This window comes from Bradyrhizobium sp. 149 (assembly GCF_023073915.1).
Classification (GTDB): Bacteria; Pseudomonadota; Alphaproteobacteria; order Rhizobiales; family Xanthobacteraceae; genus Bradyrhizobium.
Genome location: NZ_JADPKK010000021.1, coordinates 1 through 44,638, shown reverse-complemented (window position 1 = coordinate 44,638; position 44,638 = coordinate 1). Strand labels below are relative to the sequence as shown.

The 44,638-nt window shown below is 59.9% G+C and carries 43 protein-coding genes; 22 read left to right on the top strand and 21 right to left on the bottom strand.

The window, feature by feature from the left end; translation table 11 throughout:
- From IVA88_RS17505 to IVA88_RS32445, 8 genes are all read right to left on the bottom strand, one after another.
- On the bottom strand, window positions 1-534 hold a 534-nt coding region (locus tag IVA88_RS17505), incomplete at its 3' end, for a nucleotide sugar dehydrogenase (protein WP_247498480.1).
- A gap of 188 nt (window positions 535-722) precedes the next feature.
- Window positions 723-1,733, bottom strand: coding sequence for an NAD-dependent epimerase/dehydratase family protein (locus IVA88_RS17500; RefSeq protein WP_247498479.1), 1,011 nt, complete (start codon window positions 1,731-1,733; stop codon window positions 723-725).
- 151 nt (window positions 1,734-1,884) lie between these two features.
- A complete protein-coding gene (locus IVA88_RS17495; protein WP_247498478.1) occupies window positions 1,885-2,511 on the bottom strand; it encodes a hypothetical protein in 627 nt (208 codons plus the stop codon).
- Between the two features lie 139 nt (window positions 2,512-2,650).
- Window positions 2,651-4,864, bottom strand: coding sequence for a polysaccharide biosynthesis tyrosine autokinase (locus IVA88_RS17490; RefSeq protein ID WP_247498477.1), 2,214 nt, complete (start codon window positions 4,862-4,864; stop codon window positions 2,651-2,653).
- Between the two features lie 6 nt (window positions 4,865-4,870).
- Window positions 4,871-5,377, bottom strand: coding sequence for a hypothetical protein (locus IVA88_RS17485; protein ID WP_247498476.1), 507 nt, complete (start codon window positions 5,375-5,377; stop codon window positions 4,871-4,873).
- Window positions 5,378-5,553: 176 nt separating this feature from the next.
- Window positions 5,554-6,153 carry a transglutaminase-like cysteine peptidase gene (locus IVA88_RS17480; RefSeq protein WP_247498475.1) on the bottom strand — a complete coding sequence of 200 codons (600 nt, stop codon included), beginning with the start codon at window positions 6,151-6,153 and terminating at the stop codon, window positions 5,554-5,556.
- Between the two features lie 101 nt (window positions 6,154-6,254).
- The gene (locus IVA88_RS17475) at window positions 6,255-6,884 is read right to left on the bottom strand and encodes a hypothetical protein (RefSeq protein ID WP_247498474.1); all 630 of its coding nucleotides are present in this window, start codon (window positions 6,882-6,884) and stop codon (window positions 6,255-6,257) included.
- A gap of 93 nt (window positions 6,885-6,977) precedes the next feature.
- Entirely contained in the window at window positions 6,978-8,321 is a 1,344-nt protein-coding gene (locus tag IVA88_RS32445; protein ID WP_247498473.1) for an O-antigen ligase family protein, read from the bottom strand.
- Window positions 8,322-8,466: 145 nt separating this feature from the next.
- On the opposite strand from IVA88_RS32445, the gene IVA88_RS17465 reads away from it, so the two are divergent.
- Together IVA88_RS17465 and IVA88_RS17460 are read left to right on the top strand one after the other, a co-directional pair.
- Window positions 8,467-9,783, top strand: coding sequence for a hypothetical protein (locus IVA88_RS17465; protein ID WP_247498472.1), 1,317 nt, complete (start codon window positions 8,467-8,469; stop codon window positions 9,781-9,783).
- Window positions 9,783-10,994 carry an acyltransferase gene (locus tag IVA88_RS17460; RefSeq protein ID WP_247498471.1) on the top strand — a complete coding sequence of 404 codons (1,212 nt, stop codon included), beginning with the start codon at window positions 9,783-9,785 and terminating at the stop codon, window positions 10,992-10,994. The genes IVA88_RS17465 and IVA88_RS17460 overlap by 1 nt, the downstream gene beginning before the upstream one ends.
- On the opposite strand, the gene IVA88_RS17455 is transcribed toward IVA88_RS17460, so the two are convergent.
- Entirely contained in the window at window positions 10,973-11,188 is a 216-nt protein-coding gene (locus IVA88_RS17455; RefSeq protein WP_247498470.1) for a hypothetical protein, read from the bottom strand. The genes IVA88_RS17460 and IVA88_RS17455 overlap by 22 nt on opposite strands.
- Before the next feature lie 657 nt (window positions 11,189-11,845).
- On the opposite strand from IVA88_RS17455, the gene IVA88_RS17450 reads away from it, so the two are divergent.
- Together IVA88_RS17450 and epsC are read left to right on the top strand one after the other, a co-directional pair.
- Window positions 11,846-13,123 carry an oligosaccharide flippase family protein gene (locus tag IVA88_RS17450; protein ID WP_256466804.1) on the top strand — a complete coding sequence of 426 codons (1,278 nt, stop codon included), beginning with the start codon at window positions 11,846-11,848 and terminating at the stop codon, window positions 13,121-13,123.
- 83 nt (window positions 13,124-13,206) lie between these two features.
- Entirely contained in the window at window positions 13,207-13,803 is a 597-nt protein-coding gene (gene epsC / locus IVA88_RS32440; RefSeq protein ID WP_276577898.1) for a serine O-acetyltransferase EpsC, read from the top strand.
- Here epsC and IVA88_RS17440 read toward each other — a convergent pair.
- Window positions 13,800-14,162, bottom strand: a complete 363-nt coding sequence (locus IVA88_RS17440; protein ID WP_247498468.1) for a hypothetical protein — start codon at window positions 14,160-14,162, stop codon at window positions 13,800-13,802. The genes epsC and IVA88_RS17440 overlap by 4 nt on opposite strands.
- Window positions 14,163-14,583: 421 nt before the next feature.
- Between IVA88_RS17440 and IVA88_RS17435 the strand changes: the two genes are divergently transcribed.
- The 9 genes from IVA88_RS17435 to IVA88_RS17395 all read left to right on the top strand — a co-directional run bounded on the left by IVA88_RS17435 (window position 14,584) and on the right by IVA88_RS17395 (window position 27,651).
- Entirely contained in the window at window positions 14,584-15,057 is a 474-nt protein-coding gene (locus tag IVA88_RS17435; protein ID WP_247498467.1) for a hypothetical protein, read from the top strand.
- Between the two features lie 28 nt (window positions 15,058-15,085).
- Window positions 15,086-18,448 carry an RHS repeat protein gene (locus IVA88_RS17430; RefSeq protein WP_247498466.1) on the top strand — a complete coding sequence of 1,121 codons (3,363 nt, stop codon included), beginning with the start codon at window positions 15,086-15,088 and terminating at the stop codon, window positions 18,446-18,448.
- Between the two features lie 400 nt (window positions 18,449-18,848).
- Complete coding sequence (locus IVA88_RS17425; protein WP_346657606.1) at window positions 18,849-19,985, top strand: glycosyltransferase; 1,137 nt, start codon at window positions 18,849-18,851, stop codon at window positions 19,983-19,985.
- A gap of 235 nt (window positions 19,986-20,220) precedes the next feature.
- Window positions 20,221-21,306, top strand: coding sequence for a polysaccharide biosynthesis/export family protein (locus IVA88_RS17420; RefSeq protein ID WP_247498464.1), 1,086 nt, complete (start codon window positions 20,221-20,223; stop codon window positions 21,304-21,306).
- Window positions 21,307-21,523: 217 nt separating this feature from the next.
- Window positions 21,524-22,750: a glycosyltransferase gene (locus IVA88_RS17415; protein WP_247498463.1), complete on the top strand. Its 1,227-nt coding sequence runs from the start codon at window positions 21,524-21,526 to the stop codon at window positions 22,748-22,750.
- Window positions 22,747-24,192 (top strand): hypothetical protein, encoded by a 1,446-nt coding sequence (locus tag IVA88_RS17410; protein WP_247498462.1) that lies wholly within the window; start codon window positions 22,747-22,749, stop codon window positions 24,190-24,192. The genes IVA88_RS17415 and IVA88_RS17410 overlap by 4 nt, the downstream gene beginning before the upstream one ends.
- 57 nt (window positions 24,193-24,249) lie before the next feature.
- Window positions 24,250-25,365 carry a glycosyltransferase family 1 protein gene (locus tag IVA88_RS17405; RefSeq protein WP_247498461.1) on the top strand — a complete coding sequence of 372 codons (1,116 nt, stop codon included), beginning with the start codon at window positions 24,250-24,252 and terminating at the stop codon, window positions 25,363-25,365.
- Between the two features lie 226 nt (window positions 25,366-25,591).
- Window positions 25,592-26,458: a glycosyltransferase family 2 protein gene (locus IVA88_RS17400; protein WP_346657605.1), complete on the top strand. Its 867-nt coding sequence runs from the start codon at window positions 25,592-25,594 to the stop codon at window positions 26,456-26,458.
- Window positions 26,459-26,511: 53 nt separating this feature from the next.
- Window positions 26,512-27,651 carry an acyltransferase gene (locus IVA88_RS17395; protein ID WP_247498459.1) on the top strand — a complete coding sequence of 380 codons (1,140 nt, stop codon included), beginning with the start codon at window positions 26,512-26,514 and terminating at the stop codon, window positions 27,649-27,651.
- 84 nt (window positions 27,652-27,735) lie between these two features.
- Here the strand turns inward: IVA88_RS17395 and IVA88_RS17390 are convergent, their stop codons facing one another.
- The 3 genes from IVA88_RS17390 to IVA88_RS17380 are packed head-to-tail and all read right to left on the bottom strand — an operon-like array spanning window position 27,736 to window position 30,775.
- Window positions 27,736-28,809, bottom strand: a complete 1,074-nt coding sequence (locus IVA88_RS17390) for a glycosyltransferase family 1 protein (RefSeq protein WP_247498458.1) — start codon at window positions 28,807-28,809, stop codon at window positions 27,736-27,738.
- Window positions 28,810-28,829: 20 nt separating this feature from the next.
- Entirely contained in the window at window positions 28,830-29,567 is a 738-nt protein-coding gene (locus tag IVA88_RS17385) for a class I SAM-dependent methyltransferase (protein ID WP_247498457.1), read from the bottom strand.
- Window positions 29,564-30,775 (bottom strand): glycosyltransferase family 4 protein, encoded by a 1,212-nt coding sequence (locus IVA88_RS17380; RefSeq protein WP_247498456.1) that lies wholly within the window; start codon window positions 30,773-30,775, stop codon window positions 29,564-29,566. Before IVA88_RS17380 ends, IVA88_RS17385 begins: the two co-directional genes overlap by 4 nt.
- Before the next feature lie 33 nt (window positions 30,776-30,808).
- Here IVA88_RS17380 and IVA88_RS17375 point away from each other — a divergent pair, with 33 nt between their 5' ends.
- Window positions 30,809-32,179: a cellulase family glycosylhydrolase gene (locus tag IVA88_RS17375; RefSeq protein WP_247498455.1), complete on the top strand. Its 1,371-nt coding sequence runs from the start codon at window positions 30,809-30,811 to the stop codon at window positions 32,177-32,179.
- A gap of 233 nt (window positions 32,180-32,412) precedes the next feature.
- Here the strand turns inward: IVA88_RS17375 and IVA88_RS17370 are convergent, their stop codons facing one another.
- Window positions 32,413-33,837, bottom strand: a complete 1,425-nt coding sequence (locus tag IVA88_RS17370; RefSeq protein WP_346657604.1) for an undecaprenyl-phosphate glucose phosphotransferase — start codon at window positions 33,835-33,837, stop codon at window positions 32,413-32,415.
- A gap of 342 nt (window positions 33,838-34,179) precedes the next feature.
- Here IVA88_RS17370 and IVA88_RS17365 point away from each other — a divergent pair, with 342 nt between their 5' ends.
- Complete coding sequence (locus IVA88_RS17365) at window positions 34,180-34,458, top strand: hypothetical protein (protein ID WP_247498453.1); 279 nt, start codon at window positions 34,180-34,182, stop codon at window positions 34,456-34,458.
- A gap of 169 nt (window positions 34,459-34,627) precedes the next feature.
- On the top strand, window positions 34,628-35,362 hold the full coding sequence (locus IVA88_RS17360; protein ID WP_247498452.1) for a metallophosphoesterase family protein: 735 nt from the start codon (window positions 34,628-34,630) through the stop codon (window positions 35,360-35,362).
- A 40-nt stretch (window positions 35,363-35,402) separates the two neighbouring features.
- On the opposite strand, the gene IVA88_RS17355 is transcribed toward IVA88_RS17360, so the two are convergent.
- The 3 genes from IVA88_RS17355 to rfbC all read right to left on the bottom strand — a co-directional run bounded on the left by IVA88_RS17355 (window position 35,403) and on the right by rfbC (window position 37,392).
- Window positions 35,403-35,825, bottom strand: coding sequence for a hypothetical protein (locus IVA88_RS17355; RefSeq protein ID WP_247498451.1), 423 nt, complete (start codon window positions 35,823-35,825; stop codon window positions 35,403-35,405).
- Between the two features lie 114 nt (window positions 35,826-35,939).
- Window positions 35,940-36,836: a dTDP-4-dehydrorhamnose reductase gene (gene rfbD, locus IVA88_RS17350; RefSeq protein ID WP_247498450.1), complete on the bottom strand. Its 897-nt coding sequence runs from the start codon at window positions 36,834-36,836 to the stop codon at window positions 35,940-35,942.
- A gap of 1 nt (window position 36,837) precedes the next feature.
- Window positions 36,838-37,392: a dTDP-4-dehydrorhamnose 3,5-epimerase gene (gene rfbC / locus IVA88_RS17345; protein WP_247498449.1), complete on the bottom strand. Its 555-nt coding sequence runs from the start codon at window positions 37,390-37,392 to the stop codon at window positions 36,838-36,840.
- Between the two features lie 88 nt (window positions 37,393-37,480).
- Between rfbC and rfbA the strand changes: the two genes are divergently transcribed.
- The 3 genes from rfbA (at window position 37,481) to IVA88_RS17330 (ending at window position 39,739) form a co-directional block, all read left to right on the top strand.
- A complete protein-coding gene (gene rfbA / locus IVA88_RS17340; RefSeq protein WP_247498481.1) occupies window positions 37,481-38,368 on the top strand; it encodes a glucose-1-phosphate thymidylyltransferase RfbA in 888 nt (295 codons plus the stop codon).
- Between the two features lie 11 nt (window positions 38,369-38,379).
- Window positions 38,380-39,444, top strand: a complete 1,065-nt coding sequence (gene rfbB / locus IVA88_RS17335; RefSeq protein WP_247498448.1) for a dTDP-glucose 4,6-dehydratase — start codon at window positions 38,380-38,382, stop codon at window positions 39,442-39,444.
- Window positions 39,445-39,532: 88 nt separating this feature from the next.
- Window positions 39,533-39,739 (top strand): hypothetical protein, encoded by a 207-nt coding sequence (locus tag IVA88_RS17330; protein WP_247498447.1) that lies wholly within the window; start codon window positions 39,533-39,535, stop codon window positions 39,737-39,739.
- 89 nt (window positions 39,740-39,828) lie between these two features.
- On the opposite strand, the gene IVA88_RS17325 is transcribed toward IVA88_RS17330, so the two are convergent.
- Together IVA88_RS17325 and IVA88_RS17320 are read right to left on the bottom strand one after the other, a co-directional pair.
- Window positions 39,829-40,095, bottom strand: coding sequence for a hypothetical protein (locus IVA88_RS17325; protein WP_247498446.1), 267 nt, complete (start codon window positions 40,093-40,095; stop codon window positions 39,829-39,831).
- A gap of 442 nt (window positions 40,096-40,537) precedes the next feature.
- Entirely contained in the window at window positions 40,538-40,693 is a 156-nt protein-coding gene (locus IVA88_RS17320) for a hypothetical protein (protein WP_247498445.1), read from the bottom strand.
- 697 nt (window positions 40,694-41,390) lie between these two features.
- On the opposite strand from IVA88_RS17320, the gene IVA88_RS17315 reads away from it, so the two are divergent.
- Together IVA88_RS17315 and IVA88_RS17310 are read left to right on the top strand one after the other, a co-directional pair.
- A complete protein-coding gene (locus tag IVA88_RS17315) occupies window positions 41,391-41,564 on the top strand; it encodes a hypothetical protein (RefSeq protein ID WP_247498444.1) in 174 nt (57 codons plus the stop codon).
- Window positions 41,565-41,772: 208 nt separating this feature from the next.
- On the top strand, window positions 41,773-42,138 hold the full coding sequence (locus IVA88_RS17310) for a VanZ family protein (RefSeq protein WP_247498443.1): 366 nt from the start codon (window positions 41,773-41,775) through the stop codon (window positions 42,136-42,138).
- A gap of 19 nt (window positions 42,139-42,157) precedes the next feature.
- On the opposite strand, the gene IVA88_RS17305 is transcribed toward IVA88_RS17310, so the two are convergent.
- Complete coding sequence (locus IVA88_RS17305; protein WP_247498442.1) at window positions 42,158-43,240, bottom strand: acyltransferase; 1,083 nt, start codon at window positions 43,238-43,240, stop codon at window positions 42,158-42,160.
- Window positions 43,241-43,843: 603 nt separating this feature from the next.
- Complete coding sequence (locus tag IVA88_RS17300) at window positions 43,844-44,128, bottom strand: hypothetical protein (protein WP_247498441.1); 285 nt, start codon at window positions 44,126-44,128, stop codon at window positions 43,844-43,846.
- A gap of 225 nt (window positions 44,129-44,353) precedes the next feature.
- Here IVA88_RS17300 and IVA88_RS17295 point away from each other — a divergent pair.
- Window positions 44,354-44,638, top strand: a 285-nt coding sequence (locus IVA88_RS17295) for an NAD-dependent epimerase/dehydratase family protein (RefSeq protein WP_247498440.1), incomplete at its 3' end; no start/stop codon positions are given.

The window sequence follows — 44,638 nt, the reverse complement described above, 5'->3', positions numbered from 1 at the left end:
GCGGCCGCGCTCGTCGGAGGTGCCGACGACGACGCGATCGGGGAACTTGAAGTCGCGGATCGCCGCGCCCTCGCGCAGGAATTCGGGGTTCGAGGCGACCACGACGTCGGCGTTGGGATTGGTCTCGCGGATGATGCGCTCGACCTCGTCGCCGGTGCCGACCGGGACGGTGGACTTCGTCACCACGACCGTGAAGCCGGTGAGCGACTGCGCGATCTCTTTCGCGGCGGCGTAGACGTAGGAGAGGTCGGCATGGCCGTCGCCGCGGCGCGACGGCGTGCCGACCGCGATGAACACGGCGTCGGCATCCGCGACCGGCTTCGACAGATCGGTGGTGAAGTCGAGCCGCTTGGCCTTGACGTTGGTCGCCACCAGCTCATCGAGGCCCGGCTCATAGATCGGGATCTCGCCGCGATGAAGGGCCGCGATCTTCTTCTCGTCCTTGTCGACGCAGGTGACGTCGTGACCGAAATCCGCAAAGCAGGCTCCGGACACCAGTCCAACATAGCCCGTTCCGATCATCGCGATTCGCATGAGAAAGCTCTTTCCGTTGAAGACGGATGTTCCACTAAACACCCTAGACCATTTCGCTATCCGGCCGCACGCCCAACATTAGGGCAGGTTGCTTCGCGAACCGCTCGCCCCTCTGACAACGTCGCCGGCGACCAAAAGCACACGTGCCGGCGTTCTCCGATGACATGCATGCGCCGCCGATCTCGGAATCAGACGCCGTGGTACTTTCGATACCATTCGACGAAGCGACCGAGGCCCTCCGCCAGCGGCGTCGAAGGCGCAAAACCGACGTCGCGCTGGAGCGCGGAAATGTCGGCGCGCGTCTCCAAGACGTCGCCGGCCTGCATCGGCAGCAGCTCGCGGATCGCGGGCTTGCCGATAATCTTCTCAAGCGTCTCGACGAACTCGATCAGATTGACCGACCTGTTGTTGCCGATGTTGTAGACGCGATACGGCGCATAGCTTGACGAGTTTTCCGGCTGCTCGGCGTTCCACGCGGGATTTGGCGCCGCGGGCCGGTCGAGGGTGCGGATCACGCCCTCGACGATGTCATCGACGTAGGTGAAATCGCGCCACATGTCGCCATTGTTGAAAATCTTGATCGGCTCATTCGCGAAGATCGCGCGCGTGAACAGCCAGGCGGCCATGTCGGGCCGACCCCACGGACCATAGACGGTGAAGAAGCGAAGACCGGTTACCGGCAGCTTGTGAACATGCGCGAACGTGTGCGCCATCAGCTCGTTGGCCTTCTTGCTCGCGGCATAGAGGCTGACCGGATGGTTGACCGAATGCTCGGTCGAATACGGCAAGGTGCGGTTGGCGCCGTACACGGAACTCGACGAGGCGTAGACGAGATGCGCCAGACCATGGCGCCGGCCGGCTTCGAGCACCGTGACAAAGCCGTCGCAATTGGCGCGGATGCAGGTGATGGGATCGTCGATAGACGCGCGTACCCCGGGCTGCGCCGCAAGGTGCACGACGCGATCGGGCCGCACGTCCTGGAAGACCCGCGCCGTGGCTGCGGGATCGGCAAGGTCCGTCTCATAGAACTTGAACCCGGGATGCCGCTGCAGCCGGCCAAGCCGCATGCGCTTCAAAGCCGGATCATAATAGGCTGTCAGCGAATCGATACCGACGACCTCCTCTCCGCGCGCGAGGAGGCGTTCAGATAGATGCATGCCGATAAAACCGGCAGCGCCAGTGACAATCACAGGAGCCATGATCAACTCGTCGCTTCGTCCTTCGCACTGCAATGCCAGACTGATACGTCCGAAGCAAGGCTCGGATTTGCGGCAGTTTCATGCACAGCGCCCTCATCGGCGATAGAGCTGGCGAGCCGACGATCCATGCACGACGACGGCTGAAAGGACGCTACAAGCGGGCAGGATTGCCGGGTTCGGCAAAGCACGCATGCGCAATGCGCAGCCCGCGGCTTTCTGCGAAGCGACGGAAGACGAGCCTCACGTCGATCGGGTCGGCGCACATGCCTTCGAGCAGCACCGTTTGGGTCGCCTGCGATGCGGCCTGATACATCAGAACGGCCGTCGGAAAGAGACGGGCGCCGATGATGTCGTCGAAATCAGCGCGTGTCGATCGCTTGAGGTCCTCCGGCAGGAAGCCGTAGGCGCGCAGCGCCAGCGGCGCGCGGAAAAGCTGAACCCAAATCTCATGCGGCCCGAAATGATAGGACTGGGTGAGATAGGAAACCGCCGTCGGGCCAAAGCCTGCAGCTCGAATCTCGACCCAGTACAACGCCAGCCAAGCGATCGATTCCGAGGGCGAGCACGCGAGCAGTTGTTTCGCCGAGCGCCTCACGTTCTGCAGACTCGCATCGAGCGAATCGACGCCGCCGGATTCGAGGTAATTGCTCAGGATCCGCAGGTTGATCAGGAGCAGGTTGCGACGTTGCCTGGCGTCGCAAAATACGTCCGAGGCGTCCTCGTAGCGGGACGAAATACGTGCGAGAACCTCATTGTCGTAATTCTCGCCGCGGCTCAAGCGCGCGGCGAGGTCCTGCAGCGTGGGGCGAAACGTATAGCTCGCAACCGATAGCAGCCAAGCCAGCGCCGTCGCAGCGACGACGACATTGACAATGGCCGCATATACCGCAGACGGGCGGCGGGACCCCTGCTTGTTCTCAGGCCTGCTCGACGTAATAGTCGGAATAGTGCCGCCCCTTATACGACTCGATGCGCTTCAGCGTTTTCGGATTGGCACGGTTCAGCACGATACCGACGATCTTGCTTCTGAACACCTCGAGGTCGACGATGGCCTCGTTCACCGCCGCGCGGCGGGTCTTGCCCCATTCAACCACGTAGACGATGGCGTCGACCAGATGTCCGACGGCCTTGGCATCCGTCACCGGAAGCACCGGAGCGAGGTCGACGAAGATATAGTCGTACTTCTTTCTCGCCACCTTGAGAAACTCCAACATCGACTGTGAGGACAGCAGATCGGCCGAATTGACCAGCCGCGCCCGCACGACCGACGGCAGGAAATTGAGATTGGACTGCCGGTCGACCTGGATGTGGTGCTCGAACTGCGTGGGGTCGGCGAGGGCCTCGACCAGACCGGACTTGGCGCCGGGCGCGATCTTCCGCGTCAAGGACTGGGTGTGCAGATCGCCATCGATCAGCAACGTGCGATGCCCGGCGAGAGCAGCCAGATGCGCCAGGTTCGCGACAACGGTCGTCTTGCCCTCCTTCGGAAGCGAAGAGACGACGGCAATGACGTTCGTTTCCCTGGTCAGGCGCGACAGATCGACGGCGGTCTTGATGTTGCGAAGCGTTTCGGCAAACCGCGAAAACGGATGTTCGAGCGCATATCGCGTCAGCGCCGCCCCGCGCATGTCCGACGACAAACCATCCGACGCTTCAGGACGAAGCTCCGGCAGCGTGCCAAGGCATTGCAGCGCCGTCTCGGCCTCGATCTCCGACGGAGTGCGCAGGACTTCGGTCAGCATTTCCTTGCCGACGGCACCACCGAGGCCGAAGCACAGGCCTCCGATCAGCCCGCCCAGGAGCAGCAGGCCTGTCTTCGGCCAGCTCTTCTTGTCCGCCTTCTGAGCCGTGCTGATGATTCTGGCTTCGCTGATCGGGAAGCTCTGGTTCTGTGTCGCTTCCTGCAATTGCTGAAGGAAGTTGTTGTACAACGTCCGATAGGTGTCGGCGGCACTCTCCAGATTGCGCAGCTTGACCTGGGCCTGACTGGCGCTACCGGACTGGCTCACAAGCTTGTTGAGGTCCGTTTCCAGCGAGCTCTCCCTGCTTCGGGCGATCTCGTAATCGCTCTTGTAGGCATCTGCGATGCGTCTGACCTCGTCCTTGATCGCCCGCCGCAGTTCCTGCATGCGGGAGGCCAGGTTGACCGACGCCTGGTGGTCCTTCCCGTACTTGCTCGACCAATCTGCATACTGCGCGGCGAGATCGAGATATTGCGCGCGCAGCCGCGTGATCACGGTGTTGCTGAGAGCGTCGGTCACGGTGGGCTGAGCAAGATCCTGGTCGGTAATCGCGTTGATCCGGTCGAGCCTGGCCTTGGCTTCGGCGGTGCTGGCGCGAGCCTGGATCAATTGGGTGTTGACGTCGGAGAGCTGCTGTTCGTTCATCAAGCCCTTGCTCGTCCCGACGATGTTATTTTCGGCCTTGAACGTTTGAACCGCGCGATCGGACTCCATCGCCTGCTGCTGCAGCTCGGCACTTCGCCTTTGCAGCCATTCGCTCGCCCGTTTGGTGGACTGGTACTTGGCTTCGAGCACGCTGGTCATGTATGCGTCCGCCAAGGCGTTGGCTATTTTCGCCGCCTTCTCGGGCACCGTGGATCGAAACGACATCGTCAGCACGTAGGTGACGCCGACCCGCTCCACCTTCAGGTTTTTCTTGACGCTGGCGACCACCATCCGCTTCACGAAATCCTTGGATTCCGGCTCGGCGAGACCGAGCAGATTGGTGATTGCACCAACGACATAGGAAACCATGTCCCCCTGGACGTATTCGGGATCGCTGGTGAGATTCAGGAAATCAACGACCGAGCGCACCAGGTCGTCGGACGTGAGAATTTCGACCTGGCTCTCGACGAAGCCGGGATCGATCAGCGTGCTGTTTGCGGCATCGGTCGACTTGTTCAGAACCGCCTGACGGGTATCCACGAGGATGCTGACGGAGCTCGTGTAATAAGGAGTGGCCGTCAGCGCATACGCCACCACCACGGCCAGACAGAGGCCCACGACGGAGGCGATCAACGGCCACTGCCGGCGCACAATGTCGAGCGTCCGCTCGAAGGTCAAAACGGCGGTATTGAGCGGTAGCGACGAAGACTGTCCGGCGTCGAAGTTATTTCGCGGCTGATACATGCGTCACTATCGCGGCAATTCGAGAGGAAGTGGGACGGGGGCGAACGGATTGCCGACATCCATGTTCCATTCTCCCTCAAATAATGAATTGGATTGGGGGACTGGCTTGCTCCGTGCCGAAACCGGAACAGGCGCGTCGTTCTCAATCGACGCGTATCCGGCGCTCACCGCTGAGTCCTGCAATTTTTGTACAAAATCGATAATACGCTGCACAACCGTGGGCTCAATCGGGCCACAATGCTGCGCAGCTCGCGCCAGGCCACGCCCGATTGCCGACCGATTCGACGCCGGAGCCAGCGACACCAATTTCCCGATCTGCGGGAGCAAATCGGGATCACTGGCCAAATACTCTGTAACCTTGCTCTCGATCTTGTTCTTGTCGTTCTTCGCGTACTTCAAGACATGCGCCGGATCGGCCGCAAAAAGACGAAGCTCGACGGGCGGAGTTCTGAGCAGCAACGGCAGGCAGTGTGCCGTTGCCGACGACACTCCAGCCAGCGTCAGGCACGCCACGGCCAGGAGTGATCGCGCCGAGATCGGAGCACGCGAATGAAGGCCCAACAGGCGATTGCGGTCTCTACCAAGCACTTGGTCCCACCGTATTAATGGATCAGCCGCGGTTAACGGTTAAATACGGCAAGTCTTTGTGCATTGCAAAAGAAAAACAATCGGGCCTGGTGGCGGCGCCCTCACCTGTTCCCGAGTTCGGCAAAATCGCGCTGATCTTGCTTGGCAATCGAAACCCAGAAGCGAGGATCCTCGCCGGATTCCATCGACACCCACTGATAGCTCGAACCCCGCCAATCGCGAACCTCAGGCACGAGATTGTCCAGAACATAGTCACCGTCCTGCAACCGCGCGATCAACACGAGGTGCCCGCCGGCGGGAGCAAAGACGACCGCCAGACGCAGGGCGCTCGCAGGCCACCCCTTGGAGAGAAGCAGATGGCGTTTGGTGATCGCATAGTCGTTGCAATCTCCCGACGACGGCGAGATCGTCCAGCGCGCCAGTAGCGGATTGGTCGATTTCTTCACGGGCGATATAGCCTGATTCACGCTGGCGTTGACCTCCTGGAGGGCCGCAAGCGCGACATCATGGGCTGGCAACCGAGCCTCAGGCGAGCTTCGCTCGCACTCGCTCGCGTAGTTCATGCAGAATTTCACAAACTGCAGTGGAGCCAAAACGTTCTGCGACTCCTTCAGAAAGGCTCCCTTGCTCATCCCCTGCTCAGCCGCAAGGCACGGCAAAGCAGAACCTAGAACGAACAGAGCTGCAACCAGACGCTTCATTACCGCCTCCCGCGATACACTTGATCGCCTGACGGTAGCCTCGAAAGTTCTCAACCCGATTGCGCAATTTCGTAAAATTGCGCGTAAATGGCGTCCCTCGCTCAGTTTGTCGGGCTGGTCTGGGCGAGCGGATTGATCGAAGTGATTGAGGCCGCCGAAAAGAACGTCGTCGATGACGGCGGCGAAGCCGCGGTAAAAGTGGTGCTCACTGAAGTACTTACCGCGCCAGGGGATTGGACCGGAGCGGTGCCGCGGCCACCTCCTGCGATCGATTCACCGGTCGGATCGGAGCCGGGAACGGCAGTCGTCGGAACATCGCCCGTGATGCTTACGAATGACTGAATCAGATCGTCGTTCTCGGTGCTCAGGGCAGCTGCCTGGATAGCCATGGCGGTCGCCGGATGGCTCAGCACGCATGTCGATGCAGCCGTTCCCAGTCCGGCACCAATCGCGCGGTTCTGCGCCGGAGAACTGGCGCTCGAGAGCGATCCAATGCCCTCCACCGTCTCGGGGCGCATCGAGGCGAAGTCTCGAATCGCCGCAGAAAGCCTGCCTTCCTCCCCTTCAGGGATTCCTGTCAGCAGCCCAGAGGGATTGTCGAGAAACTGAGTTGCCTTTTCAGCGGTCACACCTGCAGCAGCAGGCGTGCAAGCCACGTCGACGGCGGTTGCCGCGTTGGATGTTGATGGTGCCAGCAGCAATGCAATCACCAACCCGGATATCGTGCGCATCTGGGAGCCCCAATTCCTTTCACGAATAGACATTTATCAGACATACAGGATTTTCGAAGACGCGCCGACTGTATTTAATGAATGGTAAACTGCCTATATTCTTTGCGGACGTCGCGTCGTCGATATTGATTGGGCCAGGCCGCAACCCGAAATTGCCGCAAAAATGACGGCGAATCCAGCAATTTGTAGTGAGAAATCGATACACGAATGCAACACTCCGAGCAGAAACACGGAAGCAGCCGTGGCTGGAATGTCTCGGTCACGAAGCCTTGAGAAAGCTCCCCAGAGCATCCGCGCCCAGAAGAAAGCGGCGATAGCGCAAATTGTCGCTCCCAGGGGAAGCCCGATCGAGATCATCATTTCCAGGGGTGTGCTGTGCACCTTGTCCCAGATGCCGTGACTGCCAAGACTTTCCGGGCGATAGGGCGGAAATGCAGTCTCGAAATTTCCGACACCGATGCCGAGCAATTCGTGCCCGCGCATTATCTTGAGTGATGTCCGATAGACTTCGGCACGCTGACCGTCGGTCAGCCCGAAAAGACCGACCCGACCGATCACATTTCCGCCAATCACAAGGAATCCCACGATGGTGGCGGCCGTGACGGCTCCCGCTCCCAGCCAGTAATGCCTGGATTGGAACCGAAGTTGCATGAGATGGAGATTGGCGAGGCAGGCGAGGCTTAACAGGGTCAACAGAACTCCGGCACGAGAGCCGGTCATGCCGGTGGCGACAAGACATGTCAGCACGCCGACAGCGAGCGTGGCAGGATGATCTGTGAACGAACTATAATGGGGCCGATGCGCCAAAAGCAGAGCGTCCGACGCAATCGGGGCCAGACGACCCAGGAACAACACCGAGCAACTGCCCCAAAAAGCGGCAGCAGTGTTGCGGTTCACGAACGTTCCCGTCGCATACGGAAGATAGTATTCCTTGCTCCTCCAGAGCAACGTGGTCGGCGCCAGGAGATGCGCGAGTATGCCATAGACCGCGTAGGCAAATCCCGCATAGGCGATCGCTCTCAACACCTGCCGTGCCGCCTTTTCGTCGGTGGCAAGCAGATATGCCCGCAAGAGCGCGAGTACAAAGAGCACGCAAGAACCGAATGCGATCCAGGGCACCGATGCCGTAGTGGAGATGCGGTTCGGCTCCGTCACCCCCGCGACATCCCTGGCAATCCGCCAGAAAGGGTCGGCGAGCACGTCACTCACCCCGGGGGAGATCTGGAAAACCGTGAGTGCACACAATAACAGTAGGACCGCTCCCATCGGTCCGACAACCCAGAGGTCCGAGCTGCAAACGCGGGAGAGGTTGGCGGTTAACAAGCTCGCGGTCAGGAGCGCCGTCCAGATCCAGATCCAGATCAGATCGACCGAGCCGAAGGGCAAAGGGGCCAATACGAAGGCTACAATCGCGATGAACCAGGATATACGATGCACTGAAATTTCTATCGGCAAGCTGCGGAATCGGCGATCACTTCATTAAGCCAGATGTGTAGAATGACCAAAATCGAGACAATTTGCTACGCTATCGATCGGCCTATCGGTCTCTGACAGCACGCGCGATCTAACCGAAGGCCCTACGATGGATCAACCGACAACGCCGCTCGCCGAAAAGCGCGAGGCCCCAGCCTCGGCCTGGACGCTGCCTACCCTCGAAGGCTGCGCGGTGCTGCTCTATTTCAGCCGCGACGCCTTCGCCGGCGTCTTCCGGTATTATGCGAGCCTCACGCATCTGGACGCCCTCTGGTTCGTTCCTGACTTGTTTGCATTCGCCTGCGTCGGAGCATTCACATACAGATATGCGTTCAAGCAAGGCAGCATCCTCGCCATCCTGCTCGTTCTTTATACAATTTTCGCACTTTTTCTCGGCTACGTATTCCTTGGAGAGACGAAGGGGCTGGCCTCTTCGATGAAAATGATCGCGCCCGCCTTCGTCGGATTTTGCTTTTGCGGCCGCGAGTTCAAGGACCAGAAACTCCTGCTGAACGTCGTCTATTTTCTCTTCTTCGCCTCGATGATCGGGATCTTCTGGTCCGCGCATTCGCGGCTGCCATGGGTCGCCTTCTCATACGAATCTTTCGGCGCGACGCGAACCGCGGCACGACTCTGGTGGACGGGCGGCGAAAGCCGCATCTCGGGGTTCGCCGCCGACAGCACCATGGCTGCGTATTTCGTGTTGATAACCTATGTCTTCACCTCCATTCGCAAGAGCGTGCTCTGGTGCCTGTTTTGGGCGGGTCCCGCCCTTTATGCGATTCAGGTTTCGACCAACAAGACCGCGCTGGGCGTCCTGGTGATCTACCTCGGCGCCCTGCTGCTAGTTCGCGCGTTCGACGAACGCCATCGTTTCGCTGCGCTTCGTTCGCTGGCGCTCTGGTCCTTTGCCTGCCTCCTCGTCCCGCCGGCTTTGATGCTGGCGTTCAGCGGGACCAATTTGGGCAGAATCGCAAAGGGCCTGTACAGCCTGCAGGATCGCATCAACAACAGCTGGCAGCTGCCGTTCGTCTACATGAACGATCTAATGCCGCTGGGATATTTCACCGGTTGCGGACTGGGCTGCTTCAACTATCCGCAGCAGCTGTTCTCAAACAAAGCCAGCTATTACGTGCCCGTGGATAATTTCTACATCGGAACCTATCTGATGTTTGGTCCGATCTTCGTGATCTTCGTGATCTTCGTGATCATGGCCGTGGCCAGGACTCGCGATATCTACAAGCTCACTGCCATCTTTGTGATGAACTTCTACACCATAACCGTTCTCGGTTACGGCCCTGCGAGCGGTCTGTTGGTGATCACCATGGCGTTCAGTGAAGTTTTCGGAAAGCCGTCGCCGCTTCTGCGCGCGAACCGCAATGCTATGGGGCAGCCGCCGCAGCTCCTGAAGGTTGCAAGCGGGTGATGGCTCTTCTCGAACGACCATCGGGCGCGGAGAGGGCGAAGGATTTCGCCAAGAGAGTATCCGACAGCAGGCACAATATCTTTGGGCGGCACGGCTCCGCGGCCCAAGCCCGGCTCTTTGAGCCGTCGATCCAGGGGCTACGCGGCCTCGCCGCGCTAAGCGTCTTGCTCGTTCATCTCTATGACATGCCTCTCACGGCCGGCTTCCTGCCGCCCATGCCGTCGTGGTTCGATGCAATCATCGGAACCTTCGGCCGCGGGGTCGAAGTTTTCTTCATGATAAGCGGGTACCTGATCCCGGCCAGCCTCGTCCGGCACCAGGTGGTTTCTAAATTCTTCATCGACCGCTGCCTGCGCATCCTTCCTGTATTTGTCATCCTTCATCTCGCCCTCTTCGTCATCGGGCCGCTGGTCGGATACAAATTCTTCAAGGACATCGACGCGCTGGACTACGTGAAGATATTCCTCGCGAACCTGTTCTTCCTCCCCGACATCCTGAACCTGCCGCTTGGGCAGCAGAACGCATGGACGCTGACCTACGAGTGGGTCTTCTATTTGTGGTTCGCGGCAGCCTACTATTTCGCCGCGCGCTCGCGACAGGTGACCGCCCTGCTCGTTCTGGCGGGGGTCATCGCCGTTCTCTACTTTCCGATTTCGGCCTATTTCATGGTCGGATTCGCGCTGAGAGCGATCGAACTGCGCATCGGAGCGCGAGGCATATCGGGGCTGTTGCTCAGCGTCGCGTGCCTGGCACTGATGTACATGCTGCTGGAATATGTACATCCGTTCGTGGGGCTGCTTCCGGCCCTCATCCTGTTTTCGACAGTCCTGAACCCGGCTTCGACCATTGCGCAGCAGTTGTCGAAGGCCTCACCGCAATTCGTTGGCAAGATCAGCTACAGCCTGTATCTCGTTCACCCGTTCGCGCTCTACCCGTTGCAGGTGATCGGGGCACGACTGGTTTCCCAGGGCTACTCACCCTGGGTGGTTTGGCCTATGTTCGTCGTTCTCGGGCTGCTGTCTTCGTTCGTTGCCTCGACGATCACATATGAGCTGATCGAGGTCCGGCTGCGGGAGGCCGTCGCGGCCCTCCTTGGTACTCACGAGCGGAAGACCTCGGTCGAAGTCCAGAGCGCGGTCGCCAGCCCGCTCTCGCGAGACGATCTACGCGACCATGCCAGGTTCGATCATCAGGGGCGCCGGCGTGAGTGACGGTCGAGCTTCACCTGAACGGCCTCGGCCGGCAGCTTCTTGACCGGTGCGCTACGCCGCTTTTTCGGCACAATGCTGGGCGAGATCGTCTCTGGTGGAGCGTCTTCGCCGAACATCTCTATATAATGTGCCAGAGGCATGTAGCCTGCGTCGACAAGCGCCCTCGCGCTATCGCGCGTGAGTTTCGCCTTCATTCCACCCTCCCCTTGGTTAACCCATACCTTCTTTTTTCTCGCCTTTCGATCAGCCTAGGCCCGGAACTGTAAAAGGTGCGTTGACTAATTTGCTCGGAATCCGGCAATCGGCCAGCGAAGGCTAAGATCGAATGAACACCGCGATCGGCCATCGCCTGCGACGACCAGCCTGGCGCCCGATGCACGAGCGGGAACCGTACGGATCGAAACTTGGCCGTTCAGCTAGACGGCACGCGAGCTCCCACGGCCAGCCTCGCCAACTCCAGGGCTGCGCATTCGCGAGGGCAGTCGCGATGGAAGCCAGCCGACCGATCGCCTCGTTGCACAGGCAAATGATAAGCCGGGTATGCACGTCGGTTCGGGATGCCTCCCCGCATTGCGGCCGCTATCTGACCTTCCGATCGTTCTGGATCGCCGAGCGCGCCTCAATATCGCAACACGCTGCGACGTGACCTGAAAGCTGTCTTGCGCACTCGGTTCTGACCACATCCCTGCCTGTGATGAGGCATGGCGGCCAAAATTTCGGCGAACCAGCGGCCGTCGAATGTTTTTCGCGCATAACGAGTGAACGTCATTCCGCGCGATGACGCTTCGCCTTTGACACCGGTCGGATGATGTGCTTGCCCTGCGCTATCACGGATTATCGGTGCCCCGACAATGCCAATCCCCCAGAAGCTGGTTGCGTTCGCGAATGTGCTCATTCGATTGGCGACGCTCGGGCTTCGATTCCTGCTCTCCTTTTACGTCATCAAATACCTGGGTTATGACGCGGCCGGCGTTTATGGGCTGACGGTCGGCGTGACCGGCCTCGCGCCGGCGGTGATCGGGTGGGGCCTGAATTATTTCGTGGCGCGCGAGGTCGTCGGATTATCGCCGGCTGAAGCGGCAATCCGAGTCCGGAATCGCTTGTTCGTCACAATCGTTTCGCTGAGTCTGGCTACGGTCCTGGCGCTATTGCTGTCGTTCTACCTGCACCGGACGGTCACCCTGCTTTACGCATTGATCGCCGTCCTGGTGTGGCTTGAGACAATCGGGCTCGATCTGCATCTTCCGCTGATCGGTCTCGACAAGGCGCTCGAAGCCAATGTGCTCGTTCTGCTGCGTTCCGCCGCGTGGATTCCCTTTGTCATCGGCCTCGGCGTGTTGTTTCCGCAATTCCGCTCGATCGAAACGGTGCTGTGCGCCTGGATCGTCTCGAACGTTTTTGCCCTTTTCGCACTCGGCATCATGGCAAGAAAGTGGAAGCTCGGCGGCGTGCTCTCGCGGGAGTTCGATTTCGACTGGATCAGCAATCGCCTCAAGAGGTCCTGGCACATCTATGTGAGCGACGTCAGCCTTGTCGGGCTCATGTATCTCGACCGATACATCGTGAGCTTCTTCCTCGGACTGTCGGCAACGGGCATCTATACGTTCTTCTGGTCGCTCGCCAATTCGTTACAGACGCTGGTATCGACTGCCATCGTTCAGGCTGCCCTGCCCATTCTCGTGTCGACCTATGCGAGCGGCAATCGCGAGGCATGGCGCGAAGCCCTTCGCGTTGAATTCTACAAGGTCATCTCGATTTCCACGGGTGCGGCTGTGGCCATTTTTGCGGCAAGCGAAGTGGCGCTGCGCTACATGGCCATGGAAGGACTGAGCGAACATCGGGGCCTGTTCCTGCTGCTGCTTGCGGCGGCGGTGCTGCGCTCGTGCTCGGATCTGGGCAATGTCGGTCTCCTGAGCACGAAAAAGGACGCGTCCTACGCGGCCATCAACACCGTCGGCGTCTGTCTTTCGACCGCAATGACCTGCGTCGGCATTGTCACTTTCGGCCTGACTGGCGCGGGAATTGCAATTTTCGCGACCGCAGTTATCCTGTTGCTCATGCGCGCTTGGTTCCTGGCGGGGGCGTTTCGTTCGACCGGCGCATCGCCCTCTCCCGACAGCGGCGGCTGAGCGGAAACGAAGACCGCCTTGCCGACCGGCCGAGGCCATTTGGATCTAGCCAGCGCCCAGCCGGCGTTGCGGAGCTCACGTTGATGACCCAGAAGATGACGATCATCGACAAGATCAAAGAGGATCTTGCCCACTACGCCTCGCGCGAGCACACCCCGGTCAGCTTTGCATTTGTTGCGCGCATGCTGTTGTTGACGCCGGGATTCCAGTTCGTTTTCGCCTGGCGCATCCAGGAAGCGCTCTTCCGCATACCGCTCGTCGGCAGGATTCTCCGCCGCATCGTCTGGTGGTTCACATGCCTGCTGTTCGGCTCGGAAATCGCCCTGGCGGCGAACGTCGATGGCGGTCTTTATATCCCGCATCCGTACGGAATCGTCGTCGGTGCCAGCGATATCGGAAAACGCGTGACACTCCTGCAGCACATTACGCTCGGCCGAAAAGACCACTCCGATCGGGGCAGGCCGCGGATCGAGGATGGAGCTTCCCTGATGGCCGGATGCGTCGTCCTCGGCAGCATCACCGTGGGCAGCAATTCAATGATCGGTGCAAACGCGGTCGTGCTCAAGGACGTGCCACCCAATTCCATTGCGGTGGGCGCCCCTGCCAAGATCCTGCCGCGCTCCGACATTTCACCGAAGTCCCAGGACGAACAGCAAGGTTTGGCGTCGGAAGTCGCCTAGCGTGACGCCGCCCGGTTGACGTCCGCGGCCTGCAACCGGTCTTCGGTTCTGGCCGAGCCGACGATGCGCGCAGGCGCACCCACGACCGTGGCAAAGTCCGGCACGTCGGATAGCACCACCGAATGTGCCGCAACGATCGCGTTGCGCCCGATCCTGATTGGGCCCAGCAACGTTGCGCCAGCGTAGATCACCGCACCATCATCTATCGACGGGTAGGCGTCGACGTCATGCGAAGCCCGGCCGAGCGTGACGCCTTGGTAGATCGTCACGTCGTTTCCGATCACGCTGCCTTCGCCGATCACGATGCCGACCGGGTGCGGCAGGCATAGACCGGCTCCGAGCCGTGCGGCAGGGCTCACATAGCATCCGTAGTTCCTGACGGTCGATCGCCAGACCAACCGCGAAAGAAACCTGCCCCCTCTGCCCCGGACGTTCAGCCAGGACGCGAGCCTTGCCCGTGACACGAGGGCGAAGCCTGGCGACGTGACGTAGGCGATCAAAGCGCCGGTCAGACCGCCGCGTGCGGCGTTTCGCTCGAGATCCTGTCTCCACATGCTCATTCATCACTCTGCTGGACGATTCCCGCCGATGCCAACGACCGGCTCTGCGGTGATGATGTACCAAGTTCCTCAGGCTTTCCAAGCGCCCATTGTGCGGCACTGAATTCGCGTGCAGCTCCGCCCGCGATTGAAATCCGACGCCGCAAGCATCGTATCTCGCGGCGAACCGCCCGGCGCACCGCCGAGCAAGTCAGAGCCAGCCGGCATTGGAACTTCATATGTGCCAGACAAATCCACTCGCGAAAGGATCGATAAAGCCGAAGCCCCGCGCGGCTCTCCTGCTGTGCTAGCGAGGGAAGCAAGCCATCCAGGCAATCTTGCGCTTCACGGCAACGGCGACACGAAACACGCAATAGACATCCGGCCAACAATTGAAGTCACGGCCTGGATCGTGCGCTCGACTGACGCAAGCAGATGCGGCGCGGCTGACCACGAACAGAGCATCTGCCAACCTTTTCGTCGCACCGACATCTTCGTTGTCCGTGAGAACACCGAAAAGATCTCGGGTCCGCATCGGCCACATCGAGAACATCAGACACGCATGATGGAACCGTTGAGCACGCGCTTCGCGGAACCATCGCGCGCACATTTGCGGCTGCGGCGCGCGCGATCGTCGAGCTCATTTAAACAGCACAACGAAGATAACTTCGTCTTCTTCAAACATGAAAAGCTCAAAGTTGCGTGGAAGAGATGAGCGAAAGTCTTCAACGTGGAGTTGCCCCATGACGACGACCAGCACTTCATCCGCAGTCCTCTCCGCGCATGCGTTCGTCGATTCAATCGCAGTCAACGCGCATGCAGCCTATTCAGCCGCCTCCGCCTGGGGAACTTACGCCAACTCGAGTCTGATCGTCGACGGCCTGCGCTATCTCGGCGTCACGACGATTCGGGATTCCCTTTCGATGGACCCGTCGTCAATCCCGGTGATCGATGCGCTTGCAGCGGCCGGCGTGAAGTTCGACTTCGTCGTGGCATCCAGCCTGCCGGCCTCGGGTGCGGCAGGAATTGCCCAGTTCCTCGCTTCCCTCGATGGCTTCATCACAGCCTATCCGAACAGCGTGATCGCAATCGAAGGTCTCAACGAGGCCAACATCCAGCCTTTCACCTACCACGGCAGTTCCTCCATCCAGGCTGCCGCCCAATTTCAGAAGGACCTTTACACGGCGATCAGGGCCGACGCACATCTCAGCGACGTCGCAGTCTATAATCTGACGCTGGGATTGAACGACGAGAGCGGCTACGCCGAACTCGGCGATCTCTCGGAGTATTCGGACTTTTCCACCTCCCATGCCTACGTCGCGACGACGACGCCTGAGAACTACGGCATCAACTACGCCGTCGATCTTGCAGCCACCAGTTCACCCGACAACCCTTCCGTCATCACCGAGACGGGCTACACCACGCTGGCGAGCTATTCGGGCCTCGGCGTCGACCAGCTGGTGCAGGCAAAGTCCATTCTGAATTCGCTCGCCGATGCCTTCAAGAATGGAGTCACCGCAACGTATCTGTACGAGTTGCTCGATCATGGCAGCAGCTCCGATCCTGAAGGCAAGTTCGGCCTCTTCAATGCGGATGGCACGCCGAAGCCGGCCGCGACTGCAATTCACAATCTGACGACGCTCCTCGCCGACGACGATGACGAAGGCCGCACGCCCACGACGCCGCTCGGCTACACGATCGATAACTTGCCCTCGACCGGCAACAGCATGGTCCTCGGCAAGAGCAATGGAGCCTATGAGCTGGTGGTCTGGGCCGAACCGCAGCTCTGGGACGACGCGAAAGACGTCGAAATTTCAAACCCGACCACGCAGGCTCAGGTTCATTTGAACAGCGTGCACAAAACCGTCACGGTCTATGACCCGCTGAACACCACGAAGCCGATCGCGACCTACACCAACGTGCAGGATTTCACCGTTCCGGTGAGCGATCATCCGCTCATCATCGAGATCGACGCTCCCGCTATCCCGCCGCCGCCAGCTGTGACCGATGTCACGGGCACCGCAGCCGAAATCGTGGCCGAGCTATCCGACCTCAATGCCGCCGGCACCGTCAACTCCATCACGCTGACCGACACCCATGTCCTTGCCGTGTCGACGAAAGCAACGATGGACTACATGATCTCGCACTATGGCAGCGTGCTTTCGACGATCAAGGGCGGCTATTCGTTCGCGGTGACCACCTTGGCGCCAACCTGGGGTCTCACCGAGAATTACGATTCGACCGGTGCGCTCACGTCGACCGAGGAGACGGCCTATCAATCCAGCCTCCCGGTTTACCAGCTGGTGACCTATGCCGACGGATCGACCGCCGCTTCCTCCTATGCAAACGAGGCCAAGACGACGATGACGGTCACCCATAGCGACAAGTCGAAGGACATATTCGTCTATGGAATCACGGACAAGCCGTATGTCACCGAGGTGACGCACAAATCCGCCTCGGGCGCCGTCACCGGAAAGACCTATATCGGCGCGGACGGAAGCTCGACCGACGATTATTACGACTCGTCGGGGTCGCTGGTGTCGGAAGTCAAGACGAACGCTGACGGCTCATCGAGCAGTACGCTCTTCACTTCGGGCGTCAAGACGGCAATGTTCGTCACCAATACTGACCAGTCGAACGACAATTTCTTCTACCACATCACCGGCAAGAGCTATGTCGCGGAGGTCCAACACGTCGACGCCAGCGGCGTTGTCTCATCGGTCGTCAGAACGCACGCGGACGGAACCCTGGACTACACCGAGGCGCGCAACCCCGACGGCACGACGACGTCGACCAGCTTCGACGCCAAGGGCGGAAAGATCGCCCAGGCGATCACGCATCTCGACGGGACAAAGGACATCTACGCGCTGAACATCAAGCAGAAGGCCTATGTGACGGAGCACAGCGGGTTCGACGCGGCGGGTCGCCTTGTGCTGTTCGAGCGCCTGCATGCAGATGGCAGCTACGCACAGAAGGTCACGATTACAGGCGCCATCACGACCACCCACAATTTCGACCCGGCCGGCGCGCTCTCCAGCGAAGTTGTGGCGGCCGCGAGCGGCACCAGCACGACTTCACTCTTCAGCGGCGGCCTCAAGACGAAGATGTACGTCACGAACGCCGATCACAGCCAGGACAACTTCGCGTTCGACATCAAAGGCCAGCCTTACGAGAACATCGTCCAGCACATCAGCGCATCAGGACAATTGACGTCCATCGTCCGCACACATGTCGATGGTACCCTCGAATACACCGAGGTCATCGACCCACAGGGCACGACGACCGGCACGCAGTACGACGGCCACGGCACGAAGCTGGCGCAGACGGTGCGCCATACGGATGGATCGTCGGTCCACGACCTGTTCAATGCCGCCGGGTCGATCACTCAGGAGATCGTCAAGACCGCGGACGGCCCCACCTCAACGTCTCTCTTCACGGGCGGCGTGAAGACCAAGATGTACGTGCTGCACGCGGACAACAGCCAGGACAATTATGCCTCTGGCGTCATCGGCCAGTCATACGTCAACATCGTTCAGCACGTCGACCGCGCCGGCGAGCTCACTTCGGCGACGCGCACCCATGCCGATGGCACGCTCGACTACACCTTCAAGGCCGGTGCGGACGGCAGCTCGACCGCGACCTATTACGACTCTAACGGCCAATTGGCATCCAAGGTCGTAACCCAGAGCAGCGGCGCGAAGGACGTCTATACCTTCCTGTCGTCCGGCGTGGAGGACAAGACCTACAACGCCTCGGGCGTCCTGCAGAAGACCGATCTGCTCAAGGCCAATGGCACGCATGTCGAGACGGCGAACGCAGCCGGCGTAACGCTGAAGGGCGGCAACGGAAACGACCTGTTCACGGCGGCCCCTTCGACCACTTTCGTCTTCAGCGGCGGCAACGATCATATCTCCGGTTTCCATGCGGGCGCTGCTGCAAACCACGACGTCATCCAGCTGTCCAAATCGTTCGCAGCCGACTTCGCGGACTTGAACATCACCCAGGCCGGAGCAAACGCAATCGTCCATCTCGACGAGGGCGGCTCGATTCTGCTCGCTCATGTCAATTCGACCAGCCTTACGCAAGACAATTTCCTGCTCGTGTAGGCTGCACGGATCGCGCAGACTGCCTCGCGGTCCGGCACTTGTCGTTCTTCCGTCACTTCGCACGCCACCAGGCGCACGAAGTGCCGCCATATTCGCGTTGCAATCATGCGAGCGGAAATATAGACATTGACGGGTGAACGGCAGATCGGATGGCGTGGCCATTCGAGGCCAAGTCGGTGTCTACGTACATAATCCAGAGATCAGCAAAGGGTGGACCAGGAAGCCTCATCCCGCAGAATTGAGCGGGGGCGCTGAATTGCCACAAAGCTCGTTTTGGTTAAGTCTGTCAGCGCAGATGCTCGGCCCGCACCGGGTTTGCCCAGGGCGGAAGCAGGAATAGCGTTGAAGACTGGGTGTTTGTTGTGTGGGTTGCATATGTCTCCATCAAGTCAATTTCCGAATGACGTCTGATTCCCCTCGGCTGAAGATCATCCACGTTGCCGAGACTATCCGCGGTGGGATCGCGACCTATTTTACCGAGTTGCATGCGCTTCAGTGCCAGACTTTTGGCAAGGAGAACGTGTGTTACATCGTACCGTCAGATCATCGGGCCGACCTGATCGGGATCGCAGATTCCAACATCGTCGCCTTTGACCGGTCGGGCCGGAATTTGCCCAGCCTGCTGAGGCTCGCGCTCGAGACCATGCGGCAGGTGCAGATCGCCAAGCCGGACATCGTGCACGTTCACTCGACGCTCGCCGGCCTGATCGTGCGAACGGCGTTCGTTTTCATGCGCAAACGGCCTGCCATCGTCTATTGCCCGCATGGCTGGGCCTTCTCCCGCGAGGCGTCGCGCTTCACCAATGCCGTCGCCAAGATCGCGGAGCGGCTGCTCGCCAAGGTCACCGACAGAATCATCTGTATCTCGCAAAACGAGTACGCGGCGGCGCGCGACGCCGGCATCCCGGAAAAGCAGCTCAGCCTCGTTCTGAGCGGAATGCGCAACGAGCGCCCAAATTTCAGCCACGGTGATGCCACTTGGAGCACATCGAAGCTCAAGGTTCTGTTCATCGGACGCCTTGATCGCCAAAAGGGATACGACTTTCTAATCGAGGCTGCGATGCAGCTTGAGACGTCCATTGACGTCAGGATGATCGGCTCCGCGGTCGTCAGCGAGGAAGGCGAGCATAACATGCCGTCCAATGTCACCCTTCTGGGCTGGCTCGCGCGAACGGACATCGAGGCTCAGCTCGACCAGGCAGATCTCTGCGTTATCCCATCGCGGTGGGAGGCCTTCGGCTTCGTCGCGCTGGAGGCAATGCGCGCGCACAAGCCGATCCTGGCATTTCGCGCAGGCGCACTGCCAGAAATCATTGAGGACGGAGTGACCGGCTTGATCTGCGATCCCGCCGGAACGAAGGCACTTGTGGCAGGACTAAGGCGAGCCTTGCGTGTTGATTTGCGCGCGCTGGGAGAGGCCGGCTACGAGCGGTTCGTGTCAGAGTTCAGCATCGACGGGACACACCAAGAGCTGCTTAAAGTTTACGCAGCGGTGATCACCACGTCGCACAAACATCTCTCCAAATCTGCCTTCTAGCGCGACGAAGTGGCTGGAATGCAACAGTGACTTTCAATGGTCCGCTGCAACCTCATCCAGACTTGGTCTCACATGGTGCGGCTGCTAAGAACTTCGAGCATGGTAAGAGTGAGATAGGACGCGCGTTTTGTTGGCATCGATTTTCAAAATTTCTCCTGCGCTTGCCGTCTCTGCCATCTGCCTGGCCGGCTGCGCTGGATTTACGCCGCAAGATGCCCCGAACGGAGCTTCGGTCGTGTCAAATGCGGCGCTGACGGTCGCGCCCAGTCCGCCGGTGCCTTACGCGCTTCTCGCGGTGGATCCGAATATTCTGAAGTCGGCGAATTCGATCAGCGACCATGTCAGCGGCAATTTCCGCAACCTGCCTGGTGGAAATTACAAAGACATCACCATCGGCGTCGGCGACATCGTCACCGTGACCGTGTTCGAAGCCCAATCGGGCGGCCTCTTCATTCCGCGGGAGGCCAGCGTCCGGCCTGGTAACTTCGTCGACATACCTCGCCAGCAGGTCGACCAATCCGGCAACATCACGGTACCTTACGCAGGCACGATCAAGGCCGCCGGGCTGACTGCCCGTGCGGTGGCCGACATCGTTCGCGAGCGGATCAAGAACCGCGCGATCGATCCGCAGGCGGTCGTTTCCGTCGTCGAGCAGCGCGGCAATCAGATCAGCGTGCTCGGCGAGGTCAATGCGCCGCTCAGATTCCCGGTCGATCCGGGCGGAATTCGCGTGATGGGCGCTATCGCGCGCGCGGGCGGTCCGAAATATCCATCGTGGGAAACGAAGGTCCGGATCAAGCGAGGCGGCAAGACGTACACGGAAACGATGAGTTCGATCGTGCGTCATCCCGAAGAGGACTCTTTCCTTGCGCCGGGCGACGTCGTCTATCTGTCACGGGAGCCGCGGGTGTTCATGGTCTTCGGATCGACGCCCTCGCCCGGCTCGATCGGCGGCACCAACAATCGCAGGTTCACGTTCGAAAACGACAGGATGACGTTGGCTGAAGCGATTGCGAAGGCCGGCGGCCTCGACGGCACTCGCGCCAATTCACCTGCGGTCTATGTTCTTCGTCTCGAGCCGCGGAATCTGCTCAAGTCCGCCGGGATCGACGTCGAACGCTTCCCCGGCGAGCTGGTTCCGACCGTGTACAACTTTGACTGGAGCAAGCCGGACGGGTTGTTCTTCGCCGACTCTTTCCAGATCCGAGATCACGATGCCATCGTGGTGTCTGAATCGCCGAGCACAGAGCTGATCAAGTTCTTCTCGCTCATGCTCGCCGGAACGGATACGGCTATTAACGTTCAGACACTGACGAGATAACAGACACCAGACTGGTACCGGGCACGCGGCGCTGCAATCCTGCAGCGCCGCTTCCGATGTCTCCCGGGTTGTGCGCGGCCCGGCTGCCTTCGTTGTGACTCAGCGGCGAGCCGGGCATTTGGCCTGGATACTGCAAGATGGCCTGAGTACGTCATAAAAAGGCGCTGGGTCCGCAGTTAAACGAATCCGATCCGCTGTTCATTTGGAGCTTGAACGTATGCGCATTCTGGTCGTCTCGGCCATGTTTCCTCCGAATGTGCTCGGCGGTGCTGAAATCTCTGCTTTCAACCTCTCTTCCTGGCTCCAGAAGCAGGGACATGAAATCGGCGTACTCACGGCTGCAAAGTCTCGCGAAGAAGAGAAGTTCGGCCAGCTGGTCGATGGCATGAGAATCTGGAGCATCTACATGCCGCGCCCATACCCGATCTACAAACAGGGGCGCGTCGACGAGACCTACCTGAAGCCGTTGTGGCATCTGCAAGATCACCTGGACCCGAGAAATTCGCGCATCGTCGGCCGCGTGCTCGACGATTTCAAACCCGACTTCTGCAACGTGCATTATCTGACTGGCATCGGACACAACGTTCTGCAGGAGTTCGCCAAGCGCGATCTCCCGATGATGTACGTGATGCCGGACCTGGCGCTGTCCTGCCTGCGGCTGACGATGTTCGTCGACGGAAAGACCTGCGAAAGGCAGTGCGGCGTGTGCAAACTGTCGGCGGGCGTGAAGCGGCGCGGAATTCTGTCGATGCGCAGAATCGGCTTCTGCTCACCGTCGCGCGCCAATCTCGAGCGGAATGCCGAGTTTCAGCCGCTCAAGCGATTTCCCACCGCGCACATTCTCAACGCGAACAAGTACCCGTCGCCGACAGTCCAGCGCGTCGAGTCGGAGGCGGTCCGCTTCGTCTACGCCGGACGGCTGCACGAGGCCAAGGGAATCGATGTTCTGCTGGAAGCCGCCGAGGGGCTCGTGGATCGCTGGCCGTTCACCTTCACGATCGTCGGCGGCGGCGGGCATGAGCCCGCCCTACGCAAGAGGTTTGGTCATCATTCGTGGATCAGCTTCACGGGTCACGTTCCCCTGCAGGAGGCCATCAATCATATCGCGACGAGCGACGTGCTTTGCATTCCGTCGATCTGGCTGGAGAACTCGCCGGGCGTCGTCATTCAGGCCCTCGGCGTGGGCGTTCCGGTGATCGGCAGCAACTTCGGTGGAATCCCCGAACTGGTCGAGCACGATGAAACGGGACTGCTGCTGCCTCCGGGAGACGTCCAGGCGTGGCGCGCCGGCCTCGAAAAGGTCTTGTCTGATCGCGACACGCTTCGCCGCTACCAGGCCAATGCGATGGGCCGCGCTCGCGAGTTTGATCAGGACTTTCTGGGCGCGAAATACCTCAAGTTCATCGACGAGATTCGCAACTTCCGCGGGCATGCGAGCCAATGAAGTCCACGAGAATTTTGAGCGGCAAGCCTGCCCATGAGCCTGCATCGTCGTATCCGGCACGCACCGGCGTGCCGTTCTCTTCGGTGCTGCGCCGTGCCATTCCATGGTGCCTGCTGTGCGGCATCACGATTTTCGGCGCCGACCGCGCTACGGCCGCGGAGAAAACCGTCACTCTGCCGCCGGTCGCTCGCGCTAATCCGGCAGCCCCGTTGCTGATAGGATCAAACATCCATTTCGGCCTCGTACGCACGCTCGGATACGACTCTGCAACCACGGCGCTGCACGAGCTGGCGCAGATCGGGGCTGCATCATATCGCGACTATCTGCCATGGCAGTCCTTCAGCTTTCCGCCTCAAGGGCCGGTCCTAGTCAAGTCGCAGCGGCTGATGAATTTTCTCCCCCAAACGAAGTTGAAGCCCGTCCTCAATGTCGGGGCCGCAAACTCATCCGTGCCGGGAGGTGTGCCGCCGATCTCCGACGATGCGCTTGGCGTATTCGATGCCTACCTCAAGAAAGTCGTCGAGCTGACACGGCAATACGATCCGATCTACGAGATCTGGAACGAGTGGAATATCGACATCGGGACGGGGATCCGTCTGCCGAGACTGGTCGGCGAAGGACCGGCCAGCGACCCCCGGTCCGCGGCCAACTATGTCCGCATCGCGAATTCCGGAGTTCGTGCCCTCAAGAGCGCGAATGCACATGCTCAGGTGATCATCGGCGCGGTGGGGGACGATACCGACTGGAAATGGACAAGGGCCATTGTCCGCGACGGCGCCCTGAACGGCGCCGATGGCCTGTCCGTTCATCTCTACAACCATTGCCTGAAACCGCAAAACCGAACCGCCAGCGAACTGATCGGCCGGGTCAAGCGTTTGCAACAGGAACTGATGCAGGACCGTGGCGGCGCCGTCACGCCGATCTACGTCACCGAATTCAGCTGGCCGACCTCTAATGAACCGTGCGGTGTCATGCCCCTGGTTGCTGGCAACAATTTCGCTCAATTCATCATGCAGAGCGCCGCCATACCTTGGATCAAGGGCATTTGGGTGCATGAATTGAAGAACATCGGTTCCAGTCCGACGGACAGAGAAAACAATTTCGGGCTATTCACGTTCAACGACGAGCCGAAGCCGGCCGCTTGCTTCGTGCGTAAAGCAACGGATCTGGTTCGCTCGGCCGATCACGTCGACATCCAGGAACCGCTTCCGGACGTCTTCGTTTTCAGGGCGCGGCGCGGCGCGCGGCAAAGCGTCGTTCTCTGGTCCTCGGGCTCGACCGTGAAGGCACGATACGCCCTGACGAACCTGCCTGACGCATCGGGACGGCGGATGTGCGACGAGACCGCGCCAGCCGCGGGCCCTCAAGGCGATGTGGAGCCGACTCCGATCGTCTACGACGTCGATGCGTCCGCACCGATCACCATACGGGTGCTCAACTGATGTTGTCGCGAAACCGACCTCAGCTTGTTCTTGGCACGATCAAAATCAAGCGAAGCAATGTCCACTGAACTCACCATTCCGCTGTTTGCAATACATCACCACAAGATCGGCGGCACTGAATCGGCGATCTACAACCTCATTCACGGGCTCGACAAGGCGAAGGCCGCGCTGACGCTCGCGTTTTCCGATCCGGGCCGCCTGTCGCCCGAGTTTCTGCGGTGGATGGCGAAAAACCCTGCGATCGCGCAGCAGCGGCAATACCCGCTTCCTGGCAAGAACAGCCGCTTCGCCGAAGAACTTCTGTTCGAATGGCGAAGGTCTGGGAACGGCTGGGCGGTCTATCCGAACTATTTCCTTCCGCCGCGGCGCCCCGGCAGCCGCGCGAGGTCGGCCGTGATCCTCCACGACATTCAGTACAAGGTGCTGCCGCAGTACCATTCCAGCAAGAGGAAGGCTTGGCTCGACTTCTATCTTCCCCGCATGTTTCAGACGGCGGACCTCGTATTCCTGATCTCCAATTCCGAGAAGGAATACGTTCGACGCCATTTCGGAGACGCGGCGGCCAACAAGTGCAAGGTCATCTACAACGCCATCGAATGGGCCAGGCTCGAACAGGGCGAAGTCGGCGAGCCAACCCGCAAGCTCGCGGGCCGGCCTTACATCCTCACCGTCAGCCATCCCTTCCCGCACAAGAACCTGGGAGTCCTCATCAAGGCTTTCAGTCGGGCGGCCCAATCGAATTCTGAGATCGAACTGTATCTCGCCGGCAAGGCCTCGGACGAGAAGATGCGCCTGATACGCGAAAACGCGAGTGAGAAGACCGCGGCCCGCATCGTGATGACGGGTATATTGTCGGATGCAGATCTCGGCGAACTCTACCGAAACGCAAGGCTCTTCGTGTTGCCCTCTCTCTACGAGGGCTTCGGCATGCCGGCAGCGGAGGCGATGGGCTTCGGCGTCCCGACGCTCGTCAGCGGCGTGACATCGCTTCCCGAAGCAACCCTGGGCAAGGCGGAATACGTCGCCGATCCGACCAATGTCGACGCATGGGCGGAACAGATGACCGCATCTTTGAATTCCGGCAAACGTCTGTCCGCAGAGACCGTCGCCGAAGTCCGAGAGGCGTTCGCACCTCACAGAGTTGCGCAGTCGCTTCTCCAAAATCTGGATTAGTGCATGTTACTCGTGCAGATTCTCGCTGAAAATAGAGGCTCTCCGGCTGAGTTTGTGACGGGGGTCATTCGGAAAGTTATGATATGACCGCATCAAGACCGAGAAGAGCCGCCGAGCACATCCAGGAAAATCGGAACCCATGCAAAGGATCAGCAGCAGTTGTGACGTCACACGGAGGCGGCGATCCCACCATGGACGCGGCTTGTCATAGCGAGCACGTTTTTGCATGACTAAGCCTTCAACTCTGCAGGAATCCCGCCCGATGAGCAGTTCTGGCAAGCTCCAGGCGGTCATCGTCAACTTCAGAACCGCTCGACTGACCATTCGCTGCGTAAAATCGATGCTCGAGCATGGCGTGGTGGATCCGGACAGCGTGCTGGTCGTGGACAACTGTTCCGGCGACAACTCGATCGACGAAGTGCGCAAGGCTCTGCCCGACGTTCGAACGGTCGTCGCCGACCGCAATGGCGGTTTTGGAGCCGGCGTGAATTTGGGCGTTGCGAAAACCACCGCCGATTATCTTCTCGTCCTGAATCCCGACACCTATTTCGAGTTCAACAGCGTCGCTCCCGTTGTTGACTTCATGGAGCGGAATCCCGAAACCGCCCTGGTCGGGCTTGACCTCGTCAATCCCGACGGAAGCCGGCAATTCTCGGCCCGGCGCTTCTACTCGATGTTCGACGTTCTTGCCCGGCGCGTGGACTGGATCGGAGCCATGGTGCCCGGGCGCACCGAAAAGCACCTGATGAAGGACGCTTGGGAGACCGGAAAGCCGTTCGATGCGGAATGGGTGATGGGGACGGGCTTTGTCGTCCGGCGCACCGCATATGAGCAGATCCAGGGAATGGACGAGAGCTATTTCCTGTACATGGAGGACGTCGACCTCTGCGCTCGTCTCTGGCGGGCGGGACACACGATCAAAGGCATCCCCGGAGCGAAGCTCGTTCACGACCATCAGCGGTCGAGCGCCGCCGGTCCTCTCACATTCGCAGGAAGGACGCACATTCGCAGCCTCCTTCTGTTCAAGTCGCGCTTTGCCGTGCCGCTGTTCCGGCCCCCTGGCGTGGACAGGATCACCAAGCGCACGGGCTGAGCTTCAGGCATCGGCATTCTCACGCTGCGACTTGACGAGGGAAGTCATCTTTCATGAAACCCGAACTTCCGAGAGAAACCAAGGTGCCACGGCAAGGACAACTGCTGCAGTTGAACTGGATCCGTGGCATCGCGGCACTGCTCGTCGTGGCCTATCACTGCGAGGTGACCATGCTGATGCCGAAGTATTTCGGCGTCGGCACGTTTCCATTGTTCAAGGCGGGCCATTCGGGCGTTCAGCTATTTTTCGTCCTGAGCGGCTTCGTCATTTACCTGGCGCATCATCGCGATCTCGAGGGCAACGGCAGCGCCATCGCCCGGTTCGTGGCAAAACGCTTTCGCCGCCTCTATCCGTCGCTTTGGATCGTGCTCGTTCCCCTGATCATCCTGTCGTTTCTCGGCTTTTCCACGAGAGGGCCGAGCGGCAGCGACGTCATCCTGTCGCTCCTGATCCTGCCCGTGAAGGAAGAGGTTATCCTGGCTACGGAGTGGACACTTCGCCACGAAATTCTGTTCTACGCGATGTTCGCCGTCTTCCTGTGGAACCGAAAAATCGGTTTCGGCCTTCTGATCGCCTGGGGCCTTGCCGGCCTGCCTCTCGCTCTGTTCGACGGGAAAGGCTGGTTGATTGATTTCATCTTCAACAACAACCACCTGCTTTTCCTGGCGGGAGTCGGCATTGCGTGGCTCTATGTTCGCGGATATTCCGCCAGCGGCCCATTCTTCCTTTTCGCCGGCCTGATCGTCTTCGCCGTCACATTCTACTTCGGGATCTCGAAGCAGATTCCCGCAAAGGCCGAGCTCCTGCTGTTCGGGCTTGGCGCGGCGGGAATCATCTACGGCGTGTGTTCGATGCCGTACCTGAACCGGCAAATTGGCCCGCTGGAGAAGGCAGGAGCGGCTTCATATGTGCTCTATCTCATCCATTATCCGCTGATCTCGCTGCTCGTGAAGATCGCGGTCAAACTCGACCAGTCGATAGCAGTGCCGCACGCCGTGTATTTTGTGGCGATCCTGGTCATCTGCCAGCTGACGGCCTTCGCTTTCCATCGGCTAATAGAAGCCCCCCTGCTGAATGCCCGCTCGATGCAGAACCTGTTCGTTCCCGCCAGGACCGCGACGGTCGCCTCGAACTATCAGGGACGCGCTCCGCAAATTGCCGAACGCAAGATACCGGCACCATCGTCCGACTAATATTCGCTCTCGCTTCTTTGGGGCGGTTCAGATCGCGGTTGCTGCGTCGGGCCGCTCGCCGCGCGCCTGCGGCATGAGACGCGACTATATCGAATTCAGCAACGCAAGAGCCGAGGAGGTCCAGGTATATTGTGCCAGCCGGCCCGCCTGACGTTGTCGCTCGACTGCAGACAGCGGTCCCTTCTCGATCCGATCGAGCATCAGACGCGACAATTGGCCTGCATCGTTCGGACTGCAATATTCGGCCGCGTCACCGCAAATTTCGCGCAGCACGGCGATGTCCGAAGCGATCACCGGGCAGCCGAATAGCATCGCCTCCAGCGGCGGCACGCCGAAGCCTTCATAGAAGCTTGGAAAGATCAATGCCGCCGCGTGCTGATACAGTGCGGCGATCGCCTCATCGGAGATGTGCCCGACACGCACCACTCGTTCATCGGCGATCTGATCGGAGTGCCGGAATACGCGCTCATCCTCCGCACCGACGATCACGAGCCGATGGGATACCGGGATCGACTTGATCGCGTCGGTTGCGAGCCGGATATTTTTGTTCTTTTTCGTCGACCCGATCGCCAGGAAATACTTGCCCGGCCCGAGCTCGAACCGCTCGAGTATCGAAGAGTCCGGTTTGACCCCGGCCAGATGTTCCGCACTGTTCGAGCAGACCGTGATGGCATAGGACGGGATACCGAGGACAGCCGAGAGCTCGCTCCGGGAGAACCTTGATACGGTGATGAGGTTCGCGGTCCTCGCGTAGAGCCGTCCAAGGCGGCGATGAAAGGACGCATACGTGCGGCCGAAAAACTCGGGATGGCGAAAGACCTGCGCATCGTGAACCACGATATGATGCCGACGATGGAGCACGGGCCCGGAATTGGCGAGGCTGATGAGCGTACCGTTACGCGCCGCCATTGCGAGATCGATCTGGTCCCAGGCATGTCCAGTTCGCGTTCCGACCCTTTCGATGCGGATGTGCTTCAGCGCCAGACGCTCCTCGGCATTCGAAGGCACCAGGAGGGTCCAGCTTGCATCGCTCAGCCGAGCAGGCAGTTGCTGCCGATCGATCAATTGATCGATTGCCCTGACGATTTCCGCGGCAAATCGCTGAACACCACTCAGTGATTGTGAGAGGAACCGTCCGTTCAGGAAGACATCAGCCATGTTTCAATGATTTCGCGGGCTTACGCCAGGGTCGAACGGCTGAGAACCATGAGGGACCATCCGCCCACAAGTCGAACCGTGGCGTCGGGAGCGGCACGAAACGCCAAGCGCCGTGGCCACGCGGCCAACCGCTTCTTCCAGGTCTTGTACGATTGGTCGATGGCCCAGGCCGTATAGAAGCTGTCGATTGTCTCCAGGCCGGATTCCGCGATCATCGACAACGCGCTGTCCCGGGAGAAATAATGGATATGCCCCAGCGAGCGACGGGCTTCGGGCAACACCCAACCGCGCCCGACCGCAAGAGCATTCATGTCGAGCGGAATGTGGGTGACCTGCCAACGAGACATCGTCCGCATCGCCCTGAGGAATTCAAAGGGATTTTCCACGTGCTCCACCACGTCAATCGCCATGGCCACGTCGAACTGCTTCCCACATTGGAAAGCATTCTCCATGCTGAAGCTCAGGTTTTCCGACGCCCGTTTGCGCGACAGGTCGTGAGCATAGGGCGAGACCTCAAATCCTTCCATTCTCGATTGCGGGTAGTGCTTGGAGAGAACTCCAACAATCGCACCCGTCCCGCAGCCTATGTCGGCAAGCGTCCTCCACTGGATGTGGTTACGCTGCAGGATCGTCCGGATATGCGCAGCCTTCCACGGCGCGTCTTCCTCGTGCCATTCCGGATTGTCGACCGCGTAGCCGTCCTGCCTGTACCTGCTTGTTGCGCCGGCCACCGGCTGCTCTGTCGAGGTGGAATTCATGCCGGTTGCGTCCTCACTTTTTCGTAGAAGGCAACAACTCGCCGCCCCAAAGTGTCCTGATCGAATTCTTGGATGGCAGCGTCGGCGCTGTCCTTGTACGCGTCGAGACGCTCCGGGTGATCAAGTATTCCTTCCATCGCCGCCCTCCAGGCTCTTACATCGCCGGCCTCCACAAGGACACCGTTTTTCTCGTGTGTCACGAGCTCCGGTATTCCGCCCGCGTTGCTTCCCATGACGGGAAGGCCGCGCCCGAGAGCTTCGATGATCACGCCGGGCGAGTTTTCGAACCATACGGACGGCACGAGAAGGAGGTCGCTTTGCGTCATCCGGTTGGTGACTTCCTGAACCGAGACATGCCCGGCGAATTCGACCCAGCGATGATGGCCAAAGCGCCGCTTGAGATCGTCTTCGCTGGGGCCGGTCCCCACCAGCGTCAGCTTGAACTCATGGCGCGCCGCCAACGGCTCGATGGCCTGGAGCAGAACATACAGCCCCTTCGATTCATGCAGGCGCCCGACATACAGGAAGCGGACGGTCCTGGACGCGCTTCTCTCGACGGTCGGGCTCGGCGGTTTGTTGGGATTCAGGATATGGGCCTGGGCCCAGCCCTGGAGCGGCTGAAGCGCCGACAAGCGGCGAAGAATGGCGAGCGAAGGCGACACGAATCCCAATCGTGGAACAGAGCGGAGAAACGCGAGTTTCGCTCTGGACGAAATCGCGCAGGGCGCGCATAGACGTTCGCATTCCCGGCCGGCCTTGAACATCGCCATCCTCACACAAGCGAGGCTGAGATCGTGCAGCGTGACGACGACCGGAATGTTCCTCGCACCGATCGCGCGAAGGGCATTCCAACCGACGCCTTGCAGGACGTGGATATTGACCAGATCGGGGCTAAACTCATCGAGCACCTGACGCATGATCCGTTCGTTACGAGGATCAAAATGGTCTTGAAGATGCCAGACGGATTTCTGTAAACCGGATTTCTGAGCCGCTTCAAACACAGTGTACGGCCGAGGCATATGAAAGCGCCAGACTTTGAGACCGTCAACGATCGCCCCCCTCACCTCATCCGCTGCTGTCGGCGCTGTGGTCAGGACGGCGACCTCATGGCCGTTCGCATGGAGCCACGCCGCCAGATTGCGCGCGGAAATTTCGGCTCCGCCTTGGACAAAGGGCGGAAAGAAGGCTGAAACGAAGAGAATCCGCATGTACGTTCTTTACCTGACACAATAGAGGCGAAGATGGTCCGAGCTGCGAAAATCGGGTTGGCGGTTGCATTCCTCGCAGCAGGCCTGCTCTTCAGCAAAATCTATGCTGCCAATCACACTACATCCTTCTGGGTTGGCAAGCAGCCGCTGGCCGAACGGGCCGAGCGGCCGATGATCGGTCTTGGCGTGCACTTCGGGATAGGAGGAGAATATGGCTATTCTCCTCAAAAGTCCGCGCAGGTGTTGCGTTCCGATGCCTTCGATTCGGTCAGGGACGATCTTGCCTGGAGCCTGTTTCGGGCCGCGCCGGCGACCGGCGGTGCCACAACGCAAGTTGCCCGAGAGCCAGCCAAGCTGTTTGATTTTCTCGACCAGACTCAGGCAAGGCCATTGCTCGTCCTGGGTCACCCAAATCCGCTCGTTCCTGACGGCCAGCCTCCGCTGACCGACGTGGGCCGAAAGAGCTTCGGCGACTTTGCGGCGAAAGCCGTTCTGGCGACCGCCAAGCGCAACCCGATTTACGAGATCTGGAACGAATGGAATATGAACGCCGTGCTGGGGCGCCCTTTCCTGGTTGGTGAAGGCGATCCGAGCGATCCCCGCGCGGCGGCCAATTACTCCGCCCTCGCGAAGGAAGCGGTCGCCAAAATACGCAGCGTGGCGCCTCAGGCACAGGTGCTGGTCGGGGCGGTCGGAATGGACCCGGACTGGAAATGGACCATGGCGCTCGTTCGGTCCGGAGTTCTGGAAGGTGCCAGCGGCTTGTCCGTCCACCTCTACAATCATTGCGAGCGCGAGGTGTCCAACCGGACTGCCGAGGCTGCGATACGTCAAGTCAGCACCCTGCGGAAATTGCTGGACACGGCCGGATCGAACCTCCCCATCTTCGTCACGGAGATCGGATGGCCGACGACGTCGAAGATGTGCCCTATTTCCACGCAAACGGCCGCTAACAACATCGCTCAATTCCTGCTTTGGACGGCGGCCACGCCTTGGATAAAGGGGACCTGGATCTACGAAATGAAGGATCAAGGTCAGGATCCCGCCGCGCTCGAAGACAATTTCGGACTGTACGACTACGCGTTGGCGCCAAAACCTGCTGCATGCGCGACTCGCGAGGCCATTCGTGTCATCAAGGGCGCGGGCCCGATGAGGCTTGAGCAACCCTTCCCCGGGCTTTTCGTGATCGAGACAACGACGCCGGCAGGAAAACAGCTGATCGCCTGGACCTCGCAAGACAACTCCTCGGCGACGTTCGAACTTCCTGGCGGCACAGAGGCGGAATTTGCGCCATTGTGCCAGCAAGGAGCAAAGTCGAACACGATACGGCTGGGGCCCACCCCCGTGGTCATCAATTTGCCGACGAAAGCCCCATTCGAGCTCAAGGCCACATTGGATCGCTGATACCGGTCGGCAGATTTCCTGCCGCACCTGTCGTGCCGCGCCAACCGCGGCACGCCGGGGAGAAAATGGTTCTACACGAAGATAACGAAGCGAGATGCAGGCCCCACGTCAAGCTACGTCGGAGGCGAAGCCAGCTGATTGCGACGGCAAGAATGCGATCGGCGCACGATCCCACTTGTCGCGTGCAGCCATTGCCCTTCACCGGCCGTTGGCCGGCGACATACAGCGTGCCGTCAATACGCTTCCTGATGGATCAAGGCGAGCGCGGTCTTCAGGATGATCCTGATGTCGAGCCAGATGCTCCAGTTGCTGACGTACCAGACGTCGTACTCCACCCGCTTTTCCATCAGGTCGATGGTCGGCGTCTCGCCGCGGAAGCCGTTGACCTGGGCCCAACCGGTCAGGCCGGGCTTCATATGGTGCCGGTAGACGTAATTGCTGATGAGTTGGTCGTAGTAATTGTCGTGGGCGAGCGCATGCGGGCGCGGTCCGACCAGCGACATCTCGCCGCGGAGGACGTTCCAGAGCTGCGGCAGTTCGTCGATGCTGGTCCGGCGCAACACGCGGCCGACCCGCGTTACCCGCACGTCGCTCTTCGTCGCCTGCGTGACGACATGACCGTTCTCCGCCACCGTCATGGAGCGAAATTTCCAGATCTGGAATTGCTTGCCGTTGAACCCGCGACGGGACTGCCTGAAGATCACGCTGCCCTTCGAATCGAGCTTGATCATGATCGCGGCCGTCACCAGCAGCGGCGCCAGCAACAGCAGGGCGAACGAGGCGAGGCCGATGTCGAGACAGCGCTTTTGCGCCTGCTCGAAGACGCTGAGCGGCGCACGCTGGATCTCAATCGCGACCGTGCCGCTGACCGGCTGGAACGGACGGGAGACCAGGTCGGCGATCGGGAAATCCGGCAGAAGGCGGATCGGCTGGGGGACCACGCGCAGATGCTGGGTCAGTTTCTGGAGAAGAGGCATTTCGTCCCAGTCGACGACCAGGAGATATTCTTCCACATCCGCCGTGCGCGCCTGACGGACGATATCGCGAATCTCGCGATCCCAGCCGGCGCCCTCTTCGGAAGGCTCGAGCACGAAATGCCGCACGACGTTGAAGCCGTGCTTGCGCAGATCCTTGAAGCGGCTCGATGTGAAATCGAGGGGCTTGAGGCTGAGCAGGACCACTTTCCGGTCGACCAGGCGACCCTTGGCATAACTGGACGTGAGCGCCAGGCGCCACAGCACGCGGAGACCGCCCAAGGCGACGCCACCGGTCGCGGCAAACAACAGGGTGGTCCCGCGCGATAAATCCGCAGACGATTTGAGCAGAAAAGCCTCGACCGCGAGAATGGTCAGCGAGATCAACCAGATCGCCAGAGCCTTGCGCAGCTGCCAGATCGTACTCAAGAGGCGATGATGATCGTAGACACCCTGGAAGTACGCGATGGTCACGAACACCGCGCCGACGACGAGACCTGCTCCGACGGACGAATCCTGTTCAGTCACGAGGACGCGATAAAGACCGCTCGCCACGAAATAGCTGAGCAGCACCGCGACGAAGTCACCGGCGATCAAGGCGACCTGCAGGGGTCTCTGGAGGGCACCGCGCCGATTCGATATAACCGAATAATAGTTTTCCGAACCGTAAGTTGCTACAGCCATCCGAACCTCGCTGCCTCGTCGCGCATCGCAATGAAGGATTGCGAACAAATCGATCGAAATGGTCGATGTGGGACAAAGTATATCTTAACTAAACAAAGCGACATTGCGGCAGTGCAACGAAAAAATCAAATCGATTTCTGCAACACGGCACGGCAACGATGGAATGCTCAAAGTTCTGTCACACACGTGACAATTATGCGGGCATCTCGCCGCGTTTGTTATCAAACCGCGGCATATTTGCGCCGAATTGCGCGCGCATTTGAACGGCTGTTCAACCATTTCGCTTAAGCCGATGTTAGCCCGCAGCAATTAACACTTGCGCCCAATTCGAGGAGTTGTGTCGTGAGTACCGTTGCCGTTTTCAGCCTGTTGATCGGATCGTTGCTGGGAGGCCGATTCCGAATCTTCATCCTGCCGCCCGCCATTGTTCTCGGTGGGGCCATCCTCGGTGCGGGCTCAGCCTGGCAAGGACATGATTCAGCTCACGCCATCGTCACGATTCTCGTCTTTGCGGCGGTGCTCCAGCTCGGCTATTTCTGCGGCGCCGCTCTGGTCCGCGCACGGGCATCGGCCTATCGCCGCAAGACCGCGCCATCATTCGACAGCCGCAGCTTCGGCTAATTCGGGGGGAGAGCGCCGGGATCGACGATTCGCGAGAGCGCGCGGATGATCGATCAGGCGCTCGAATGAGCTTCACGAGCAGAGGTCGAGAAAAAAGCGGCCCATGGCGGCCCGATCTCGTCGATAATGTATTGACATCTCGGGCAAAGGTCTCCGAAGAGTTGGACCCATGCCCACGACCGCGCCTCGGAGTTCGCCCCGGCCGAAGTTACCGAACGGCGTGCGCATCTATGCGATCAGCGACATCCACGGCTGCGCGCATCTGCTCGAGCAGATGTTCGCCGTCATCGATGCGGACATGGCGAACAGCCGGCCGTATCGCGCGATCGAAGTGTTCCTCGGCGACTATATCGATCGCGGACCGGACTCCCGCCACACCCTCGATCTCCTGATTAGGCGCAGCCGCCACCGCAACACCGTGTTTCTCAAGGGTAATCACGAGGCCTATTTCACCTCTGTGCTGGAGGACCCCTCGCGCGCCACCGAATGGTTTCAGTTCGGCGGACTCCAGACTATGATGTCGTACGGCGTGTCGGCCGCGCCGGGCCTCAGCAAGGACGAGCAGTCCGGTCTCGTGCGCGAGCTTACATCTGCGATGCCGCGGGAGCACGTCGCGTTTTTGCGCCAGTTGCGGCCGACGTTCACATGCGGCGACTTCTTCTTCGTCCATGCGGGGGTGCGTCCGGGAATTCCGCTCTCCGAACAACGCGAGGCGGACCTGCTGTGGATCAGGGACGAATTCCTCCAGAGCAAGAGGCGCTTCGGCAAATATGTCGTGCACGGTCACACGCCGGTGCGGCAGGCCGAGCTGCTCGAGAACCGCGCCAACATCGATACCGGGGCCTATGCCACGGGCAACCTGACGCTGCTATCCATCCAGGGCAACAGCATGCTCGCGATCTAGCCGCAACGGCTCGCCGTGGCGCTAGGCGGCCGCTCCGACCTTAATTGGTGGAGCTTGCCGCAGGCCGGTACTCCGGAAAGCGGCTCAGCATCGCCGCCTTCAGGAATCTGAAATGAGCGATCGAGGCGCCGAGCTCCTTGAGCCGTCGCTGGCCGTTCAAAATCTCCTTGTCGAACAGATCCTGGTGGTGATTGTCGAGCGCTTCACGCTCGAGATATTCGTCATCGCCATTGCCCAAGGTCACGGCGGCACGCGCCAGCACGTCTTCCACCCGGCGGTTCAGGCCCGACTGTTCCCGCTCCGCCGCGTGCAGGGCGTCCTCGATCGCGACCATGATCGCTTCGATGCGCGCATGATCGGTTTCCGCGTCACGCTCGGGTGAGCGCGCGCGGAACGTCTGCTCCCCCCCGAAACGGTCTTTCAGGAAGTTATGGGTGCGGGCCCGCAAGAAGAGTTGAAACATGCGTGCATTTTCCGGTTCGAGGCGCCAGACCAGAAAATGGGTCCGGGATAGTTAATAAAGATTAAAGCCTCGGAGCGTTCTGGCCCCATTCGCAAGAACCCGGGGTAAAGGCAATCACATCGTTCCCTTGAGAACGTCCAGCTCGCGATCGAGCGCTTGCTGCCATGTCGGCATCGCAATATCGAACCGTTCTCGCAGCCGAGTCAGGTCCAGGCGCGAATTGAAGGGCCGCTTCGCCTTAACAGGAAATTCACTCGAACCAATCGGAATGATCTGCTTCACAGCCAATTTGGCCCCGCGCGACTTCAGCCCGGAAACGATCGCGGTCGCAAAGCCGTGCCAACTTGTCTCGCCGGCGCAAACCAGATTGACGAGGCCGCCCCGTCTCTCGAACATTGCGACAATATCCTCGCCAGCTGGTTGCAGCATTGCAACCAGCGGGCGCGCGATCGCGCTCGCGGTTGTCGGAGCACCAGTCTGATCGGCGACAATCCGGAGCTCTTCCCGTTCGCCTGCCAACCGCACGATGGTCTTGAGAAAATTGGCTCCCGTGGCGGCGTAAACCCACGACGTGCGTGCGATCAGATGTGGTCCGCCCGCCTCGGCAATCGCCTGATCGCCAGCGAGCTTGCTCTCGCCATACGCCGAGAGAGGGCGCGGAGCGCTGTCCTCGCGCCACGGACGGTCACCGGAGCCGTCGAAGACGTAGTCGGTCGAGAAGTGCACCAGCGGGACGCGGCGGCGCGCGGCCCATTGGGCGATGGCCCTGGGTGATTCAGCGTTGACCCGAAATGCCATCTCGCGCTCGTCTTCCGCGCGATCGACAGCCGTGTAAGCCGCGGGATTGATGATCAGATCCGGCCCGATCGAGTCCAGCTTTTCAGCGAGGCCCGCCGGTTGCGACAGGTCGAACGTCTCGCGGGTCGGCGCAACGATGTTCGCGCGGTCCTGAAGCAATCGCAGCAGCGCGCCACCAACCTGCCCTCCGGCGCCAGTCAGCAGAATCTTCATGTCAGACCTCGCCGTAGCGGGGGAGCCCCTTCACATCCGTCAGCAGCGGCGCCTCGGCATCCTTGGGCGAAAGTGACGGTTCTGCGACACCCCAATCGATGCCGATCGCGGGATCGTTCCATCGCACCGAGATTTCATCCTTGGGACTGTAGAGCTCGTCGCATTTGTAGAAGAAATCGGCCGTCTCGGAGAGAACGGCAAAACCGTGGGCGAAGCCACGAGGAACCCACAATTGCTTGCGATTGTCTTCGCTCAGTTCAACGGCAACATGCCGCCCAAAGTTTGGGCTGCCTAAACGGACATCGACTGCAACATCCAGAACACGACCGCGAAGCACCGTGACCAGCTTGCCCTGCGTCGCGGGATTTTGCAGATGCAACCCACGCAACACCCCGAAACGCGAGCGCGAAAGATTGTCCTGCACGAACGGACGCGTAATGCCATTCTGCACGTATCGCTCGAATTGATACGACTCCAGGAAGAAGCCGCGTTGATCGCCGAACAGCCTCGGCTCGATGATCAAAACTTCGGGTAGATGTGTCGTGTAAACGTTCATTCGCAGGACTGCAGGCTTCGGCACTGATAATGGTCTTGTGCAGCGCACTCTATCTGATATTTTGCCGCTGGCAAACCAGAGAGGGCCGATGAAGGGAATAATACTCGCTGGCGGAACAGGTTCGCGCCTTTATCCCGTCACGACCGTGGTGTCGAAGCAACTGCTTCCGGTTTTTGACAAACCGATGATCTATTATCCGCTGTCGGCCCTGATGCTCGCTGGAATCCGCGACATTCTCGTCATCTCCACGCCGCAGGACACGCCGCTGTTTCAGCGCCTGCTCGGCGATGGAACGGAAATCGGCCTCAAGTTTTCCTATGCATCGCAGGAAACCCCGCGCGGGCTCGCCGACGCTTTCATCGTAGGCCGCGAGTTTGTAGGAAAGGACTCAGTCGCTCTTGTTCTTGGAGACAATATCTTCTACGGACACGGGCTTCCCGAACTGCTCGCCAAGGCTGCGGCACGCACGAGCGGCGCCACGATCTTTGGCTACGTCGTCAACACGCCCGAGCAATATGGCGTGGTCGAATTCGGGGCCGACGGGCGCGCACGCTCGATCGAAGAGAAGCCCGCGCGGCCGAAGTCGAATGTGGCCGTGACCGGTCTCTATTTCTATGACAATCGCGTGCTCGACATCGCAGCGAAGATCAAGCCTTCCGCGCGCGGAGAGATCGAGATCACCGACGTGAACAATGCATATCTCGACAGCGGCGACCTGTTCGTCGAGGTGCTTGGGCGCGGGTTTGCTTGGCTCGACACCGGAACGCACGCCTCTCTGGTCGAAGCTAGTCACTTCGTGCAGATCTTGGAACAGCGACAGGGATTGCGCATCGCCTGCCCGGAAGAAATCGCTCTGCGGCGCGGCTACATTTCCCTGGAATCCTTCACGAAGGTTGCCGAGAAGACCGCCAAGAGCAGCTATGGCCAGTATCTGCAATCGGTGGCGCGTTCCTTCGCCGCTCACGGTCTGAATTGAGGCAAGACGACATGCGTTTTGAAGGTTCCACGATTTTCGTCACCGGCGGTGCAGGGTTCATCGGCTCGGCAGTCGTCCGTCATCTTCTTCGCGATACGCAGGCGCGCGTCGTCAACATCGACAAGCTCACTTACGCGGCAAATCTCGAGTCGATCCCCAACGCCTCGGGCAATCCGCGCTATGCGTTCGAGAAGCAGTGCATTTGCGAAGCGCCGTCGCTGAGGAAGCTGTTCGAACGCTACCAGCCCGTCGCGGTCATGAATTTGGCGGCCGAAAGCCACGTCGATCGTTCGATCGATGGGCCCGGAGAATTCATTCAGACCAATATCGTGGGCACGTTCACGCTGCTGCAGGAAGCCCTGCGGTATTGGAAAGGCACGTCAGCGGATCGCCGTTCGCGATTCCGCTTCCTTCACATCTCGACCGACGAGGTGTTCGGTTCGCTCGGCAAGGACGGTTACTTCACGGAGACGACCGCTTATGCACCGAACTCGCCCTATTCGGCGAGCAAAGCCTCGTCCGACCATCTGGTCCGCGCCTGGCGCGAGACCTACGAGCTGCCCACGATGGTAACGAACTGCTCGAACAATTATGGGCCTTATCACTTTCCCGAGAAGCTCATCCCCCACATGATCATCAAGGGGCTCGCCGAAGAAGCGTTGCCGGTCTATGGCGACGGGCAGAATATTCGAGACTGGCTCTACGTAGAGGATCATGCCAAGGCGCTTGCGCTCGTGCTCGAGCGGGGCGTGGTCGGTGAAACATACAATGTTGGCGGACGAAACGAGCGCAGCAACCTTCACGTCGTGGAAGGCATCTGCGATCTACTGGATGAAATTTCGCCATCCGGGGCAGGTTCCCGGCGTAGCCTGATTTCGTTCGTCCCCGATCGTCCAGGGCACGATCGCCGTTACGCGATCGATGCCTCGAAGCTTGAAAACCAGCTTGGATGGCGCGCGGACGAGAATTTCGAGAGCGGCCTGGCCAAGACTGTCCGGTGGTTCGTCGACAATCGGATTTGGTGGGAGAACATTCTCGGTCGCGGCTATCAGCAAAAGCGCATCGGCCTAGGCTAACCGCGTTGACGTCCCTTTGCGAAGGGCCGTGCCGACGTGCACTACATTGGCGGATTGTCCGCGTTGGATGCGAGAGCCGCACGGAAAAATGGACGAATACTATTTCGTGTGGATCCGCGGCCTCGACGGGCGCCCGAAGCCGCAGATTTGGGCCGCGGATCAATTTGAAGGACCTGGATGGAAATTTCGGCACGTCATCGCGCGGCGTGTTCTCGATGCGGGCGAACGCGGAATGGGTGTGGATTGCCTTGCGAAGCTTTTCCCGGCGCCATCTGGTCAGGACGACTGCACCTAGTTTCTCGACTTGACCGGACTGCGGACACCCGATTTCGACGTCCGAGGGCGCCCAATGATCGAGCGCCGCACGAGCTGTCTCTGATCAGACTACGGATTGGTCGGTGCGTTTTGCACCATCCATGCCTTCCAAGCCCCCTCATGCTTCTCGTGGAGTTCCACCCAGCGCTGCTCGCCTTCAGCGAGCCAGATTTCGCGGCCGTCCGGCTCGGACTTGCCATCCACCGGATCGAGCACCAACCTGCTATCAAGCCGCTCGAATTCGAATGTTTCCTCGCGCGTCAGACCGATCAGAACACGCCGGCCCGCGGCATCGACGAAATATCGTCGGTGAACGTTGTTTGTTGGCCTAGTCATGGCAGCTTCCAATCATGCCTGTGGCCGAGACGGCGGTGCGGAGGCTGCGAGAGTTTCGCATGCCGATGAGCGGAATGACAAGGGCGACCACCATCGATCGTGTCCAAGGTTGCATTTGTTCAGAATGCTCGCCATCCCCGCGCCGGGGACGCGCTTTGCGGAGGCAAGGCCGGATCGTAAGGCTGATAGAGCGGATGACGCACCCTGCGCCTGCGCGATCGCCACCCGCGCGTCGCATAGCCTCCACCAAAGCCGGCGAGAAACGAAAGCAGGATCGCAACTACAGTCATTCTGAACTCTTCCGGTTGCCGAGCATCTTGTCTTCGTGACACAGCATTCTCAGCTTCGAGTTGTGTCGACATCATGATGAGGGTCGCTGATTTGTCGTCAGGCCGCGATTTTTTGGCGGCACAATGCATGCGAACTGATCGTTTCGTCTGCGTCAAGCGAAGAACCAGAGAAAGAGTCTCACCAGCAATAGCGTGATGAAATAGACCCAGCCTGCCATCGCGATCAGCGCTACGCTGAAAAACGCACCTTCAAATGCCCGTTCTCTGAGCTTGGCGAAAGGGAACGCCGCCCGCGCTTTCTGAAGCATCTCGATCTTCTGAACGGTTCGTTGCTGTTGGCGCGATCATAGCCGAGTGAATTGGACGATCTCGTGACGGCTCGCCTGAGAGCAGCGCAATGCTGCTCGTCGAGATCGGCGCTGTAGGCTCGCGCCGCGATCGACACATTCCAGTTCGCGCTATCGAGACGATAACGCGCGTGGGCTCGATCGTGATTCGCTCGAGTTGACGGTCATGGGTTTGCCGCTCCGGATGCGCGGCAACGATTCCAATTCTCGCGCAGGAGCCGGCGACAAAGGGATGAGGCGCGATCCATTCTTGCCGCCATCGCTGCTGGCGTGAGCGCGCACCGAAGCGATCTCTGCGGATTCCCGAACGGACCCAATCTGCACAACGGCACATGGCCGTCGCCGTCCAACGAGCGTTCCGGCCGGCCTTCGGGCCGGACGTAATGGCAGAATATCCTTGACCGAGATCGCTGATGCGCGCGGATCGATCGCGGCTGATGAGAATGTCCGTGGTTATACGGAGCAACACGCATCAATTTCATGCGGGTAAGGTTGAGCGGTTAGCTTAATTCGCGTTGTTTGTTGCGAACTCCTCCCTATCGCTTATCCATCTTCGAACCGGGCTCCCCAGGCCCGGCCCCACCCAAGCAAGGCCGTCGAGCGAACATGGTCCGCTTGGCGGCTTTGTCGCTATTTCAACGAGAGGATCGTTTCGGTTATGGCGCGCAAGCCCTGGTCGTTCAAGGAGGATCGCCGGCTCATGGAGCTCGCGAAGTCTTCGGCTTCGCTGGAGGAAGCGGCGAGACAGCTCGGGCGATCGCCCGACGCCATCAAGCGCATGGCCCTGCGGCTCGGCCTGTCACTGAAATCGAAGGGCACGAAGAAGAGTTAAAGCGGCGAAAAAGATCCAGCCCAAGCCGGAGCAGCAGCGCGGTTGCGTTGACGCAAGTTTCGGACATACGAGCACGGTGGATGCGGCGCCTTGCAAGCCCGAGAGCCACACACGCCGTTTGAACACCGGTTCAAGGACGCCCTTCGGACCTTAACGATATTCTCGGCTTTCGGAAGCGCGGCTCCGGTCGAACGACTATCATGCTGCAATGCGTCAAAACCATCTCATCACAGCTGCCGTCATCTGCCTCGCGCTTATTGTCTATGCCACGCTTGTCAAGCTCGCCGGCAGGCCAGCGCTCGTCGGACACGCTGAAGGCTATTGGGTGGTGGTCATCGAGCGCTTCAGCGCCTACGGTCTGCTGGGCTTTCTGCTGTCCTTCCTGCTTCCCGGCCGCATCAGGCTGGCCTGCGCCTTCGTGATTGCCGTCGCGGTCGCGCTCGAAGTTTTCCAGGCGTTGACACCCGACCGCGATCCCCGCCTTATCGATGTGCTGCAAAAGGCCGCCGGCGGTGCCTTCGGCGTCATTCTCGCCCAGACGATTCTGGCTTTCCTGCCGCGGCCGCCGGCCTAGTGGCAAGCGCTTGCGCGCGCTAGGTTCTGCCGGCCAGCGGAGCCACACGCGGCGAACGAATGCGTTCGACCCTTGAGCCGAGCCAATTACGCACGGGCTGATCGACAAATTTCGTCGCAACATACGCAGCGCCGAGGCAAGTGATCACCTCCAGCACGATCGAAAAGGCGAGCGCCGTCTTGCCGAGGGCAAGAGCGTCCTGAAAATAGAAGAAGATGCGCGTGATCGGGTAGTGCAACGCGTAGAGCGGATAGGAAAGCTCGCCAACGAAACTACAGGCCTGCCTCCAGCCCGGCGGCACGGCTGTCTCGGCGCTCCCCCATATCAAGAGCGGAAATACGACAAGAATGCATGCAACATCATAGATCGCGTGCTGGGGAAGAGGTACGAACAGCACACCAATCAAGACCGCGACGGAGGTGATTGCCGTATTACCGCCGACGCTTGACGCCGTTCCGATCTTCGACATGAAGACGCCGGCGAAAAATGAAAGGCCGACACGGAGCAGACCAACGGACATTTCTCCGGTTCTTGCACCCAATTCGAGATCGCCCTTTTCGAGCGACACCGCGACCAGACCGATCGCGAAAAGAACCACGAGTATTGAGAGTACCGGTACGCGCAGCCACCGAAACACGAGACAGTAAGCGGCATTTGCCACCACTTCATAGAAGAGAGACCAAAGAGGCCCATCGAACGGAAAGATGGATGCGGTCAGGGGCATTCGGCCAAAGGGCAATAGGAGCACCCCGAACGCCAGCACCAGGGCCATCTGGTTCAGGTCCAGCGTATGCCCCCTCAGGAGACCGCCAATCGAAACGACCGCACCGACAAAGGTGCCCAGAACGATCATCGGCCAAAGGCGGACGAAGCGCAGCAACAGAAATTCAAGCTTGAACGACCGATCTTCCAAACGCGTGCCGTATGCACGATCGATGACGAAACCACTCAGCAGGAAGAAAAAGTCAACGGCAACATACGCGTGACTTGCCATGCTTGCGATCTGAAGGGATCCGGCAATATGGTAAAGAAGCACGGCAAATGATGCGATAGCGCGATAAAGATCAAGAATAGGATAGTGCCGGCTTCCCCGAGCTATCATTGTTCACACGGCGTTCGGAAACACATAAAACACGCTCGCAATAATACGAGAAATTGAAGGTGAGCCAAGAGCAATCTTGGCGATGGCAGCCCGGGGCGGGACAGCATCTGCCCGAGCGGTTCGCCGCCGGGATTGGCCGCCGTGTGGGGGTTCGCGTACCACTTGCCTGTCAGAAATTCCGCAGCTTGCGCCTCGCTTGGGGCACAGTGCCCTGGATCGGGCTTTCCGCCGACTTGAACGGAAGGGCGATGCCGGATTTTACCGGGCGGGCTGGGCCCATGGAATGAACACTAATCTGGCGAGGGCCGCTGAGGCCGGAATAAGTCATCGTGCAGATCAGAACCTTCCGTGTCGAAGGGACGCTCCGCCTTGCCAGAATCGGAACTCATAGTGGGCGCACCTCATAGCTGCCCTTGAATTCCGCCTGTCACCTAATCATCGCCGCTGCTACCGTCTCGGGATCGCACAGGAGCGCCACAAGTAACAAGTATCGCACCTGCCAGGTTATGGCATCCCAGTCCGGGGGAACTCCGGTCGTTGCGCCAAATCCCGGCTGGGCGATTGTGCCTGATTCGAAAATGGCCGTCTGCCGTAGCCGCGAGCTTACGCCACTCCGCGCCTGAGGCTCTCCTGCTCGGTCGCAAGAACTCCCGACATCTGCCGGTGGGTTTCACGCAACGCCGCGATCGCGTCATCGAGACCGAATTCACCTTCGTGAATGGTCTCGAAGAACCGGGCCATCAAGGCGAGGTTCAGCTTGACGCGGGTGTTTCCGTCGCGGCTCTTGCGGCGATCGAGCGACAGATGCTGCGCCTGAAGCCGGGCTTCGGCAGCGCTGCAGCCGTTGAGCGTCCCGAGTTCGTCATACGTCATCCAGATCTGAGGCATGTCCCTGTCCGTCTTTTGTTGTGGGCCTCAAGCTAGATTTCATATCTAAATGCTCGGTTTCCGCGGTGCCGTCGCTAGATTGATTTCGCGACAATAGCGTCAATGCAAAGCTAAGAGGCAGATGCTGGAGGGCCCTAAATCTGCGCACTTTCTGCTGGATGCAATTGCTTGGATCATTGTTGATTTTACTGTACGCTGCCTCCAGCGAAACAGCTTAGATGCGACATGACCGACCGACCCACTGTCCTCGTTACCGGAGGCGCGGGCTATATCGGCTCGCATGCCTGCCGCGCCCTGGCTGCCGCCGGTTATCGGCCCGTCGTTTATGACAATCTTTCGACCGGTCATCGCGGCTTCGTCGCCGGCCCGCTGATTACCGGCGATCTGCTCGACGGCGCAGCGCTGGCGCGCGCTTTCGCCGACCACAACATCGCGGCGGTGATGCATTTCGCGGCGGCTAGCCTCGTCGGCGAGTCCATGAGCGACCCGCAGAAATACTACATCAACAAC

Excerpts from the sequence above, each read along its gene's own strand:
- IVA88_RS17300 (WP_247498441.1), bottom strand. The coding sequence starts at position 44,128 with ATGCCTCAGATCTGGATGACGTATGACGAACTCGGGACGCTCAACGGC.
- IVA88_RS17430 (WP_247498466.1), top strand. The coding sequence starts at position 15,086 with ATGACGACGACCAGCACTTCATCCGCAGTCCTCTCCGCGCATGCGTTC.
- IVA88_RS17360 (WP_247498452.1), top strand. The coding sequence starts at position 34,628 with ATGCCCACGACCGCGCCTCGGAGTTCGCCCCGGCCGAAGTTACCGAAC.
- IVA88_RS17330 (WP_247498447.1), top strand. The coding sequence starts at position 39,533 with ATGGACGAATACTATTTCGTGTGGATCCGCGGCCTCGACGGGCGCCCG.
- IVA88_RS17405 (WP_247498461.1), top strand. The coding sequence starts at position 24,250 with ATGTCCACTGAACTCACCATTCCGCTGTTTGCAATACATCACCACAAG.
- IVA88_RS17475 (WP_247498474.1), bottom strand. The coding sequence starts at position 6,884 with ATGCGCACGATATCCGGGTTGGTGATTGCATTGCTGCTGGCACCATCA.
- IVA88_RS17370 (WP_346657604.1), bottom strand. The coding sequence starts at position 33,837 with ATGGCTGTAGCAACTTACGGTTCGGAAAACTATTATTCGGTTATATCG.
- rfbA (WP_247498481.1), top strand. The coding sequence starts at position 37,481 with ATGAAGGGAATAATACTCGCTGGCGGAACAGGTTCGCGCCTTTATCCC.
- IVA88_RS17460 (WP_247498471.1), top strand. The coding sequence starts at position 9,783 with ATGGCTCTTCTCGAACGACCATCGGGCGCGGAGAGGGCGAAGGATTTC.
- IVA88_RS17305 (WP_247498442.1), bottom strand. The coding sequence starts at position 43,240 with ATGATAGCTCGGGGAAGCCGGCACTATCCTATTCTTGATCTTTATCGC.
- rfbC (WP_247498449.1), bottom strand. The coding sequence starts at position 37,392 with ATGAACGTTTACACGACACATCTACCCGAAGTTTTGATCATCGAGCCG.
- IVA88_RS17400 (WP_346657605.1), top strand. The coding sequence starts at position 25,592 with ATGACTAAGCCTTCAACTCTGCAGGAATCCCGCCCGATGAGCAGTTCT.
- IVA88_RS17315 (WP_247498444.1), top strand. The coding sequence starts at position 41,391 with ATGGCGCGCAAGCCCTGGTCGTTCAAGGAGGATCGCCGGCTCATGGAG.
- IVA88_RS17375 (WP_247498455.1), top strand. The coding sequence starts at position 30,809 with ATGGTCCGAGCTGCGAAAATCGGGTTGGCGGTTGCATTCCTCGCAGCA.
- epsC (WP_276577898.1), top strand. The coding sequence starts at position 13,207 with ATGACCCAGAAGATGACGATCATCGACAAGATCAAAGAGGATCTTGCC.
- IVA88_RS17325 (WP_247498446.1), bottom strand. The coding sequence starts at position 40,095 with ATGACTAGGCCAACAAACAACGTTCACCGACGATATTTCGTCGATGCC.
- IVA88_RS17490 (WP_247498477.1), bottom strand. The coding sequence starts at position 4,864 with ATGTATCAGCCGCGAAATAACTTCGACGCCGGACAGTCTTCGTCGCTA.
- IVA88_RS17455 (WP_247498470.1), bottom strand. The coding sequence starts at position 11,188 with ATGAAGGCGAAACTCACGCGCGATAGCGCGAGGGCGCTTGTCGACGCA.
- IVA88_RS17480 (WP_247498475.1), bottom strand. The coding sequence starts at position 6,153 with ATGAAGCGTCTGGTTGCAGCTCTGTTCGTTCTAGGTTCTGCTTTGCCG.
- IVA88_RS17500 (WP_247498479.1), bottom strand. The coding sequence starts at position 1,733 with ATGGCTCCTGTGATTGTCACTGGCGCTGCCGGTTTTATCGGCATGCAT.
- IVA88_RS17465 (WP_247498472.1), top strand. The coding sequence starts at position 8,467 with ATGGATCAACCGACAACGCCGCTCGCCGAAAAGCGCGAGGCCCCAGCC.
- IVA88_RS17395 (WP_247498459.1), top strand. The coding sequence starts at position 26,512 with ATGAAACCCGAACTTCCGAGAGAAACCAAGGTGCCACGGCAAGGACAA.
- IVA88_RS17410 (WP_247498462.1), top strand. The coding sequence starts at position 22,747 with ATGAAGTCCACGAGAATTTTGAGCGGCAAGCCTGCCCATGAGCCTGCA.
- IVA88_RS17390 (WP_247498458.1), bottom strand. The coding sequence starts at position 28,809 with ATGGCTGATGTCTTCCTGAACGGACGGTTCCTCTCACAATCACTGAGT.
- IVA88_RS17355 (WP_247498451.1), bottom strand. The coding sequence starts at position 35,825 with ATGTTTCAACTCTTCTTGCGGGCCCGCACCCATAACTTCCTGAAAGAC.
- IVA88_RS17380 (WP_247498456.1), bottom strand. The coding sequence starts at position 30,775 with ATGCGGATTCTCTTCGTTTCAGCCTTCTTTCCGCCCTTTGTCCAAGGC.
- IVA88_RS17425 (WP_346657606.1), top strand. The coding sequence starts at position 18,849 with ATGACGTCTGATTCCCCTCGGCTGAAGATCATCCACGTTGCCGAGACT.
- IVA88_RS17415 (WP_247498463.1), top strand. The coding sequence starts at position 21,524 with ATGCGCATTCTGGTCGTCTCGGCCATGTTTCCTCCGAATGTGCTCGGC.
- IVA88_RS17320 (WP_247498445.1), bottom strand. The coding sequence starts at position 40,693 with ATGCTTCAGAAAGCGCGGGCGGCGTTCCCTTTCGCCAAGCTCAGAGAA.
- IVA88_RS17450 (WP_256466804.1), top strand. The coding sequence starts at position 11,846 with ATGCCAATCCCCCAGAAGCTGGTTGCGTTCGCGAATGTGCTCATTCGA.
- rfbD (WP_247498450.1), bottom strand. The coding sequence starts at position 36,836 with ATGAAGATTCTGCTGACTGGCGCCGGAGGGCAGGTTGGTGGCGCGCTG.
- IVA88_RS17385 (WP_247498457.1), bottom strand. The coding sequence starts at position 29,567 with ATGAATTCCACCTCGACAGAGCAGCCGGTGGCCGGCGCAACAAGCAGG.
- IVA88_RS17310 (WP_247498443.1), top strand. The coding sequence starts at position 41,773 with ATGCGTCAAAACCATCTCATCACAGCTGCCGTCATCTGCCTCGCGCTT.
- rfbB (WP_247498448.1), top strand. The coding sequence starts at position 38,380 with ATGCGTTTTGAAGGTTCCACGATTTTCGTCACCGGCGGTGCAGGGTTC.